General features: G+C 73.3%; 52 protein-coding genes (2 of these 52 cut by a window edge). 36 read left to right on the plus strand and 16 right to left on the minus strand.

The features are described from left to right. From ACIOGZ_RS16975 to ACIOGZ_RS17030, 12 genes are all read left to right on the plus strand, one after another. Positions 1-124 carry the 3' portion of a hypothetical protein gene (locus ACIOGZ_RS16975; protein WP_063346907.1) on the plus strand. 107 nt of this gene lie to the left of the window's left edge, so the window shows 124 of its 231 coding nt (coding positions 108-231); its start codon lies off the left edge, out of view; the stop codon is at positions 122-124. A 54-nt stretch (positions 125-178) separates the two neighbouring features. After that, positions 179-355 (plus strand): hypothetical protein, encoded by a 177-nt coding sequence (locus ACIOGZ_RS16980; RefSeq protein ID WP_360230298.1) that lies wholly within the window; start codon positions 179-181, stop codon positions 353-355. A gap of 284 nt (positions 356-639) precedes the next feature. Next, on the plus strand, positions 640-957 hold the full coding sequence (tatA, locus tag ACIOGZ_RS16985) for a Sec-independent protein translocase subunit TatA (protein WP_363583888.1): 318 nt from the start codon (positions 640-642) through the stop codon (positions 955-957). Between the two features lie 76 nt (positions 958-1,033). Beyond that, positions 1,034-1,975: a twin-arginine translocase subunit TatC gene (gene tatC, locus ACIOGZ_RS16990; RefSeq protein WP_363618122.1), complete on the plus strand. Its 942-nt coding sequence runs from the start codon at positions 1,034-1,036 to the stop codon at positions 1,973-1,975. 163 nt (positions 1,976-2,138) lie between these two features. Next, a complete protein-coding gene (locus tag ACIOGZ_RS16995; RefSeq protein ID WP_363583884.1) occupies positions 2,139-3,308 on the plus strand; it encodes an FAD-dependent oxidoreductase in 1,170 nt (389 codons plus the stop codon). A 132-nt stretch (positions 3,309-3,440) separates the two neighbouring features. Next, on the plus strand, positions 3,441-3,755 hold the full coding sequence (locus tag ACIOGZ_RS17000) for a (2Fe-2S)-binding protein (RefSeq protein ID WP_363583882.1): 315 nt from the start codon (positions 3,441-3,443) through the stop codon (positions 3,753-3,755). Beyond that, positions 3,736-5,199 (plus strand): NAD(P)/FAD-dependent oxidoreductase, encoded by a 1,464-nt coding sequence (locus tag ACIOGZ_RS17005; RefSeq protein ID WP_400986319.1) that lies wholly within the window; start codon positions 3,736-3,738, stop codon positions 5,197-5,199. Before ACIOGZ_RS17000 ends, ACIOGZ_RS17005 begins: the two co-directional genes overlap by 20 nt. Before the next feature lie 129 nt (positions 5,200-5,328). After that, positions 5,329-6,192: a dihydrodipicolinate synthase family protein gene (locus ACIOGZ_RS17010; protein ID WP_363627538.1), complete on the plus strand. Its 864-nt coding sequence runs from the start codon at positions 5,329-5,331 to the stop codon at positions 6,190-6,192. A gap of 115 nt (positions 6,193-6,307) precedes the next feature. After that, positions 6,308-7,312, plus strand: a complete 1,005-nt coding sequence (locus ACIOGZ_RS17015; protein WP_363627445.1) for a proline racemase family protein — start codon at positions 6,308-6,310, stop codon at positions 7,310-7,312. A gap of 75 nt (positions 7,313-7,387) precedes the next feature. Continuing rightward, the gene (locus ACIOGZ_RS17020) at positions 7,388-8,758 is read left to right on the plus strand and encodes an aldehyde dehydrogenase family protein (RefSeq protein WP_363583966.1); all 1,371 of its coding nucleotides are present in this window, start codon (positions 7,388-7,390) and stop codon (positions 8,756-8,758) included. Further along, positions 8,758-9,786, plus strand: coding sequence for a proline racemase family protein (locus ACIOGZ_RS17025; protein WP_363583874.1), 1,029 nt, complete (start codon positions 8,758-8,760; stop codon positions 9,784-9,786). The genes ACIOGZ_RS17020 and ACIOGZ_RS17025 overlap by 1 nt, the downstream gene beginning before the upstream one ends. 68 nt (positions 9,787-9,854) lie before the next feature. Continuing rightward, positions 9,855-10,784 (plus strand): ornithine cyclodeaminase family protein, encoded by a 930-nt coding sequence (locus ACIOGZ_RS17030; RefSeq protein WP_400803723.1) that lies wholly within the window; start codon positions 9,855-9,857, stop codon positions 10,782-10,784. Positions 10,785-10,787: 3 nt separating this feature from the next. Here ACIOGZ_RS17030 and ACIOGZ_RS17035 read toward each other — a convergent pair whose 3' ends face one another. Next, on the minus strand, positions 10,788-11,129 hold the full coding sequence (locus tag ACIOGZ_RS17035; protein WP_400329720.1) for a hypothetical protein: 342 nt from the start codon (positions 11,127-11,129) through the stop codon (positions 10,788-10,790). A gap of 263 nt (positions 11,130-11,392) precedes the next feature. Here ACIOGZ_RS17035 and ACIOGZ_RS17040 point away from each other — a divergent pair, with 263 nt between their 5' ends. Then, positions 11,393-12,103 carry a GntR family transcriptional regulator gene (locus tag ACIOGZ_RS17040; protein WP_063346897.1) on the plus strand — a complete coding sequence of 237 codons (711 nt, stop codon included), beginning with the start codon at positions 11,393-11,395 and terminating at the stop codon, positions 12,101-12,103. A gap of 109 nt (positions 12,104-12,212) precedes the next feature. Beyond that, entirely contained in the window at positions 12,213-12,809 is a 597-nt protein-coding gene (locus ACIOGZ_RS17045) for a Uma2 family endonuclease (protein WP_363583869.1), read from the plus strand. Between the two features lies 1 nt (position 12,810). Here the strand turns inward: ACIOGZ_RS17045 and ACIOGZ_RS17050 are convergent, their stop codons facing one another. Then, positions 12,811-13,491 carry an ABC transporter ATP-binding protein gene (locus tag ACIOGZ_RS17050; protein ID WP_400803716.1) on the minus strand — a complete coding sequence of 227 codons (681 nt, stop codon included), beginning with the start codon at positions 13,489-13,491 and terminating at the stop codon, positions 12,811-12,813. Beyond that, positions 13,488-14,564, minus strand: a complete 1,077-nt coding sequence (locus tag ACIOGZ_RS17055; RefSeq protein ID WP_400986321.1) for an ABC transporter permease — start codon at positions 14,562-14,564, stop codon at positions 13,488-13,490. The genes ACIOGZ_RS17050 and ACIOGZ_RS17055 overlap by 4 nt, the downstream gene beginning before the upstream one ends. Positions 14,565-14,728: 164 nt before the next feature. Here ACIOGZ_RS17055 and ACIOGZ_RS17060 point away from each other — a divergent pair, with 164 nt between their 5' ends. The 3 genes from ACIOGZ_RS17060 to ACIOGZ_RS17070 are packed head-to-tail and all read left to right on the plus strand — an operon-like array spanning position 14,729 to position 17,724. Then, complete coding sequence (locus tag ACIOGZ_RS17060) at positions 14,729-15,928, plus strand: sensor histidine kinase (RefSeq protein ID WP_400986323.1); 1,200 nt, start codon at positions 14,729-14,731, stop codon at positions 15,926-15,928. 56 nt (positions 15,929-15,984) lie between these two features. After that, the gene (locus ACIOGZ_RS17065) at positions 15,985-16,650 is read left to right on the plus strand and encodes a response regulator transcription factor (RefSeq protein ID WP_363583861.1); all 666 of its coding nucleotides are present in this window, start codon (positions 15,985-15,987) and stop codon (positions 16,648-16,650) included. A 54-nt stretch (positions 16,651-16,704) separates the two neighbouring features. Continuing rightward, the gene (locus ACIOGZ_RS17070; protein WP_400986325.1) at positions 16,705-17,724 is read left to right on the plus strand and encodes a nitronate monooxygenase; all 1,020 of its coding nucleotides are present in this window, start codon (positions 16,705-16,707) and stop codon (positions 17,722-17,724) included. Positions 17,725-17,741: 17 nt separating this feature from the next. Here ACIOGZ_RS17070 and ACIOGZ_RS17075 read toward each other — a convergent pair whose 3' ends face one another. Continuing rightward, a complete protein-coding gene (locus tag ACIOGZ_RS17075) occupies positions 17,742-19,211 on the minus strand; it encodes an aminopeptidase P family protein (protein WP_363627452.1) in 1,470 nt (489 codons plus the stop codon). A 213-nt stretch (positions 19,212-19,424) separates the two neighbouring features. Between ACIOGZ_RS17075 and ACIOGZ_RS17080 the strand changes: the two genes are divergently transcribed. From ACIOGZ_RS17080 to ACIOGZ_RS17100, 5 genes are read left to right on the plus strand one after another with little or no spacing between them, the layout of a single operon-like run. Then, a complete protein-coding gene (locus ACIOGZ_RS17080) occupies positions 19,425-21,176 on the plus strand; it encodes an ABC transporter substrate-binding protein (RefSeq protein WP_363583855.1) in 1,752 nt (583 codons plus the stop codon). Between the two features lie 13 nt (positions 21,177-21,189). Continuing rightward, positions 21,190-22,149 carry an ABC transporter permease gene (locus ACIOGZ_RS17085; protein ID WP_363627453.1) on the plus strand — a complete coding sequence of 320 codons (960 nt, stop codon included), beginning with the start codon at positions 21,190-21,192 and terminating at the stop codon, positions 22,147-22,149. Continuing rightward, a complete protein-coding gene (locus ACIOGZ_RS17090; protein ID WP_363583851.1) occupies positions 22,146-23,132 on the plus strand; it encodes an ABC transporter permease in 987 nt (328 codons plus the stop codon). The genes ACIOGZ_RS17085 and ACIOGZ_RS17090 overlap by 4 nt, the downstream gene beginning before the upstream one ends. After that, positions 23,132-24,130: an ABC transporter ATP-binding protein gene (locus ACIOGZ_RS17095; protein ID WP_363583849.1), complete on the plus strand. Its 999-nt coding sequence runs from the start codon at positions 23,132-23,134 to the stop codon at positions 24,128-24,130. Before ACIOGZ_RS17090 ends, ACIOGZ_RS17095 begins: the two co-directional genes overlap by 1 nt. Next, the gene (locus tag ACIOGZ_RS17100) at positions 24,127-25,104 is read left to right on the plus strand and encodes an oligopeptide/dipeptide ABC transporter ATP-binding protein (RefSeq protein ID WP_363583847.1); all 978 of its coding nucleotides are present in this window, start codon (positions 24,127-24,129) and stop codon (positions 25,102-25,104) included. The genes ACIOGZ_RS17095 and ACIOGZ_RS17100 overlap by 4 nt, the downstream gene beginning before the upstream one ends. A gap of 119 nt (positions 25,105-25,223) precedes the next feature. On the opposite strand, the gene soxR is transcribed toward ACIOGZ_RS17100, so the two are convergent. The 3 genes from soxR to ACIOGZ_RS17115 all read right to left on the minus strand — a co-directional run bounded on the left by soxR (position 25,224) and on the right by ACIOGZ_RS17115 (position 30,706). Further along, positions 25,224-25,799, minus strand: a complete 576-nt coding sequence (soxR, locus tag ACIOGZ_RS17105) for a redox-sensitive transcriptional activator SoxR (RefSeq protein WP_400986328.1) — start codon at positions 25,797-25,799, stop codon at positions 25,224-25,226. 240 nt (positions 25,800-26,039) lie between these two features. After that, positions 26,040-28,412, minus strand: a complete 2,373-nt coding sequence (locus tag ACIOGZ_RS17110; RefSeq protein ID WP_363627455.1) for an immune inhibitor A domain-containing protein — start codon at positions 28,410-28,412, stop codon at positions 26,040-26,042. A gap of 203 nt (positions 28,413-28,615) precedes the next feature. Continuing rightward, the gene (locus tag ACIOGZ_RS17115; RefSeq protein WP_363583843.1) at positions 28,616-30,706 is read right to left on the minus strand and encodes a prolyl oligopeptidase family serine peptidase; all 2,091 of its coding nucleotides are present in this window, start codon (positions 30,704-30,706) and stop codon (positions 28,616-28,618) included. Between the two features lie 82 nt (positions 30,707-30,788). On the opposite strand from ACIOGZ_RS17115, the gene ACIOGZ_RS17120 reads away from it, so the two are divergent. After that, positions 30,789-31,961, plus strand: coding sequence for an aminotransferase class V-fold PLP-dependent enzyme (locus tag ACIOGZ_RS17120; RefSeq protein WP_363583841.1), 1,173 nt, complete (start codon positions 30,789-30,791; stop codon positions 31,959-31,961). A 56-nt stretch (positions 31,962-32,017) separates the two neighbouring features. Here ACIOGZ_RS17120 and ACIOGZ_RS17125 read toward each other — a convergent pair whose 3' ends face one another. After that, positions 32,018-32,395 (minus strand): metalloregulator ArsR/SmtB family transcription factor, encoded by a 378-nt coding sequence (locus tag ACIOGZ_RS17125; protein ID WP_363583839.1) that lies wholly within the window; start codon positions 32,393-32,395, stop codon positions 32,018-32,020. A gap of 29 nt (positions 32,396-32,424) precedes the next feature. Beyond that, the gene (locus ACIOGZ_RS17130) at positions 32,425-32,799 is read right to left on the minus strand and encodes a hypothetical protein (protein WP_350877952.1); all 375 of its coding nucleotides are present in this window, start codon (positions 32,797-32,799) and stop codon (positions 32,425-32,427) included. Positions 32,800-33,143: 344 nt separating this feature from the next. Here ACIOGZ_RS17130 and ACIOGZ_RS17135 point away from each other — a divergent pair, with 344 nt between their 5' ends. After that, on the plus strand, positions 33,144-35,996 hold the full coding sequence (locus ACIOGZ_RS17135; RefSeq protein ID WP_350878048.1) for a DEAD/DEAH box helicase: 2,853 nt from the start codon (positions 33,144-33,146) through the stop codon (positions 35,994-35,996). 423 nt (positions 35,997-36,419) lie between these two features. On the opposite strand, the gene ACIOGZ_RS17140 is transcribed toward ACIOGZ_RS17135, so the two are convergent. From ACIOGZ_RS17140 to ACIOGZ_RS17155, 4 genes are all read right to left on the minus strand, one after another. Beyond that, entirely contained in the window at positions 36,420-36,722 is a 303-nt protein-coding gene (locus tag ACIOGZ_RS17140; protein ID WP_363583836.1) for a hypothetical protein, read from the minus strand. Positions 36,723-37,289: 567 nt separating this feature from the next. Next, positions 37,290-38,192, minus strand: a complete 903-nt coding sequence (locus ACIOGZ_RS17145; protein ID WP_400986446.1) for a 5'-3' exonuclease H3TH domain-containing protein — start codon at positions 38,190-38,192, stop codon at positions 37,290-37,292. A 58-nt stretch (positions 38,193-38,250) separates the two neighbouring features. Continuing rightward, a complete protein-coding gene (locus ACIOGZ_RS17150; protein ID WP_363583834.1) occupies positions 38,251-39,318 on the minus strand; it encodes a cation diffusion facilitator family transporter in 1,068 nt (355 codons plus the stop codon). Positions 39,319-39,472: 154 nt separating this feature from the next. Beyond that, a complete protein-coding gene (locus ACIOGZ_RS17155) occupies positions 39,473-40,201 on the minus strand; it encodes a gamma-glutamyl-gamma-aminobutyrate hydrolase family protein (RefSeq protein WP_371516265.1) in 729 nt (242 codons plus the stop codon). 152 nt (positions 40,202-40,353) lie between these two features. Between ACIOGZ_RS17155 and ACIOGZ_RS17160 the strand changes: the two genes are divergently transcribed. From ACIOGZ_RS17160 to ACIOGZ_RS17175, 4 genes are all read left to right on the plus strand, one after another. Next, positions 40,354-41,739, plus strand: a complete 1,386-nt coding sequence (locus tag ACIOGZ_RS17160) for a glutamine synthetase family protein (RefSeq protein ID WP_363583830.1) — start codon at positions 40,354-40,356, stop codon at positions 41,737-41,739. Positions 41,740-41,744: 5 nt separating this feature from the next. Beyond that, positions 41,745-43,112 (plus strand): aldehyde dehydrogenase family protein, encoded by a 1,368-nt coding sequence (locus tag ACIOGZ_RS17165; RefSeq protein ID WP_400986332.1) that lies wholly within the window; start codon positions 41,745-41,747, stop codon positions 43,110-43,112. Positions 43,113-43,118: 6 nt separating this feature from the next. Beyond that, a complete protein-coding gene (locus ACIOGZ_RS17170; RefSeq protein WP_363583826.1) occupies positions 43,119-43,907 on the plus strand; it encodes a 3-oxoacyl-ACP reductase in 789 nt (262 codons plus the stop codon). A gap of 128 nt (positions 43,908-44,035) precedes the next feature. Then, entirely contained in the window at positions 44,036-45,205 is a 1,170-nt protein-coding gene (locus ACIOGZ_RS17175) for a DUF2510 domain-containing protein (protein WP_400986334.1), read from the plus strand. Between the two features lie 154 nt (positions 45,206-45,359). On the opposite strand, the gene ACIOGZ_RS17180 is transcribed toward ACIOGZ_RS17175, so the two are convergent. Beyond that, a complete protein-coding gene (locus tag ACIOGZ_RS17180; RefSeq protein WP_400803675.1) occupies positions 45,360-46,283 on the minus strand; it encodes a lytic polysaccharide monooxygenase in 924 nt (307 codons plus the stop codon). A gap of 292 nt (positions 46,284-46,575) precedes the next feature. Next, positions 46,576-47,799 (minus strand): alanine racemase, encoded by a 1,224-nt coding sequence (locus ACIOGZ_RS17185; RefSeq protein WP_400986336.1) that lies wholly within the window; start codon positions 47,797-47,799, stop codon positions 46,576-46,578. A gap of 91 nt (positions 47,800-47,890) precedes the next feature. Between ACIOGZ_RS17185 and ACIOGZ_RS17190 the strand changes: the two genes are divergently transcribed. Continuing rightward, on the plus strand, positions 47,891-48,664 hold the full coding sequence (locus ACIOGZ_RS17190) for an SseB family protein (protein ID WP_363583818.1): 774 nt from the start codon (positions 47,891-47,893) through the stop codon (positions 48,662-48,664). A 76-nt stretch (positions 48,665-48,740) separates the two neighbouring features. Here the strand turns inward: ACIOGZ_RS17190 and ACIOGZ_RS17195 are convergent, their stop codons facing one another. Beyond that, positions 48,741-49,118 (minus strand): DUF1844 domain-containing protein, encoded by a 378-nt coding sequence (locus tag ACIOGZ_RS17195; protein WP_350877933.1) that lies wholly within the window; start codon positions 49,116-49,118, stop codon positions 48,741-48,743. 482 nt (positions 49,119-49,600) lie between these two features. On the opposite strand from ACIOGZ_RS17195, the gene infC reads away from it, so the two are divergent. The 7 genes from infC to pheT all read left to right on the plus strand — a co-directional run. Continuing rightward, the gene (gene infC, locus ACIOGZ_RS17200; protein ID WP_363583961.1) at positions 49,601-50,377 is read left to right on the plus strand and encodes a translation initiation factor IF-3; all 777 of its coding nucleotides are present in this window, start codon (positions 49,601-49,603) and stop codon (positions 50,375-50,377) included. 141 nt (positions 50,378-50,518) lie between these two features. After that, complete coding sequence (gene rpmI / locus ACIOGZ_RS17205) at positions 50,519-50,713, plus strand: 50S ribosomal protein L35 (protein ID WP_030055648.1); 195 nt, start codon at positions 50,519-50,521, stop codon at positions 50,711-50,713. Between the two features lie 109 nt (positions 50,714-50,822). Continuing rightward, positions 50,823-51,218, plus strand: coding sequence for a 50S ribosomal protein L20 (gene rplT / locus ACIOGZ_RS17210; RefSeq protein WP_030055649.1), 396 nt, complete (start codon positions 50,823-50,825; stop codon positions 51,216-51,218). A 104-nt stretch (positions 51,219-51,322) separates the two neighbouring features. Then, positions 51,323-52,189 carry an RNA methyltransferase gene (locus ACIOGZ_RS17215; protein WP_350877932.1) on the plus strand — a complete coding sequence of 289 codons (867 nt, stop codon included), beginning with the start codon at positions 51,323-51,325 and terminating at the stop codon, positions 52,187-52,189. A 110-nt stretch (positions 52,190-52,299) separates the two neighbouring features. Then, positions 52,300-53,403 carry an ATP-binding protein gene (locus ACIOGZ_RS17220; RefSeq protein ID WP_363583816.1) on the plus strand — a complete coding sequence of 368 codons (1,104 nt, stop codon included), beginning with the start codon at positions 52,300-52,302 and terminating at the stop codon, positions 53,401-53,403. 335 nt (positions 53,404-53,738) lie between these two features. Then, positions 53,739-54,860 carry a phenylalanine--tRNA ligase subunit alpha gene (pheS, locus tag ACIOGZ_RS17225; RefSeq protein ID WP_363372880.1) on the plus strand — a complete coding sequence of 374 codons (1,122 nt, stop codon included), beginning with the start codon at positions 53,739-53,741 and terminating at the stop codon, positions 54,858-54,860. Further along, a protein-coding gene (gene pheT / locus ACIOGZ_RS17230; RefSeq protein WP_363583814.1) for a phenylalanine--tRNA ligase subunit beta crosses the window boundary here: on the plus strand, positions 54,860-56,274 show its 5' portion. 1,087 nt of this gene lie beyond the right edge of the window; 1,415 of the gene's 2,502 nt are visible here — the first part of the coding sequence; its start codon is at positions 54,860-54,862; its stop codon lies off the right edge, out of view. Before pheS ends, pheT begins: the two co-directional genes overlap by 1 nt.

Here is a 56,274-nt window from a genome sequence, read left to right on the forward strand (position 1 = left end):
GCACTACAGCTTCGGCTGCCCGCTCTGCGGGGCGGCGGTGCGCAAGCCGGCCGGGGAGAAGATCGTCGCGGCGCTCGTCGGGGCCGGGGTGCGCACCATGCGGCTCGTCCCGGCCGAGGGGTAGCGGGCGCTCTCCTCCGGACCAGGCCGGGGGGCCGGGCCCGATAGGGTGGGGCGCATGTCCTGGATGCTCGTCGCCGCCGTCCTGCTCGCCACCGCGGGCCTGCTGGTCCTCGGGGTGCTCGCGATCCGGCTCTGGCTGGACGTGCGGGCGCTGGCCAAGGGCGTGGACGCGGCCTCGCGGGCGCTGGCCGAGGCGGCGGGGGAGCTGGCGGAGGCCGTACCGGCTCGGTAGGGCCGTCCGTGGCGCCCTTCCGGTGGCGCCCGCCGGGCAGGCCGTCCGGTAGCGCCTGTCCGGTAGCGCCCGTTCGGTAGCACAGGAGGGCCGTCGGTGGTACGGGGGCTGCTGCGGGGAGGCGGGGGCGGGTTACGCTCTCAGATGGCTCCTGCAGATGGCTCCTGAACTGCGAACCGGGGCCGCTGTCCTGTTCGGGCGGCCGTCGTCGTGGCGTCATCCGCAGCGGTTACCATCCGCGGCGGGGGGCCCGACGGGTCGCCATGAGTGAAGGTGGTCGCGCAATGCGCATCTCGATGACCGCGATCGTGGTGGTCGTGATTTTCGCCGTCCTGCTGTTCGGCGCCAAGCGGCTGCCCGACCTGGCTCGCTCGCTCGGGCAGTCGATGCGGATCCTGAAGAGCGAGGCCAAGGCCATGCGCTCGGACGGCGCCGAGGAGGACGCCGCCGCGACGCCGCCTCCGGCGCCCCGGGTCGACGGCGGTTCGGCGACGACCGCGGCCAGGACCATCCAGGCCGCTCCGGGTGCCTCGGGCACCGCCCGCCCGGTGGCCGAGCCCGCCGCCGGGCCGTCCGCGGCCGACGGCGACCGCCCGCACTGAGTGCGGCGCACGTGACGAACGCGACCACGGAGGCCCGTCGACCGGCGGGTCTCGACGCACGAGTTGAGGACCGGGGTTGAGCAAGCTCTCCAAGGCGTCGAAGGCGTCCAAGGATCCTGAGGGGCGGATGGCCCTCACCGACCACCTGCGGGAACTGCGCAACCGCGTGGTCAAGTCGGTCCTGGCGATCGTGCTGATCACCATCGTGGCGGCGATCTACCACAGGCAGATCGAGAACTTCCTGCTGGAGCCGCTGCCGCGCTGCACCGTGGAGACTGCCGACCACTTCAAGGGCAAGTGCGCCCAGGTCTCCAACATCGGTCTGACCGCCGGTTTCACCTGGATGCTCAAGGTGTCACTGACGGCCGGTGTGGTCGCGACCGTGCCGGTCTGGCTCTACCAGGTCTGGGCCTTCGTGGCACCCGGTCTGCACCGGCACGAGAAGAAGTACGCCGTCATCTTCATGCTGTGCGGGGCGCCGCTCTTCCTGGCCGGCGTGGGCTGCGCCATCCTGGTGCTGCCGACCACCGTCGACGTGCTGATCTCGTTCACCCCGGACAAGACCACGCCGATCCTGCCGCCCGAGGACTACCTCGACATCGCCACCCGGATGGTGCTGGTCTTCGGCCTGGCCTTCGAGTTCCCGCTGCTGCTGGTGATGATGAACATGGTCGGCATGGTCACCGGCAAGCGGCTGCTCGGCTGGTGGCGCGGCATGGTCATGGGCATCACGGTCTTCGCCGCCTTCGCCACCCCGAGCGCCGATCCGGTGAGCATGCTCACGCTGGCCGCGCCGATCTGGGCGCTGTACTTCCTCGCGGTGGGCATCGCGATCTTCAACGACAGGCGCAAGGAGCGCCGCGACCCCGATGCCGGACTGAGCGACGAGGAGGCCTCGGAGCTGGACCTCTCGGTGCAGCCGGTGGCCGGTACGGAGATGGTCCAGGCCTCGGCCGCGCCGACGGCGGGCGCCCCGGTGCCGGCGGCCCGTCACGAGCAGATCGACGACATCACCTGAGCCGGTAGCGCACCCTGAGGCCCCGGCCCGCCGCCCGACGCGGTGGGCCGGGGCCTTTGCGCTGCTCCGGCCCGGTGAGCCCGGGCTTTTGTGCTGCTCCGGCCCGGTGCGGGATTCGGCGGGTGGTCTTGGCAGGGTGGATGGCATGTGACATATTACTGACGTGCTCAAGACCCAGAGACCTCCCCTGGATGTCGTCGTGGTCGGCGCCGGCGTGGTCGGCGCCGCCTGCGCCTACTACGCGGCCCGCGCCGGGCTCACCGTCGCCGTCGTCGACCGCGGGCCGGTGGCCGGCGGCACCACCGGCGCCGGCGAGGGCAACCTGCTGGTCTCCGACAAGGAGCCCGGGCCCGAACTCGACCTCGCCCTGCTCAGCACCCGGCTCTGGCACGACCTCGCCGAACACCTCGGCGCGGCCGTCGAGTACGAGCCCAAGGGCGGCGTGGTGATCGCCTCCACCCCGGCCGGGCAGGACGCCCTGCGGGCCTTCGCCGTCGGCCAGGCCGCCGCCGGCGTCACCGCCGAGGAGATCCCCGCCGAGCGGCTGCACGAGCTGGAGCCGCACCTCGCCCCCGGCCTCGCCGGCGGCTTCCACTACCCGCAGGACGCCCAGGTCCAGCCCGCCCTCGCCGCCGCCCACCTGCTGCGCGAGGCCCGCCGGATGGGCGCCGAGCTGATCACCGGCGAGACCGTGACCGCCGTGCACCGGGGGCCGGACGGCGCCGTGCGCGGGGTGCGGACCGACCGCCGCCGACTCGACGCCCCCGCCGTCGTCAACGCGACCGGCACCTGGGGCGGCGAACTGGCCGGGCTGGCCGGGGTGCACCTGCCGGTGATGCCCCGCCGCGGCTTCGTCCTGGTCACCGAGCCGCTGCCGCGGATCGTCCGGCACAAGGTCTACGCCGCCGACTACGTCGCCGACGTCGCCAGCGGCTCGGCCGGGCTCCAGACCTCCGCCGTGGTCGAGGGCACCCCCGGCGGGCCCGTGCTGATCGGCGCCAGCCGCGAACGGGTCGGCTTCGACCGCACCCTCTCCCAGGAGGTACTGCGGCGGCTCGCCGCCCAGGCCGCGGCGCTCTTCCCGGTGCTCGCGGACGTCACCGTGATGCGCACCTACCGGGGCTTCCGTCCGTACCTGCCGGACCACCTGCCCGCCATCGGCGAGGACCCCAGGGTGCCCGGGCTCTACCACGCCTGCGGGCACGAGGGCGCCGGCATCGGGTTGGCTCCGGCGACCGGCCTGCTGATCAGCGAGCAACTGACCGGCAAGCAGCCGGAACTGGACCTCGCGCCGTTCCGCCCGGACCGCTTCCCGTCGGACGCCGGGGCCTGAGCCCGGGCTCCTCGACCACCGCTGTCCGCCTGCCGACCACGCTCGTTCGTCGACCGCCCCCGCCGTGTCGACCGCCCCTGTCGTGTAGACCGCCCTCGTCCGTCGACCAACCCCGGAACGGAGAAGCCGCCGATGCGCCGCACCCCCGCCGACCTGGTCCGGGCCGAACCCGGCCCCGCCCACCACATCGAGTTCGACGGCCGACCCGTCCCGGCCCTGCCCGGACAGTCGATCGCCGCCGCGCTCTGGGCCGACGGCGTGCTCGCCTGGCGCACCACCCGGGTCGGCGGCCGGCCGCGGGGGGTGTTCTGCGGCATCGGCGCCTGCTTCGACTGCCTGGCCACCGTCGACGGCCGCCCCAACCAGCGCACCTGCCTGCTCCCCGCCGAACCCGGCACCACCGTCACCACCCAGGAGGGCCACGGCCGTGCCGACCTCGCCGTCTGACCGGGCCGCCGCCGAAGCGGCCCGACGCCCCGACCTCGCGGTGATCGGCGCCGGCCCGGCCGGGCTCGCGGCCGCCGTGACCGCCGCCGACCTCGGGCTGCGCTGCGTCCTGCTGGACGCCGGCCACAGCACCGGCGGGCAGTACTACCGGCACCCCGCCCCCGGCCTCGGCGCCGCCCGCCCGGACCGGCTCCACCACGGCTGGTCCGTCTACACCGGACTGGCCGACCGGCTCGCCGCGCACGAGCGGGCCGGGCGGGTCCGCTTCCTCGGCGGCCACCAGGTGTGGGCGCTGGAGCGGACCGGCGACGGCTTCGCCGTACACGTCACGCGCGGCCCGGAGGCCACCGACCGGGCCACCGTCCCGGCCGCGTCCGTGCTGCTCGCCACCGGTGCGTACGAGCGCCAGCTGCCGTTCCCCGGCTGGACCCTGCCCGGGGTGGTCACCGCGGGCGGCGCGCAGGCGATGCTCAAGGCCGGGCTGGTGCTGCCCGGGAGGCGGATCGTGGTGGCCGGCAGCGGGCCGCTGCTGCTCGCGGCGGCGTCCTCGCTGGTCACCGCCGGGGCCGAGGTGCCCGCGGTCGTCGAGGCCACCGACTACCTCGGCTACGCCCGGCGCCCCGGCGCCCTGGCGGCCGTCCCCGCCAAGCTCGTCGAGGGCGCCGGGCACGGGAGCACGCTGCTGCGGCACGGCGTACGGCTGCGCCCGCGCAGTGCCGTCGTCGAGGCGCACGGGACCGAGCGGGTCACCGCCGTCACGGTGGCCCGGCTGGACGCCGACTGGCGGCCGGTGCCCGGCACCGAACGCCGGATCGCCTGCGACGCCGTCGCCGTGGGCCACGGGCTACTCCCGCAGATCGACCTGGCCACCGAACTGGGCGCGGCCACCAGGACCGCCCCGGACGGCGCCGTCGGGCTCCGGGTCGACGCCCGGCTGCGCACCACCGTGCCCGGCCTCTGGTCGGCGGGGGAGACCAACGGCGTCGGCGGCGCGGACCTCGCGATCGTGGAGGGCGAACTGGCCGCGCACGCCGTGGCCGACCGGGTGCCGAAGCCCGCACTGTTGCGCAGCCGGGCCCGGCTGCGGAACTTCGCCGACCTGATGGCCGCGGCCCACCGGCCCGGCCCCGGCTGGACCGGCTGGCTGCGCCCGGACACCGACGTCTGCCGGTGCGAGGAGGTGCCGGTCTCGGCGATCCGGGAGGCCGTGGACGAGCTGGGCGCGGGCGATCCGCGCACCGTCAAGCTGCTCACCCGGGCCGGGATGGGCTGGTGCCAGGGCCGGATGTGCGGTCCGGCCGTGGCCTGCCTGGCCGGCTCGGGTGAGCCGGTGCCGGACCGGCGGCCGCTGGCCTGCCCGGTGCCGTTGTCGCAGCTGGCGGCCGGGCCGTCCGGGCCGTCCGGGTCGTCCGGGTCGTCCGGTGAGGACGCCGATACGGCCTGAGGTCCGTCGAACATGCGGGCCGGGGACTCTTGTCTCCGGCCCATCTCTTCTAATAAAATGTCACACCTCACCAAGGAGCTCATCGTGCCCAACACCCCACACGACACCGCCCGGCCCTGGCGCGGCATCATGGTCGCCACCACGATCCCGCTGCGCCCGGACCTCTCCGTCGACTACGACGCGTACGCCGAGCACGTCCGCTGGCTGATCGAGTCCGGCTGTGACGGCGTCGTCCCCAACGGCTCGCTGGGCGAGTACCAGACGCTCACCGCCGAGGAGCGCGCCCGCGTCGTCGAGGTGGCCGTCGAGGCGGCCGGCGACGGCTCCCGGGTGATGCCCGGCGTGGCCGCCTACGGCAGCGCCGAGTCCCGCCGCTGGGCCGAGCAGGCCGCCGAGGCCGGCGCCGGCTCCGTGCTCCTGCTGCCGCCGAACGCCTTCCGGGCCGACCACGCGTCCGTCCGGGCGCACTACGCCGACGTGGCCAAGGCCGGACTGCCCGTCGTCGCGTACAACAACCCGATCGACACCAAGGTCGACCTCGTCCCCGCGCTGCTCGCCCAACTGCACGGCGAGGGCTCGATCGTCGCGGTCAAGGAGTTCAGCGGCGACGTCCGCCGGGCCTACGAGATCGCCGAACTGGCCCCCGGGCTGGACCTGCTGATCGGCGCCGACGACGTGCTGCTGGAACTGGCGCTGGCCGGCGCGGTCGGCTGGATCGCCGGCTACCCGAACGCCCTGCCGGAGGCCAGCGTCGCGCTGTACCGGGCCGCCGTGGCGCAGGAGCTGGACACCGCGCTGCCGCTGTACAAGTCGCTGCACTCGCTGCTGCGCTGGGACTCCAAGACCGAGTTCGTCCAGGCCATCAAGCTGTCCATGGACATCGCCGGGCGCGCCGGCGGCCCGGTCCGCCCGCCGCGGCAGCCGCTGACCCCGGACATCGAGGCGGCCGTCCGCGCGGCCACCGAGAAGGCGCTGGCCGAGGGCCTGGCGTAACCGGGAGACTTCGTCACCAGGCCGGCTGAGGGGGCAGCCGGCCCGGCCCCACCCACCCGATCCCGCGTACGGTCAGCTCCTCCGTACGCCCACTCCGACGGGAGTCGTCAGAGCCATGCGCAGCCGTCACGTGTTCCACGCCGTCGACTCGCACACCGAGGGCATGCCGACCCGGGTCATCACCGGCGGCTTCGGCGTCATTCCCGGCGCCACCATGGCCGAGCGCCGGGTGCACTTCCAGCAGCACCTGGACCACTTCCGCACCCTGCTGATGTACGAGCCGCGCGGCCACGCCGCGATGAGCGGAGCCATCCTCCAGCCGCCGACCCGGCCGGACGCCGACTTCGGCGTGCTCTACATCGAGGTCTCCGGCCTGCTGCCGATGTGCGGGCACGGCACCATCGGCGTCGCCACCGTGCTGGTCGAGACCGGCATGGTGCCGGTGGTCGAGCCGGTCACCACGGTGCGGCTGGACACGCCCGCCGGGCTGGTGATCGCCGAGGTGCGGGTCGAGGACGGCGCCGCCACCGCGGTGACCATCCGCAACGTGCCGTCCTACTCGGCCGCGCTGGACGCCAAGATCGAGGTGCCCGGGTACGGCACGATCGGCTACGACCTGGCGTACGGCGGCAACTTCTACGCCGTCCTGCCGCTCGCCGAGTTCGGGCTGCCCTTCGAGCGCGAGCGCAAGCAGGACATCCTGGAGGCCGGACTGGCCCTGATGGCCGCCATCAACGCGAGCCCCGACCGCCCGGTGCACCCGGAGGACCCGTCCATCCACGGCTGCCACCACGTCCAGCTGCTCGCCCCCGGCTCCACCGCCGAGCACTCCCGGCACGCGATGGCCATCCACCCCGGGTGGTTCGACCGCTCGCCCTGCGGCACCGGCACCTCGGCCCGGATGGCGCAGCTGCACGCGCGCGGCGAACTGCCGCTGGGGCGCGACTTCCGCAACGACTCCTTCATCGGGACGACCTTCATCGGGCGCCTGGTCGAGGAGACCGAGGTGGCCGGTCTGGCCGCCGTGGTGCCCACCGTCACCGGGCGGGCCTGGGTCACCGGCACCGCCCAGTACTTCCTCGACCCGCGCGACCCGTTCCCGGCCGGGTTCCTGTTGTAGAGCTGTTTGAAAGAGGAGCCGGCCTCTGGGGGAGGGGCCCGCTCCGACGTCCGCTGAACCACCTTCGAAGGGCTGCTGGTCGTGACCATCACCTCGTACAACCCCGCCGACCCCGCGGACCTCGTCGTCGCCGTGGAGGAACCCGGCGCCGAAGCCGTCCGGGCCGCCGTCGCCCGGGCCCGGGCAGCCCAGCCCGGCTGGCTCGCGGCCGGCGCGGGCGCCCGGTCCGCGGCGCTCGGCCGGATCGCCGAAGCGGTCGAGGCGCACGCGGACGAGCTGGCCGGGCTGATCGTGCGCGAGGTCGGCAAGCCGCTCGCCGAGGCGCGCGGCGAGGTCGCTCGCACCGCGGCGATCTGGCGCTACTACGCGCAGGCGCCGTTCGCGCCGTCCGGGGCGGTGCACGAGACCGCCGCCGGGCCCGGGCTGCTGCTCACCCGGCGCCGCCCGTACGGCGTCGCCGGGCTGATCGCGCCGTGGAACTTCCCGCTGGCGATCCCCACCTGGAAGGCCGCGCCGGCGTTGGCGGTCGGCAACACCGCGGTGCTCAAGCCGGCGCCCGAGGCGACCGCCTGCGCGCTGCGGCTGGCCGAACTGGCCGCCGGGGCCGGGCTGCCGGAGGACGTGTTCACCGTGCTGCCGGGCGGCGCCGAGGAGGGCGCGGCGCTGGTCGACACGGCCGACGTGGTCTCCTTCACCGGCTCGACCGGCGTCGGTCGGGCCGTGGTGCGGGCCGCCACCGAGCGCGGCGTGCCGGTGCAGGCCGAACTCGGCGGGCTGAACGCCGCGCTGGTGCTGCCGGACGCCGACCTCGCGCAGGCCGCCGCCCACCTCGCCGCCGCCATCGCCGGGTACGCGGGGCAGAAGTGCACCGCCACCAGCCGGGTGATCGCGGTCGGCGCCGCGTACGAGCCGCTGCGCGACGCCCTGGTCAAGGCGTTGGAACTGGTCGACGACGCGGCCTGCGGGCCGGTCATCAACGCCGCCGCCCGGGACCGGCTGACGGCCGCCGTCGACTCGGCCGTCGCCGCCGGGGCCACCCTGCTCACCGGCGGCCGGGCACCCGAGCGGGACGGCTGGTACGTCGAACCGGCCCTGCTCACCGACGTGCCGGCCGAACACCCGCTGGCCCGCGAGGAGTTCTTCGGCCCGATCGCGCTGCTGCACGCCGCGGCCGACCTCGACGAGGCGATCGCGCTCGCCAACGACACCCCGCACAGCCTCGCCACCTCGGTGCACACCCGCAGCCTGGACGTGGCGCTCGCCGCTGCCGACCGGCTGGACGCGGGCATGATCCGGGTCAACGCGCCGTCCAGCGGCGTCGACTTCCACCTGCCGTTCGGCGGTGCCAAGGGCGCGAGCCACGGCGAGCGCGAGCAGGGCCAGGCGGCGCTGGACTTCTACACCGTCAGCCGCACCGTCAGCGTCCTGCCGGGCGGTGGCGCGTGATGCCCGTCCGCACCGTCGACTACCACGCGGCCGGCGAGCCGTTCCGGATCGTGCTGGACGGCGTGCCCGCGATCCCCGGCGACAGCGTCGCCGAACGGCGGGCCATCGCCCTCGGCGCCGGCGGCAGCGCGACCGCGCCCCGGCCGAGCGCGCTGGACGACGCCCGGCAGCTGCTCAGCCGCGAACCGCGCGGACACGCCGGGATGTACGGCGGGTTCCTGGTACCGCCGGACGACGACGAGGCGCACTTCGGGGTGCTGTTCTGGCACAAGGACGGCTACTCGACGGCCTGCGGGCACGGCACCATCGCGCTCGGCGCCTGGGCGGTGGACTCCGGGCGGGTCGCGGCCCCCGCCGACGGCGTGGCCCGAGTGCGGATCGACGTGCCGTCCGGCCGGGTCACCGCGCTGGTGCACCGGGCCGGCGGGCGGACCACCGGCGTCACCTTCCGCAACGTGCCCACCCGGGTCGCCGCTCTGAAGTTGCCGCTGGCCACTTCACGGGGCACCGTGGAGGTCGCGGTGGCGCACGCGGGCGCCTGCTACGCCTCGGTGCCGGCGGCCGCCCTCGGCCTCGCGGTCGAGCCCGCGCAACTGCCCGAACTCACCGCCGCCGGGCGGGAGATCAGGGAGCTGCTGGCCGGCGCGGCGGCGGTGGCGCACCCGAGCGACCCGCTGCTGTCGGGGGTGTACGGGGTCATCCTGTTCGACGAACTCGTCTCGGAGGACGGCGTGTTGAACCAACGGAACGTCACCGTCTTCGCGGACGGGCAGATCGACCGCTCACCCTGCGGCTCCGGGACCTCCGCCCGGCTCGCCGTCCTCGCCGCCGAGGGCCGGCTCGCGCCGGGGGAGGAGCTGCGGCACGAGTCCGTCATCGGGACGGTCTTCACCGGCCGCGTCCTGCCCGGCGGCGACCCGCTGGACGGCGGCGTCGTCACCGAGGTCACCGGCAGCGCGCACCGCACCGGCGAGCACGCGTTCGTCCTGGAACCGGACGACGACCTGGGCGCGGGGTTCCTCCTGTGACCGCTCCCGCGAACCCTCCCGCGAACCCTCCTGTGGACCCTGCTGCGCCGCCTCCTGCGTCGCCTCTTGTGCCGCCCGGTACGGCGGCTGAGCCGCTCCAGTACGCCGTGCCGGGCGTCGGCGGGGTCGGGCCCGCGGCTGCGGTGGCGGCGATCGAGCGGGTGCTGCTCGACGGGTTCGACCCGGAGTCGGCACCGGCCCGCTCGGCCGTCCCCGTCCCGGCCGGCGAACTGCTGATGATGCCGGCCGCCGCCGGCCCGTACGCCGGGGTGAAGATCGCCGGGGTCGCGCCCGCCAACCCCGGGCGCGGACTGCCCCGGATCACCGGCAGCTACCTGCTGCTCGACGGGCCCACCCTGCAGCCGCTCGCCCTGCTCGACGGCGCCGCGCTCACCGCGCTGCGCACACCCGCCGTCACCGCCGTCGCGCTGCGCCGGCTGGCCGCGCCGGACGCCGAACACCTGGTGCTGTTCGGCTCCGGGCCGCAGGCGTACGGGCACCTGGACGCGCTGCTGGCCGTTCAGCCGCTGACCCGGCTCACCGTGGTGGCGCGGGACGCCGGACGGGCCGAGGCCCTGGCCGCGTACGGGCGGGGGCTCGGGCTGGCAGCCGGGGTCGGCGAGCCGGGGGCGGTCGCCGGGGCCGACCTGGTGGTCTGCTGCACCACCGCGCGCACGCCGCTGTTCGACGGCGCCCTGGTGCCCGCGCACGCCGCCGTCGCGGCGGTCGGCTCGCACGAGCCGGACGCGCGGGAGGTGGACGAGGCGCTGGTCGAGCGGGCCGAACTGTACGTGGAGGCACGGACGGTGGCGGCCCGCGAGGCCGGCGACCTGATCATGGCGGGCGTGACCGGCCGACAGGTGTGGAACCTGGCCGAGCTGGTGCGCGGCGACGCGCTGGTGCCGGCGGGGCGGCCGCGGTTCTTCAAGAGCGTCGGCATGGCGTGGGAGGACCTGGCGGTCGCGGCGGAGGTGTACCGGAGCACCGGGGCAGGCTGACCTTCAGTCCCCGAGGAAGTGGAGCCAGCTGCCCGGGGTGGCGGCGCAGTGGGCGAGCAGGTTGCGCAGGTCGCGGACGGCCGCCCGCTCTTCCTCGGTGGTGCAGCGGGCGAGCAGGACGGTGGCCTCCTCGAAGGCGGCGCCGGCGTCCTGCTCGTTGAACCGGGTGTCGCCGTACGGGTCGATCCGGCCGAGCCGTCCGGGCCGGTGGTCGGCCGGCCCGGCGTGCGCGGCCAGGGCGGCGGCGAGGGCCGGGCCGTGGTCGACCGAGAGGTGCAGCAGGGTCGGGACGGACCGGCCGCCCTTGTTGGGGTGGTCGTCGTACAGGGCGATCTCGATTCCCAAGTCCGTTGCTCCTGGCGGGTGTCGGGGGCTACGAAGCGGGAGTCGGCCCGGCGGGAAGGGATCCCCTGCCGGGCCGGCTCCGTATGAGCAGGGCGGGCGACAGGTCGTGCGCCGCCGGCCGTTGTCACGGCCGGCGGCCGCTGCCACCATGGGTTTCGGCCGGGGCCTCGGGTGCTGAGGGGCCGTTCGAATCGTGGAATGTTGCGCACTCAACGTAACGTGACATTGTACGCTGGTGTTCTGCACCCACCCGGAGGAACACCATGGCCGACCTCAAACCCCGCACCCTGATCTCCGTACAGGAGCGGCTTCGCGACCAGGTCGCCCACGCGCTCCGGGCAGCCCTGATCTCCGGCGAACTGCGCCCCGGCGTCGTCTACTCCGCACCCGCGCTCGCCGCCGACTTCGGCGTCTCCGCCACCCCCGTCCGCGAGGCCATGCTCGACCTCGCCCGCGAAGGCCTCGTCGAGGCCGTCCGCAACAAGGGCTTCCGGGTCACCGAGCTCACCGAGCGTGACCTTGACGACTACACCGAGATCCGCGCCCTGATCGAGGTCCCCACCGTCGGCCGGGTGACGCGCACGGCGACCAAGGAGCAGCTGGAGCGGCTGCGCCCGCAGGCCGAGGAGATCGTCGCGGCCGCGCGCAAGCACGACCTCATCGGGTACCTGGAGGCCGACCGGCAGTTCCACCTGGACCTGCTGGGGCTGGCCGGCAACGCCCGGCTGGTCGACGTCGTCAGCGACCTGCGGAAGCGCTCGCGACTGTACGGCCTCAACCGGCTCGACGAGCGCGGCGAGCTGACCTCCTCGGCGGAGGAGCACCTGGAACTGCTCGACCTCATGCTGGCCGGCGACGCCGAGGCGGCCGAGGCCTGTATGACCCGCCACCTCAGCCACGTCCGCTCGCTGTGGGCGGGGCAGGACGAGGCGGCGGAGGAGGCCCGCCCGGCGCTGAAGCTGCGGGCGCGGTAGGGCTAGCCGGGGCTAAACCGCCCGTTCGGGTGAAGACTGGGGATCGGGCGTCGGAATGCGTTCGCGCCCTACGATGATGTTCTCGACATCGGCAGCCAGGAGGAAATCCATGTCCGCCGCAGCAGTGGAAGAGCCCATCGAGCAGCCGACGCTGCTCGAAGTCGCCGAGCTGATCTCCAACCAGTTCGCCGGGCACCGGGTCGAGATCGTCGGGAGCCAGATCACCGTGACGCCGCCGCCGAATGCTTCGCACGGCAAGTCGCTGAGCCGCCTCATGCGTGTGCTGTTCGCCGCCGGCCTCGACGGGGATGAGGTCGACGTCATTCAGGGCGTTGGCATCTGGTTGCCGGACGGGCCGTCGGACTACGCCGTTCCCGACCTGGCGATCGTCGATGCCGACATCGATGACCACTTGATCGAGTACAACTGTTACGACCCGGCGGTCTTCCGGCTCGTGTTGGAGGTCACGTCGTCCAACCTCAGCGACGACCTGAAGCGGAAGCCCTTCGTCTATGCCGCCGCTGGAGTACCCGTCTACGTGATCGTGGACCGGACGAACCAGCGGGTCATGGTGCTCACTGACCCGCAGGACGGCGAGTACCGCGTGCACGCCGTCCACCACCCGGGGCAGTCGTTCACCCTGCCGGAGTCGATCGGGGCGGCGGTGACGCTGTCGGTGGACGACGTGCTGGCGGCGAAGAAGTAGCTCAGGCAGCCGCGGGCACTGTCAGGCGGCCGTCGTGGACTTCGGCGATCTGGTCGACGGCCGTCAGGTGGGTGCGGTCGTGGGTGACCAGGACGGTGGCGGTGGCGCGGCGGTGGGTGAGGTCGGTGATGAGGTCGAGGACGGCGGCGCCGCGTTCGTGGTCGAGGGCGCTGGTGGGTTCGTCGATCAGCAGGACGGTGGGGTCGTTCATCAGCGCGCGGGCGATGTTGACGCGCTGGCGCTGACCGCCGGAGAGCTGGTGCGGGCGGCGGGCGGCCTGGTCGCGCAGGCCGACGGCGGCCAGCAGGTCCAGGGCCCGGGGGAGGGCGGTGCGCGGGGAGCGGCCGTCCAGGTGGGCCATCACCTGGAGCTGTTCGACGGCGGTGAGCGAGGGCAGCAGGTTGGCCTGCTGGAAGACGATGCCGATCCGGGCGCGGCGCAGCGCGGTCAGTTCGGCGCGGCCGAGGCCGGTGGTGTCGGTGCCGTCCAGCACCACCCGGCCGGAGTCCGGGGTGATCAGGGTGGCGGCGACCGCCAGCAGGCTGGACTTGCCGGAGCCGGACGGGCCGACGACGGCCGTGATCGAGCCCTTGGGGACGGTCAGCGACACGTCGTCCAGCGCCGTGAGCCGGCCGTCGCCGTCCGGGTAGGTGAGGGTGATGCGGTCGAGGACGAGGCTCATCGGGCACTCCCCAGGGCGGTCAGCGGGTCGACGGAGGTGATCCGGCGGATGGACAGGCCCGCGCCGACCGCGCCGAGCGCGATCATGACGGCGGCGGGGAACAGGACGGTCGGGGCGTCCAGGACGAAGGGCACGGTGGAGCCGACCAGGGCCCCGACGCCCGCCGCGAGCGCGGTGCCGACGGCGGTGCCGAGCACCAGCAGCAGGACGGCCTGGCCGAGGGCGTCGCGCAGCAGGTAGCGGGTGGAGGCGCCGAGCGCCTTCAGCACCGCGATGTCGCCGCTGCGCTGGATCGTCCAGACGGTGAAGAAGGCGCCGATCACCAGGGCCGAGATGGCGAACAGGAAGCCGCGCATCAGCTGGAGCGAGCCGTTCTCGGAGGTGTAGGAGCCGATCGCGGCGAGGGCGTCGTCGAGGGTGCGGGTCTCGGTGCCGTGGCGGGCGTCGGCGCCGCCCAGATCGGCGCCCTTGGCGGTGGTGAGCGCGATGACGGTCGCGTGGCCGGTGCCGCCGGGGACGGCCTGCTGCCAGTCGGCGAGGCTGGTCCAGATCACCGGGGTGTGGCTGTACGCGGCGTCGCCGTCGACGGCCGCGACCCGGAGGCGGTGCCCGGCCAGGGTGAAGTCGGCGCCGGGGGCGAGGCCGCCCAGGTTCTTGGCGGCGGTCTTCGACAGGACGGCCTGACCGGGGGCGATCCGGGCGCCCTGCGGGGCCAGCGCGGAGCCGTCCGGGACGCCGAAGGCGGACAGCGCCGTGGTGCGGGTCCCGGCGGCGGCCTTGGTGGTGGTGATGCCCAGTGGCTGGGCGGAGGTGACGCCCGGCTCGGCCGCCCAGGCCTGCCACTGCTCGGGGGTGACCTGGGAGTCGGTGAAGGATAGCTTCTGCCCGTCGGCGGGCTCGCCGAACACCAGGTGGTCGGCGGGCAGGCCGGTGATCGCGGAGATGTTCTGCCGGCCGAGTCCGGCGGTCAGTCCGGACAGCAGGCCGACCAGTACGGTGATCAGCACGATGACGGTCCCCATCAGGGCGAACCGCCCCTTGGCGAACCCCAGATCCCTCCAGGCGACGAACACGGTGGGCCTTCCTGCTGAACGAGTGTTTCCGACGCTTCCACCGTGCCGGAGAAGGGGCCCCGCGGGCATCGCACCGCGGATTGCATCCTCGGCATCAAAGGGCAGAAGCGGAGTTCAACCTTTTGATTGATGCCGGGGCCCGGTTCGGAACCTAGGCTGGACGGATGGCGACCGAACGATCCCGCACCACCCCCGTCGCCCGCGTCCTCCAGGTCTGCCTGCACCTGCTCGTGGCGGGCCTGCTCGCCCTGGCCGTCGCCCGTGCCGCCGTCGGCCGCGCCGGCGACCCGGTGCCCGTCGCCGCCGCGGCCACCGCGATGGCCGCCGTGTACGCCGTCGGCCCCCGGCTGGCCGCCGTCCGCCGCTCGCGCCGGGCCGCCGCGCTCTGGCTGGCGCTGCTCGGCGTCACCTGGGTGGGCGTGCTGATCGCCACCCAGGACGGGGTGTGGCTGGCGTTCCCGCTGTACTTCCTGGAACTGCACCTGCTCGGGCGGCGCGGCGGCCTCACCGCCGTCGGGCTGACCGCCGCCACCGCCATCGCGGCCTGGTCCTGGCACCAGCACACCTTCAGCCTGCCCGCCGCGATCGGACCCGCGCTCGGCGCGGCCGTCGCCACCGCCACCGTGCTCGGCTACCAGGCGCTGTACCGGGAGAGCGAGGAGCGCCGCCGGCTGATCGACGAACTCACCGCCGCCCGCGCCGACGCCGCGGCCGCCCACCACACCGCCGGGGTGCTCGCCGAACGCGAGCGCCTCGCCCGGGAGATCCACGACACCCTCGCGCAGAGCCTCAGCTCCATCCAGCTGCTGCTGCGGGCCGCCCAGCGGGCCCTGCCGGAACGCACCGAGGCGGCCTCCGGGTACGTCGAGCAGGCCCGGCAGGCCGCCCAGGACAACCTGGACGAGGCCCGGCGGTTCGTCCGCGCGCTCACCCCGCCCGCGCTCGACGGAGACCCGCTGCCGGTCGCGCTGGAACGGCTGTGCGCCACCACGGCGGCGCACAGCGGCCTGCCGGTGAAACTGCACGTCTCCGGGGACCCGGTACGGCTGCCGGTGCCGCAGGAGGTCGCGCTGCTGCGGATCGCGCAGTCCGCGCTCGGCAACACCGTCCGGCACGCGCACGCCTCGCACGCCGAGGTGACGCTCAGCTACATGGAGGGCGAGGTGGCGTTGGACGTGTTCGACGACGGGGCCGGATTCGATCCGGCGGCGGTCGCCGGGCGCAGCGGAGGGGACGGCGGGTTCGGGCTGCCGTCGATGCGGGCCCGGGCGCGGGCGCTCGGCGGCACCTTCACGGTGGAGTCGGCGCCCGGCGGGGGCACGGCGCTCGCGGTGCAGCTGCCGGTGACGGAGGGCGGGGCGTGAACGGGCGGAGCGACGGCGTACGGGGCGTGAACGGACGGAGTGACGGAGGTCAGGGCGTGAACGAGCGCAGTGACGGCGGGCGCGGGAGCGGCGCGGTGATCCGGCTGCTGCTGGCGGACGACCACCCGGTGGTGCGGGCCGGGCTGCGGGCCGTCCTGGAGGGCGAGCCGGACTTCACCATCGCCGCCGAGGCCGCGACCGCCGAACGGGCCGTCGAACTCGCCGCGGCGGGCGGGGTCGACGTGGTGCTGATGGACCTCCAGTTCGGGCCCGGCTCGGCCATGAACGGCGCCCAGGCGACCGCCGCGATCACCGCCGGGCCGGGCGCGCCCCGGGTCCTCGTCGTCACCACCTACGAAACCGACGCCGACACCCTGCCCGCGCTGGAGGCCGGCGCCACCGGCTACCTGCTCAAGGACGCCCCGCCGGAGGAACTGGCCCAGGCCGTCCGGGCCGCCGCCGCGGGCCGCTCGGCGCTGGCACCGAGCGTCGCCGACCGGCTGCTGGAACGGATGCGGACGCCGGCGGCGGCGCTCAGCGCGCGGGAGACCGAGGTGCTGGGGCTGGTCGCGGACGGGCTGACCAACCAGCAGATCAGCCAGCGGCTGCACCTGAGCCAGGCCACGGTGAAGTCCCATCTGGTGCACGTCTACACCAAGTTGGCGGTGGACTCGCGGACGGCGGCGGTGCGGGCGGCGCGCGGGCGGGGGCTGATCCGCTGAGCGTAGGGTGGGCCGGGTCCGAACCGTTGCCCGGAGTGGAGGACCCCGATGGCCATGCGTCTCGATGAACTTTCCGTGCCGGTGATCGGCGCGCCGATGGCGGGCGGGGCGTCCACCTCGGAGCTGGTGGCGGCGGTGAACCGGGCCGGCGGGCTGGGGTTCCTCGCCGCCGGGTACCGGAGCGCCGCCGCGATGGCCGAACAGGTCGCGCTGGTCAGGGAGTTGACCGGTGGGCCGTTCGGCGTGAACCTGTTCGTCCCGGCCCCGCCCGGCGATCCGGCGGCCGTCGCCGCCTACCGGGAGCGGCTGCGGCCCGAGGCCGAGCGGTGGGACGTGGCGCTGCCCGAGGAGATCGGGCCGGATCGGGACGACTGGGAGGCCAAGCTCGCCGTGCTGCTGGCGGACCCGGTCCCGGTGGTCTCGTACACCTTCGGCCTGCCGACGCCGCAGGAGGCGGCGGCGGTCCGCGCGGCCGGGTCGTTCCAGGTCGGCACCGTCACCACGCCCGCGGAGGCGCGGGCGGCGGAGGCGGTCGGGATGGACGCGCTGTGCGTGCAGGGCCCGGAGGCCGGCGGGCACCGCGCCACCCACCGGATCGGGGACGAGCCCGGTGACGTCCCGCTGCTGGAGCTGCTGCCCGCCGTCCGGGCGGTGACGGCGCTGCCGCTGATCGCGGCCGGCGGGCTGGGCGACGGTCCGGCGGTGGCGGCGGCGCTGCGGGCCGGGGCGGCGGCGGTGCAACTGGGGACGGCCCTGCTGCGCGCCGACGAGGCCGGCACCTCGGCCGCGCACCGGGCGGTGCTCACCGAACTCCCGGAGACGGCCGTCACCCGGGCCTTCACCGGCCGCCCGGCCCGCGGCCTGCGCAACGCCTTCATCGACCGCCACGGCCCGTACGCCCCGCCCGCCTACCCCGAGGTGCACCACCTCACCCAGCCGCTGCGCGCCGCCGCGACCCGCCGCGCCGACCTCCAGTCCATGCACCTCTGGGCGGGCACCGCCCACCACCTGGCCCGCACGGGCCCGGCGGCGGACCTGATCGCGGAGCTGTGGGCGGCGGCACGGGCGGTGTGAGCGGCCGCTCCCCGGGCTCAGCCGAGGAGGTCGGCCATCCAGGATTCGATGGCGGGGGCGGTGCGGGGGAGGGCGTGGGACATGAGGTGGGCGCCGTCGGGGGTGATGACGAGGTCGTCCTCGATGCGGATGCCGAGGCCGCGGAGTTCGAGGGGGAGGGTTTCGTCGTCGGGCTGGAGGTAGAGGCCGGGTTCGACGGTGAGGACCATGCCGGCTTCCAGGGTGCCGTCGAGGTAGCGGTCGGCGCGGGCCCTGGCGCAGTCGTGGTAGTCGAGGCCGAGCATGTGGCCGCTGCCGCAGAGGGTGTAGCGGCGGTGGAGGCCGTTGTCCTCGGCGAGGGACTGTTCGGCGGGGATGCGTAGGACGCCCCAGTCGGCGAGGCCTTCGGCGATGACCCGCATGGCGGCGTGGTGGAAGTCGCGGAAGCGGGCGCCGGGGCGCAGCGCGGCGATGCCGGCGCTCTGGGCGGCGAGGACGAGGTCGTAGGCCTGCCGTTGGACGGGGGTGAAGGTGCCGCTGAGCGGGAGGGTGCGGGTGATGTCGGCGGCGTAGAGGGTGTCGGTTTCGACGCCGGCGTCCAGCAGGAGCAGGGAGTTCGGGTCGAGGGCGCCGTCGTTGCGGATCCAGTGCAGGACGCAGGCGTGGGCGCCGGAGGCGGCGATGGTGGTGTAGCTGGTGCCGTTGCCTTCGGCGCGGGCGCGCAGGTCGAAGACGCCCTCGATCCAGCGTTCGCCGCGGGGGTGGCGCAGGGCGGTGGGCAGGGCGCGGACGACGTCCTGGAAGCCGGTGACGGTGTGGTCGACGGCGAGTTGGAGCTGGCCGATCTCCCAGGTGTCCTTGACCAGGCGCAACTCGGCGAGGACGGCGTCGAGTTCGCCGTCCCGCGTGGTGTGGGCGCCGGGGCGTCCGGTGCATTCGTCGACGAGGGGGTCGGTGCCGGCGAGGACGCGGGTGGGCGGCTGGGGGCCGGCGAGGAGTTTGTCGAGGTCGTCGAGGTGTTCGGTGCGCAGTCCGGTGAGCGCGGCGGCTTCGGCGAGGTCGGGGCGGCGGCCGACCCAGAACTCGCCGTAGCGGCGGTCGCGGTAGAACTCGGTGCCGTTGGCGTGCTGCCGGCCGCGGGGGGAGCGGGGGCGCAGGTACAGGACCGGCTCGTGGCCGTGGGGGCCGGTCGGTTCGAGGACGAGGACGTGGTCGGCCTGGTCCTCGCCGGTGAGGCCGGTGAGCCAGGCGTAGGCGCTGTGCGGGCGGAAGCGGTGGTCGAGGTCGTTGCAGCGGACCTTCAGCCGGCCGGCGGGGACGATCAGCCGCTCGCCGGGGAAGGCGGCGGAGAGGCGGGCGTGGCGGCCGGGGAGGCGGTCGTGGCCGGGGACTCGCTGGTCGGCGGGGAGGGGGGTGGCGGCCCAGCGGGTGCCCATGAAGGCGTCGAGGGCGGGGGAGACGGGGAGGTCGTGGCTCCCGGTGTTGAGGCCGGTCTGTCGGAGGGGCACCGGTGAACTCCTAGGTGGGGAGGGGGTGGTGTGGCCCGGACACAGCTCGGTAACGGGGGGCGTCACCTCTTGTGCAGTGCAATTTCACATTACTATGTTACGGGTCACACCGCGGAGCGGCCAGACCTCGAAGGTCGCCTCCCGGTCGGGCCCCGGATCACCTCCCGGGGCGGACACGGGCTTCACGGCAGGCCCCCCACAGCGGAGTTGCACATGACCAGGCGCACCCACGCCGCCCTCGCGGCGGTCCTCGCGGCGACCCTCACCCTCGGCCTCGGGGCCTGCAAGAACGACAAGAGCGACAGCGGAAGTGACGCCGCGCCTTCCAACGGCCAGGGCCCGGGCGCCGCGTCCGGTTCGGTCATCGGCGGCACCCCGGTCAAGGGCGGCACCCTCAACGTCCTGACGAACCAGGACTTCGCCCACCTCGATCCGGCCCGCAACTGGACCGTGCCGCACATGGACTTCGGCACCCGGCTGATCTACCGCACCCTGACCACCTTCAAGTCCGAGCCGGGTGCGGCGGGCAGCGAGATCGTCCCGGACCTCGCCACCGACCTCGGCAAGTCCAGCGAGGGCGGCAAGGTGTGGACCTTCACCCTGAAGGACGGCCTCAAGTACGAGGACGGCACGCCGATCAAGTCCGCCGACATCAAGTACAACGTCGAGCGGTCCTTCTCCCCGGACCTCACCGGCGGCCCCGACTACGCCGTCCAGTACCTGGCCGGCGGCGAGAACTACAAGGGCCCGCTCACTGGCGAGCACCTGGCGAGCATCGAGACCCCGGACGACAGGACCATCGTCTTCCACCTGAAGCGCCCGGTCGCCGAGTTCTCGGACACCGTCACCCTCCCGACCTTCTCCCCGGTGCCGCAGTCCCAGGAGAAGGGCACCCAGTACGACTCGCGGCCGTTCTCCTCCGGCCCCTACAAGATCGACACGTACGACCGGGGCAAGCAGCTGACGCTGGTCCGCAACACCAACTGGGACCAGTCCACCGACACCGTCCGCAAGGCGTACCCGGACAAGATCGTGGTCACCCAGGGCATCAAGGGCGGCCAGGCCGACGACCGGATCATCGCCAGCGACGGCGCCGACGCCAACGCGATCGAGATGCCGTGGATGGCCCACGAGTCCGTCTCCAAGGTGCTGACCAAGCCGGACGTCAAGGCCCGCATGGCGGCCGAGCAGACCGGCTGTACGGACATGCTGTACCTGAACACCGCCAAGGCGCCCTTCGACGACCCGAAGGTGCGCGAGGCGATGATGTGGGCGGTCGACCGCGAGGCGCAGGTGACGGCCTTCGGCGGCCCGGCGATGGCCGACGTGGCCACCTCCTACCTCCCGCCGTCGCTGACCGGCGGCGCCAAGGCGGACCCGCTGAAGATCCCGGCCGCCGGCGACCCGGAGAAGGCCAAGGCGATGCTCAAGGACGCGGGCAAGACCGACCTCAAGGTGTCGATCACCGTCTCCCTGGGCGACAAGACCCGCGCCGAGACGATCCAGCAGTCGCTGGCCAAGGCCGGTGTTCAGGTCACCGTGAACACCGTCGACCCGTCCGCCTTCACCGACACGCTCGGCGACACCAAGAACGCCCCCGAGCTGACCATCAACGGCTGGTGCCCGGACTACCCGTCCGGCGCGACCTTCCTCCCGTTCATCTTCGACGGACGGACCATCAAGGAGAAGGGCAACCAGGGTAACTACAGCCAGTTCAAGGACCAGGCCACGATGGACCGGATGGACCAGATCGCGGCCATGACGGACGTCAACGAGGCCAACAAGGCCTGGCAGCAACTGGACGAGGACCTGCTGAAGAAGGCCCCGGCCGTCCCGTTGATGTGGCAGCGCCGCCCGCTGCTGGCCGGCACCAACGTGGCCGGCGCGTTCGGGAACTCCGGCTACGCCGGCATGATCGACCTGGCCGTGGTCGGCCTCAAGGACCCCGCCAAGGGCAAGGGCTGAGGGGCCGTCGGCGATGAGTACAACCACTGAGCCCGTCGCCGTGGACTCCACGGCGACGGGCCCCGCGAAGGCCACCGGGCGCGGCCCGTGGCGGCTGGTCTGGGACCAGCTGTGGGCCAAGGGATCGGCCCGCTTCGGCCTGATCACGGTCGGCGCCTTGCTGCTGCTGGCCGCCCTGGCCGGCCCGCTGAGCTCGCTCGGCGGCTGGTCCCCCGAGGAGTTCGACAAGCGCGCCATCGACCCGTACCTGGGCGGCATGCCTCGGGGCGACTTCGGCGGCATCAGCGCCCGGCACTGGCTGGGCGTCGAGCCGATCACCGGGCGCGACCTGTTCGCCCGGGTCCTGCACGGCGGGCAGGTCTCGCTGCTGATCGCGTTCACCGCGACCGCCGTCGTCGTCATCACCGGCACCCTGGCCGGCATCGCGGCCGGCTACTTCGGCGGCCGGACGGACACGCTGCTGTCCCGGCTGATGGACCTCACCATGTCCTTCCCCTCGCTGATCTTCATGATCGCGATGATGTCGGTGGCCAAGGACGTCAACCGGATCCTGCTGATCACCCTGGTGATCGGCCTGTTCACCTGGCCCGGCATCGCCCGCGTCGTGCGCGGCCAGACCCTCTCGCTCAAGCACCGCGAGTACGTCGAGGCCGCCAAGGTCGGCGGGGCGCGCTCCTGGCGCATCCTCACCCGGGAGATCCTGCCGAACGTCTCCGGCCCGATCATCGCCTACACCACCCTGCTCATCCCCGGCATGATCGCCACCGAGGCCGCGCTCAGCTACCTCGGTGTGGGCGTCCGCCCGCCGACCTCGTCCTGGGGCCAGATGATCGCGGAGAGCATCGTCCACTACGAGACCGACCCGACGTACTTCCTGATCCCGACGGCTTTCCTGTTCGTCGCCGTGCTCGCGTTCACCCTGCTCGGGGACGCGCTGCGCGACATCCTCGACCCCCGGGGAGGCCGGTCGTGATCCTCTACCTCGGCCGCCGACTGCTCGGCGTGGCGGGCATCCTGCTCGCCATCTGCGCCATCACCTTCACCATCTTCTACCTGCTGCCGAACGACCCGGCGGCGGCGGCCTGCGGCAAGACCTGCAGCCCGGAGCGGCTCGCCGACGTCAAGGCGGCGATGGGCCTGAACAAGCCGATCTGGGAACAGTTCCTCGCCTACCTGGGCGGCATCTTCGCCGGTCGCGACTACGGCAGCGGCCCGAGCGCCGTGCACTGCGGCTTCCCCTGCCTCGGCTACTCGTACGAGTACGGGCTGCCGGTCTGGGACCTGCTCGTCGACCGGCTGCCGGTGTCCATCTCGCTCGCCGTCGGCGCGGCGGTGCTCTGGCTGGTCCTCGGCCTCGGCGCGGGCGTCACCTCGGCGCTGCGCAAGGGCAAGGCCTCCGACAAGACGCTGATGGTGCTCTCGGTCGGCACCGCCTCGTTGCCGGTCTACTTCACCTCGATCATGCTGATCTGGGGTGTCGTCCGTACGGCCGGGCTGCTGCCCTACCCGGCGTACCACAAGTTCACCGAGAACCCCTTCGAGTGGGCCTCCAACCTGCTGCTGCCGTGGATCGCCCTGGCCCTGCTGTACGCGGCCATGTACGCCCGGCAGAGCCGCAACTCGATGATCGAGGCGATGGCCGAGCCGTACATCCGCACCGCCCGGGCCAAGGGCCTGCCGTCGCGGACGGTCACGGTCAAGCACGGGCTGCGCGCCGGGGTGACGCCGATCCTCACCATCTTCGGCATGGACCTCGGCGGCCTTTTGGCCGGTGCGGTCATCACCGAGTCCATCTTCGGCCTGCCCGGCGTCGGCCGGCTGTTCTACGACGGTCTGGGCCGCTCCGACCAGCCCGTGATCCTCGGCGTCACCCTGCTCGCGGCCTTCTTCATCGTCGCGGCGAACCTGCTGGTCGACCTGCTCTACGCGTTCGTCGACCCACGAGTGAGGTACTGATGACTCTCTTGGAGGTCGAGGACCTCAAGGTCTCCTTCGACACGCCCCGCGGCACCGTCCGGGCGGTGGACGGCATCTCCTTCGCCGTCGACGCCGGGCGGACCCTCGGCCTGGTCGGCGAGTCCGGCAGCGGCAAGTCCGTCACCTCGCTCGCCGTCATGGGCCTGCACCGCGGCGCCGCCGTCACCGGCTCGATCCGGCTCGACGGGATGGAGCTCAACGGGCTCGGCGAACGGGAGCTGGGCACCGTCCGGGGCCGCCGGATCGCGATGATCTTCCAGGACCCGCTGTCCAGCCTGCACCCCTTCTACACCGTCGGCGAGCAGATCGCCGAGCACTACCGGGTGCACTTCAAGGCCAACCGCAGGGCGGGCCGCGCGCGGGCGGTCGAGATGCTGGCCGAGGTCGGCATCCCGGAGCCGGCCCGGCGGGTCGACGAGTACCCGCACCAGTTCTCCGGCGGCATGCGCCAGCGCGTCATGATCGCCATGGCGCTCGCCTGCGAACCCGAACTGCTGATCGCCGACGAGCCCACCACGGCCCTCGACGTCACCGTCCAGGCGCAGATCCTCGACCTGATCGCCCGCATCCAGCAGGAGCGCGGCCTCGGCGTCGTCATGATCACCCACGACCTCGGGGTGGTCGCCCGGGTCGCCCACGAGGTGCTGGTCATGTACGGCGGCCGGGCCGCCGAACAGGCCCCGGTGGACCGGCTGTTCGCCACCCCCGGGCACCCGTACACCCGCGGCCTGCTGGACTCGCTGCCGCGCCTGGACGACACCGACGACGCCCCGCTGCGGGCCATCCCCGGCAGCCCGCCGTCGCTGATCGCCCCCGCCCCCGGCTGCTCCTTCGCGCCGCGCTGCGCCCGCACCAGCACCGCCACCGCCGAGGAGCACGCCCGCTGCCTGGCCGACCGCCCCGAGCTCGGCCCGCTCGGCCCCGGCCACCAGGCCGCCTGCCACCTGCCGCTGGTACCGGAAGGAGCCCGGCCATGACTGAGAACCTGCTGTCCGTACGGGACCTGGTGAAGACCTTCCCCGGCCGACGGAGCCGCACCGGCCGGCCCGGCGCCCCGGTCCGCGCCGTCGACGGCGTCAGCTTCGACGTCGGCAAGGGCGAGACGCTCGGCCTGGTCGGCGAGTCCGGCTGCGGCAAGTCCACCACCGGGCGGATGATCGTCCGGCTGCTCGACCCGACCTCGGGCACCGTCACCTTCGACGGCACCGAGATCGGCGGGCTCTCCCAGGCCCGGCTGCGGCCGCACCGGCGGCACCTGCAGATGGTCTTCCAGGACCCGTACTCCTCGCTCAACCCCCGGCAGACGGTGGCCCGGATCATCTCCGAGCCGCTGCTGCTCCAGGGGTCGAGCGCGGCCGACGCGCGCCGGCGGGCCGGCGAGCTGATGGAACTGGTCGGGCTGATCCCCGAGCAGATCGACCGCTACCCGCACGAGTTCTCCGGCGGCCAGGCGCAGCGCATCGGCATCGCCCGCTCGCTCGCCACCTCGCCGAAGCTGGTCATCGCCGACGAGCCGGTCTCCGCGCTCGACGTCTCCATCCAGGCCCAGGTGGTCAACCTGATGGAGCGGCTCCAGCAGGAGCTCGGCCTGGCGTACGTGTTCATCGCGCACGACCTCTCGGTGGTCAAGCGGGTCTGCGACCGGGTGGCGGTGATGTACCTCGGGCGGATCGTCGAGATCGGCGACAAGGCCGAGGTGTACGGCAGCCCGGCGCACCCGTACACCAAGGCGCTGCTGTCCGCCGTCCCGCTGCCCGACCCGGCGGCGGAGCGCGCGCGGGAGCGGATCGTGCTGCTCGGCGACCCGCCGAGCCCGGCGAACCCGCCGTCCGGTTGCACCTTCCACCCGCGCTGCCCCAAGGCGCAGGAGATCTGCCGCACGGACCGTCCGCTGCTGCAGATCGCCGGGGCGGGTAGCCGGCAGGCGGCCTGCCACTTCCCGGAGGCCTGAGGCCGACCACATAGAGCCGCCGTACCGCCCAGTTGCCCCCACGCCGGGCGGTACGGCACCCAACGGGCGAGGGACGCGATCCCTCGCCGCAGACGCCCGGTCGGGCGCGGCGGGGAACCTCACGAGGGCCGCGTCCGACCGGGTTCCACCGTTTTCATGGTCCGGTTCACGGTCCGGTTCATGGTCCTGCCGTTCTCATGCTCCGGCCTTTCTCGCGGTCCGGACGGCCCGCCCGCCTCGCCCGCCGTGCCCGGCAGCAGCCGGCGCGGGCCGGGCCCCTCGGCGGCCAGTTCGTCCCCGGGGTTGAGCACCCGGCAGCGGCGCAGCGACACGCAGCCGCAGCCGATGCAGCCGGTCAGCTCCTCCTCCAGCCGCTCCAACTCGGCCCGCCGGGCGCGCAGTTGTTCGGCCCAGCGCCGCGAGATGCGGTCCCAGTCGTGCTTGCCCGGCATCCGGTCCTCGGGGAGCCCGGTGAACACCTCGGCCACCTCGGAGAGCGGGATGCCGAGCCGTTTGGCGACCAGGATGAGCGAGATCCGGCGCAGCACGTGCCGCCGGTAGCGGCGTTGGTTGCCCGGCGACCGCTCGGAGGAGATCAGCCCCTGGTCCTCGTAGAAGCGCACCGCCGAGGTGGCGATCCCGGCCCGCCGGGCCACCTCGCCGACGCTCAGCAGGTCGACCGGTGCGGTGTCCATGCCTGCTCCTCGACTCCTTGACTTCAAGTCCTGTTGAAGATCTAGCGTACCGGACGTGGTCGGATCGTTCGCTGCGCAGAGCATTACTGCCGTTGCCGAGCAGGACAGTTGTCCCCTGGAGTCGGCGCCGAACGGCCCCGCCCGAGGTCGGCGTGAACCGTTCGCCGGGCGCGGTGAGACCCACGAGCCGGCCCCGGGTCCCTTTTCGTCGGGGGGACCCGGGGCCTTCGCTGTGGGTTCCTACGAGGCCGGGCCGACCCGGACGGTGGTGATCCGCCCGCCCTGGGACTCCCGGACGACCTCGATCCTGGTGTTGGTGTCCGGGACCTTCACCGCGAGCTGCGGGAGGGCCGGGTCGGTGTACGTGCCGGTGTGGTCGTTGAAGACCGGGACGGCCGGCTCGGACGGGATCCGCACCGCGACGCCGCCCTTGTGCAGCGTGAACGCCGTGGTCGGCCTGAGCGAGAACGGCGCGTCGTAGGTCTGCGCCCGCCCGTTGACCAGGGTGCCGTCGGCGAAGCGGACCGCCGCCGGGTGGGCGTCGATCGGCAGGATCAGCCCGCCGCCGGGGTGGTCCTTGGTGTTGTTGTCGCCGTACGCGGTGTCCCACAGCCAGAGCAGGACGCCCTCCTGGTACGGGTAGGTGTCGACGACGTCGGCCTTGCCCGCGACGCCGGTGTACCCGAAGTTGTACGGGCCGGTCTTCAGGAACGCGCCGTAGCCGGTGTAGCGGCGGTTCTCGGCGAGGTAGGCGCGCGGGTGCTGCTTGACGGCGGTGCGGCCGGTGATGACGGTGAAGCCGGTGGCGGTCCAGCCGTTGGCGCCGTTCTCGGCGCCGTCGGCGAAGAGCTCGGTGCCGCCGGCGGTGATCCTCACGGCGTCGACGAGCACGCCCCGGCCGTGGGTGTTGCCGTCCGAGGTGGCGTGGAAGCGCAGCCGGACCTGCTGGCCGAGGTAGCTGTCCAGCGGGAGGTGCAGCTTCCGGTAGGTGCCCGAACTGCCGCTGAGCCCGGGGGTGTTGGCGTTGGTGTTGCCGATCGGTGCGCCGTCGACGGTGCCGCCCAGGGCCGTCCAGTGCTTGCCCTGGTCGGTGGAGGCCTCGACGGTGAGGAAGTCGTAGTCCTGCTCGGTGTCGTACCAGGCGGCGGCGTCCAGGGCGGCCGGGCCGGTGGCGGTGCGCAGGTCGACGTCCCGGCTGAGCGAGTTGTCGAGGTTGTCGCCGGTGTCGCTCCACCACTGCCTGGCGCCCTCGTACGGGTCGGCGAGGTCGGTGCTGGTGGTGCTGTCCGGCAGGTGGACGAGCAGCGCCTGGGCCTGGTCGGTGTTGTAGCCGCTCACCCCGAGGGCGTGGCTGGACCGGGTGGCGGCCTGCGCCTCGTCGTAGTCGAGCCAGCCGAACTGGAGCTTGCTCCAGGCGTCGAGGTCGCCGGGGTAGCCGCCGGTGGTGTTCGGCCCCTTGCCGAGGTAGGAGCCGGAGGACATCAGCGACCAGAAGTTGACGCTGTTGTCGCCGCCGTTGGTGCTGTACAGGTCGGGCAGACCGAGGTTGTGGCCGTACTCGTGGGCGAACAGGCCGACGCCGCTGTTCTCGCCGGCCTGGACGTAGTCGTAGACGTAGAGGCCGGTGTCGCCGACCGGCGCGCCGCCGATCTTGTTGCCCTCCGGGCCGGTCCGGCCGGTCGCGTCGGGGAAGGTCCAACTGCGGTGCGCCCACAGCGCGTCGGCCCCCTGGGCGCCGCCGCCCCAGGTCTCGTCGACGCCGGCGTGCACCACGATGACGTTGTCGAGGTAGCCGTCGGGCTGGTTGAACTCGCCGGTCCTGGTGTGGTCGTAGCGGTCGTAGACGTCGTACTGGGCGAGCTGCGCCTTGATGTCGGCCACGCTGCGGCCCTTGGCGATCTCGCCGTCGTACCAGGCCTTGACGGCGTCCCGGATGAACTCCTGGCCCTGGGTCCAGGCGCCGGAGCCCTGCGGGCCCTTGTTGCTGCCGTAGCGGGCCTCGTTGTACGGGACGGTGACCCAGTCGCTGACGGTGCCCTGGACGTCGTAGCGGCCGGAGGACTGGGTGCGGTAGTAGTTGCGCATGGACACGGCGCCGGGCGTGTCGTCGAAGAACATCTTCTGGTAGTAGCCGCGGTCGAAGTCCGGCTCCCACAGCGTGTGGTTGTCGCCCTTGCCCGGCTTGGGGATCTGGTCGTGGCGCGGGCCGGGGGTGCCGCCGTAGCGGGGCTGGCCGTTGTACTGGGTGGTGTTGTCGACCTCGTCGCCGAACTGGGCGAGGATCACGAAGACCTTGTCGGTGCGCTGGTGCGCCAGTTGGACGTAGTCGTTGCCGACCTTCACCTTGGCGGGGGCCCGCTTGCCGGCGGTCTTGGCGACGGCGCCCTGGTTGAGCTGCTCCAGGGCCTTGGTGCGGAGCGCCTGGCGCTCGCGCTCCTGGGGGGCGAGCGGCGCGGGCGGGGCTTCGGCGCCCTGCTCCGCCGGGGCGGCGGCGATCGTGGCGGGGGCGGTCGTGGCGGTGAGGGGAGCGGCCTGGGCGGGGGTGCCCAGCAGGGTGGCGGCTATCGCGCTCGTGGTGAGCGCGGCCGCGAGTGCGGCGGACAGTCTGCGCAACTGACCGGTCCTTTCCGGGGGATGGGGGTCCCGGGCTTCCGGGCGGTCCGGGCTTCCGGGCGCCCCGGGTGGTCCGGGTGGGAGTAATCGTTCGGTGAAGCGCAGGTAATATTTCACATGTCACGGGTCACGTGGAAGAGGTGAGGGCAAGGCGAAGGGCGCCGCACCACCGGTGCGACGCCCCTGCCCGTGAATCCGGAGGCTCAGCCCAAGGACGCCCGCAGGAAGGCGAGTTCGGCCTGGGTGACCTGCTCGTTCACTCCGCCCGGGGTCATGTGGGTGACGCCCGGCAGCGGCAGCACGCTGTGCGGCCGGCCGGCCTTGGTGAGCGCCTCGGAGAGCAGCAGGGTGTGCGAGGGGTGGACGTTGTCGTCGGCCAGCCCGTGGATCAGCAGCAGCGGCCGGGTCAGCCCGGGCGCGTCGGTGACCAGGCAGTCGTCGGCGTAGCCCTCCGGGTTGTCCTGCGGCAGCGCGAGGTAGCGCTCGGTGTACGCGGTGTCGTAGTGCCGGAAGTCGGTGGGCGGGGCGCCCGCGCAGGCGGCGTGGAAGACGTCCGGGCGGCGCAGCACGGCGAGCGCCGCGAAGTACCCGCCGTACGACCAGCCGCGCACGCCGACCCGGCCGAGGTCGAGGTCGGGGTGCTGCCCGGCGAGCGCCCGCAGGGCGTTCACCTGGTCGTCCAGCGCCACCTGGGAGAAGCGGCGGAAGATCGCCCGGGTGAACTCCGGCGAGACGAACGGGGTGCCGCGGTTGTCGGTGGTGACGACGGCGAAGCCCTGGTCGGCCCACCACTGGCGGAGCTGCCAGCGGCGCGGCTCGGCCGCCACGGCCTGGAAGCCGGGCCCGCCGTAGACGTCCAGCAGCACCGGCAGCCGGCGGCCGGGGACGTGGTCGCGCGGGTACACCACGGCGGTGGGCAGGCCGAGTTCGGTGACCCGGGCGAGCCGTGGCCGCACCCGGTAGGGCAGGGTGGCGCTCAGGTCGGTGAGCGGCAGTGCGGGGCCGTCGAGCGAGGCGTCGAGCGAGCCGTCGCGCAGCAGTCGGCGCCGGATGCCGTCGGCGTCGGCGGTGGTGAGCAGCAGGGTGCGGCCGGCGGCGAGTGCGGAGTGCACGCCGGGGCCGGTGGTGACGGGTTCGGGTGCGCCGCCGTCCGGGTCGACCAGGTGGACGTACTGGTCGGCCGGGTCGCCCTGGCCGGTCTCGCAGAGCAGCCGGTCGTCCAGGTGCCCGACCACCCGGCGGATCTGGAGCCCGGTGGTGTCCAGCGGCTTGCCGTCCAGGGCGAGGCCGCGGGCCTGCGGGGTGTCGTGGGCGGTGAGCAGCCGGCCGTCGGTCAGCCGGGCGGGGGTGCCGGGCAGGTCGTCGACCCAGAACTCGTCGGTGGTGCGGGAGAGTTCGCGGGTCTCGCCGGTGGTCGGGTCGGCGGTCAGCAGCAGGACGTGCTGCTGGAGCCGGTCGGCGACGGTGAGCAGCAGCTCCTGGTCGGAGGCCCAGGTGGCGGCGCAGAGGTAGGGGAACGCGGCGGCGTCCCAGCGGAGCCGTACCCGGCTGCGGTCGAGGCCGAGCACCCAGAGCTGGACGTCCGCGTTGGGGCCGCCGGCCTGCGGGTAGGCGAAGTCCTCGGCGGGCTCGCCGGGGTGGGCGGGGTCGGCGAAGTAGCGCCGGGGGAGGGCGGATTCGTCCACCCGGGCGGCCAGCAGCGCGCCGCCGTCGGGGCGCCACCAGTGGCCGCGGGAGCGGCCGAGCTCCTCGGCGGCGGCGAACTCGGCGACGCCCCAGCGGGCGCCGTCGGCGGGGGAGAGCGGTTCGAGGCCGGGGGTGACGTACAGGGCGTCGTCGGCGACGTAGGCGACGCGTTCGCCGGCGGCGTCCGGCCGGGGGTCGAACGCGGGCCCGGCGACGGGCAGTTCGGTGCCGGTGCCGGTGGCGGTGTCGATCCGGAACAGCCGGCCGTCGAGGACGAGGACGGCGGTCGCGAGGTCGGCGGTGGCCGCGTACGTGCCGATGCCGGCGGCGACCAGGCGGGTGCGTTCGCGCAGCCGTCGTTCGACGGCGGGCAGGTCGTCGCGGCGGCCGGCGCGCCCGGGGGCGAGGACGGCCGGGTCGGCGACCAGTCGTTCCTCGCCGGTGGCGGTGTCGAGCAGGTGCAGGCGGTCGACCGGATCCTCGGAACCGGTCGAGCGGAGCAGCAGCAGCCGGGTACCGTCCTCGGCGAGGGTGAACGCGCGCGGCGCACCGAAGGTGAACCGGCCGGTGCGGGCGCTGAGCGACAGGAAGGGGTCGGTGATGGTCACGGCCCGATCGTCGTCTCGGGACACGCCACCCGACCAGTACCCTGTCATGTGAAATGTCACACATCACAATGCGGAGGATGCCGTGATCGAGGACCTGTGGACCGCCGAACCCCCGGCCCCGCTGCCCGCGGCCGACGGGCTGTTCGGCGTCTCACCGGACGCGGCGCACCTGAACCACGGTTCGTTCGGCGCGGTGCCCGTCCCCGTGCAGCGGGCGCAGCAGCGGCTGCGCGCCGAACACGAGCTGGACCCGGACGGCTTCTTCGCCGACCTGCCGGCCCGGGTCGGCGCGGCGCGGACCAGGATCGCCGCCGACCTGGCCGTCGACCCGGGCCGGCTCGCCCTGGTCTCCAACGTCACCGAGGCGGTCGCGATCGCCCTGGACACCATCCCGTTCGCGCCCGGCGACCGGATCCTGGTCACCGACCACGGCTACGGGGTGGTCACCCGGGCCGCCGCCCGCCGGGCCGCCGAGACCGGCGCCGAGGTGGTCGAGGTCGAACTGCCGCTGGACACCCCCGACGAGCAGGCCGTCCGGGAGGCGGTGCTCGCCGCCGTCGACGAGCGCGTCACCGTCGCGGTGCTGGACCAGATCACCTCGCCCACCGCCCGCCTGATCGCCGGAGCGGGCCTGCTCGCCGACCTGCGCGAGCGCGGTGTGACCACCGTCGTGGACGGCGCCCACGCCCCCGGCATGCTGCCCGCCCCGGTCGACCCGAACGCCGACTTCTGGTTCGGCAACCTGCACAAGTGGGCCTTCGCCCCGCGCGGCACCGGCGTGCTCGCCGTCCGCCCGGAGTGGGTGGACCGGGTGCGCCCGCTCACCTTCTCCTGGGAGCACGACCGGGGCTTCCCGTGGAACGTCGAATGGCGCGGCACCTGCGACTACACGGGCTGGCTGGCCGCCCCGGCGGGGTTCGAGCTGCTGCGCGAGCTCGGCCCCGAGGCGGTGGCCGCGCACAACGCCGCGCTCGCCGGGTACGGCCAGCGGGTGCTCGCCGAGCGGGCCGGCCTGTCGCCGCTGCCCGCGACGCCCGGGGTCTCGATGCGCTCGGTCCGGCTGCCGGCCGGGTGCGTCGAGGCGGAGCAGGACGTGAGACCGCTGCGGGACGAGGTGTGGCAGCGGCTCGGCACCCGGATCGCGATCCGCCCGTGGGCCGGCGGCGGGGTGCTGCGGGTCAGCGCGCAGCTGTACAACCGGCCGCGGGAGTACGAGCGGCTGGCGGACGGGCTGGCCGACCTGCTGAAGGGCTGACCGGCTCGCGGGGGCCGGCCTCCGCGCGTGGCTGGTCCGGGCCGGTCCGCGCGTGGCTAGTCCGGGCCGGCCCGCTCGGAGCTGCCTCGTTCGGAGCCGGCCCGGTCGGAGCTGGCCCGCAGCTCGGCGAGCAGCAGGTTCTGGTCGGCGAGCAGCCCGGTGAGGATCCGCCGGGCCGCTCGCAGCAGGTCGGCGACGTCGCCGCCGGCCAGTGTGTACACCACCGTGCTGCCCTCCCGGGTGGCGGTGACGATGCCGGACCGGCGCAGCACCGCGAGCTGCTGGGAGAGGCTGGAGGGTTCGACCTCCAGCTCGGCGAGCAGCCCGCGGACGGGCGTCGGTCCGGCCTGGAGCAGTTCCAGCACCCGGATCCGGACGGGATGGCCGAGCATCCGGAAGAACTCGGCCTTGGCCTGGTAGAGCGCTACCGCCACGAGTCCCCCCTTCCCTGGTGTCGGTCCGCTCAGATCTCCAGCGAGAGTTCGATCCGCTTGAGCTGGTGGCGGGCCATCGCGAGGTTGGAGCGGCCGCGGTTGAGCGCCAGGAAGAGGAAGAGGCCGCGTCCGGTGGGCGTGGTGATCGGTCGGACCATGTGGTACTGGTTGGTGAGGCTGATCAGGATGTCCTCGATCTCGTTGTCGTGCAGGTTGAGCATCTCCATCGCCCGCATCTTGGCGCGGACCACGTCGGTGTTCCCGGCGGCGGCGACGTTGAGGTCCAGTTCGCCGCCGTCGCCGAGGCTGCCGAGCGCCATGCCGCTGCCGTAGTCGACCAGGGCGACGCCGATCGCGCCGTCGATCCCCATGGCCTCTTTGAGGGACGTCTCCAGGTTCGCCATCGTCGGTGTCCTCCCGTGAGTTGGTGGCGGTCGCTCCGCCGTGGCAACGACGGTAGGGAGACCGGCGGCGGTCCACCGGGGATGACCGGAGACGTCCGAAGCTGGTCGGACTCCGATCACTTGAAGATGTTTGCAACTATGGATGTGAGAGGGAAGCGATCCCGGAATGATCCCGCGGCCGATCCCGCCGTGCGGAAGCCCTACGGAGGCCGCACGGAAGCCGCGGGGAAAGCCGTACGGAAGCCGCACGGAAAGTCGCACGGAAAAACGGTGCTATCGATGTCAGTGCCGCCGGGTAACCTCTCGCTGAGATGCGAGATCACACCAACCACACCCGGACGGCGATGAACACCCCTGAGCCCCAGCCCCACGACGACCAGGAGCTCAGCCCCGCCGAGGCGTACGCGGCCAGCCGCCGCCGGGCCAAGGAACAGGCGACCGCGCTCCACGGCTTCCAGCAGCTGTACGACTTCCCGCTGGACGACTTCCAGCTGGAGGCCTGCGAGGCGCTGGAGGCCGGCTCGGGCGTCCTGGTCGCCGCGCCCACCGGCTCGGGCAAGACCATCGTCGGCGAGTTCGCCGTGCACCTGGCCCTCCTGGGCGGCCGCAAGTGCTTCTACACCACGCCCATCAAGGCGCTGTCCAACCAGAAGTACGGCGACCTGGTCAAGCGCTACGGCGCCGCCAAGGTCGGCCTGCTCACCGGTGACAACACCGTCAACGGCGACGCCCCCGTGGTGGTCATGACCACCGAGGTGCTGCGCAACATGCTCTACGCGGGCTCCAGCACTCTCGACGGCCTCGGCTACGTCGTCATGGACGAGGTGCACTACCTCGCCGACCGCTTCCGCGGCGCCGTCTGGGAGGAGGTCATCATCCACCTCCCCGAGTCGGTCACCCTCGTCTCGCTCTCCGCGACCGTCTCCAACGCCGAGGAGTTCGGCGACTGGCTGGACACCGTGCGCGGCGGCACCCGGGTGATCGTCTCCGAGACCAGGCCCGTGCCGCTGTGGCAGCACGTGATGGCCGGCAACCGGATGTACGACCTGTTCGCCAACCCCGACCGGGACGGCCGCCCCAAGGACGGCCCGCGCAACCCCGGCAAGGCCGTCAACCCCGAGCTGGTCCGGCTCGCCCGCTCCGAGCTGGACCGCAACCCGCGCGACCGGTTCGGCCGCGGCCGGGGCCGCAGCATGCCCAACGGGCGCCCCGGCCGGGTCTGGACGCCGGGCCGGGTGGACGTCATCGACCGGCTCGACGCCGAGGGGCTGCTGCCCGCGATCACCTTCATCTTCAGCCGGGCCGGCTGCGAGGCCGCCGTCCAGCAGTGCCTCAGCTCCGGCCTGCGGCTCAACAAGGACGCCGACCGCGCCCTCGTCCGGGCCTTCGTCGAGGAGCGCTGCGCCGACATCCCCGACGAGGACCTGCACGTCCTCGGCTACTTCGAGTGGCTGGACGGGCTGGAGCGCGGCATCGCCGCCCACCACGCCGGGATGCTGCCGCGGTTCAAGGAGGTGGTCGAGGAGCTGTTCGTGAAGGGCCTGGTCAAGGCCGTCTTCGCGACCGAGACCCTCGCGCTCGGCATCAACATGCCCGCCCGCTCGGTGGTCATGGAGAAGCTGGTCAAGTGGAACGGCGAGACCCACGCCGACATCACCCCCGGCGAGTACACCCAGCTCACCGGCCGGGCCGGGCGCCGAGGCATCGACGTCGAGGGCCACGCCGTGGTGCTCTGGCAGCGCGGCCTCGACCCGGAGGCGCTGGCCGGCCTGGCCGGCACCCGCACCTACCCGCTCAAGTCCTCGTTCCGGCCGTCCTACAACATGGCCGTCAACCTGGTCTCCCAGTTCGGCCGGCACCGCTCGCGCGAACTGCTGGAAACCTCCTTCGCCCAGTTCCAGGCCGACCGCTCGGTGGTCGGCATCGCCCGCCAGGTCCAGCGCAACGAGGAGGGGCTGGAGGGCTACCGCGAGTCGATGACCTGCCACCTCGGCGACTTCGACGCGTACATGGACCTGCGTCGCCGGCTCAAGGACCGGGAGAACGAACTCGCCCGCGAGGGCAGCAGCCAGCGCCGCGCGGCCGCCGTCGAGTCGATCGAGCACCTCAAGCCGGGCGACGTCATCCACGTCCCCACCGGCAAGTTCGCCGGCCTCGCCCTCGTCCTCGACCCGGGCCTGCCGCCGGTCAGCCGCAACGGCCGGGTCGGCCGCCACCCCGACTTCCAGGACGGGCCCCGCCCGGTGGTGCTCACCGCCGAGCGGCAGGTCAAGCGGCTCGCCATGATCGACTTCCCGTACCCGGTCGCCGCCGTCGAGCGGGTGCGCATCCCCAAGTCCTTCAACCCGCGCAGCCCGCAGTCCCGCCGGGACCTCGCCTCCGCGCTGCGCACCAAGGCCGGCCACCTCGAACCCGAGCGGTTCCGCCGGGGCCGCGCGGCCGCCGCCGACGACCAGGAGATCACCCGGCTGCGCACCGAACTGCGCCAGCATCCCTGCCACGGCTGCGACGAGCGCGAGGACCACGCCCGCTGGGCCGAGCGCTACCACCGCCTGCACCGCGACACCGAGGTACTGGAACGCCGGATGCGCTCCCGCACCCACACCATCGCCCGCACCTTCGACCGGGTCTGCGGGCTGCTCACCGACCTCGGCTACCTCAGCGGCGACACCGTCACCGACGACGGCAAGCGCCTCGGCCGGCTCTACGGCGAACTCGACCTGCTCGCCTCCGAGTGCATCCGCGAAGGCGTCTGGAGCGGCCTGGATGCCGCCGAACTCGCCGCCTGCGCCTCGGCGTTGGTCTACGAGGCGCGCCAGTCCGACGACGCCACCGCCCCCCGGGTGCCGGAGGGCGCGGCCAAGGAGGCGCTCGGCCAGATGGTCCGGATCTGGGGCCACCTGGACGCCCTGGAGGAGCAGCACCGGATCAACACCGCCGAGGGCGTCGGCCAGCGCGAGCCCGACCTCGGCTTCGCCTGGGCCGCCCACCGCTGGGCCCTCGGCCACAGCCTGGACCAGGTGCTGCGCGACGCCGACATGCCGGCCGGCGACTTCGTCCGCTGGACCAAGCAACTGATCGACGTCCTCGGCCAGATCCAGGACGCGGCCGGCGAGGACGCCGAACTGCGCCGGACGGCCCGCAAGGCCGTCGACGGCCTGCGCCGCGGCATCATCGCCTACTCCTCGGTGGGCTGACCGCCGAACGCAAGGGGCCCGCCCGTTCACCCCGAACGTGCGGGCCCCTGGCGTGCCCGGCGGCTTCCATCCCCCACCCCCCGCCCCCGTGCGGCTTCGGCTTCGCCTCGCCGCTGGGGCTTCCTCCGCAGAGGAAATGCCTCTGCCCCCGCCGATGACAGGGGCAGAGGCATTCTGATGACAGAAGCGAGATTCCAAGCCGGTGCCGCTTCGGCGGGGCCGAAGCGGCACCGGAATTGCGAGCGGTTGCATGGGAAGTCGATCAGGTCGACTTCTCGTGGAGAAGAGGCAGCCGAAACGAGCGAGGCGACGCTGATGGTCAGGATGTGGGAAGCGCCGGGGCGAAGTAGTCGCGGAGCATCTCCGTGGTCCATGCGGGTTGGCGCACTTCTCCGCGCGGGCCGAACTCCTCGAACCAGGGCTTCACTTCGATGACCGGCGTGCCCGAAGGAGTGCGGCGTTCGCCTCGGCGGCGCGCCCCGCAGCGGCGAGAGCGCGTGCGTGGACGACGCCGAGCAGAGACCGTTCGCGAGGGCTGGCGAGCCGGAATCGGTCGCCGACCATCGACGCCTCGGCGACCCTGACAGCATGGTGCGGCTTCCGGAGGTCGACCGCCTGGTGGGCCATGGCGCGCAGGACGTGGCCGGCCATCGCGGGGTCGTCAGCCTCGGCCGCCAGCTTCACGGCGACGGTGTAGTAGTGCTGGGGGATGTTCCCGGAGAGCATGACGCCTTGGCGGACCCACTGAGTGACGGATGCCCGGCTCGGTCGTGCCGGATCGTTGTGACTGGCCGCAACGGCGCACAAGGCCCGGGCGAGGGCTTCGTTCGGTCGGCCTGTTTCCCGGATGAGCCGGCCCAGCCGCGGCCATCGCGCACCTCTCACTCAACGAGCATGCCTACTCGGAGAGTTGCGCGATGGCTCCCTTATGGCCAGGGGTTACACCAAGATCCCTGCTACACCACTCGTCGGGACGCCATCCGTCAACCACTGCGGCCTCGTGATCACCACTCAACTCCCCTGCCGATCAAAGCCATCGGCAGGACGTTAAGCGGTCGAGATTCGCCGGCGGGATCGTGATTCTCGTATATTCCGGCTCGGGCGGCTGGGGTTCGTGGGAATTCTCAGGCAGAACCGAGTGCCCTGCGGCACCGCGTGATGATGCGGTGGGCGTCAGGCCTCCTCCTGCGGAAGGTCCAGGCGTTCGGCGTCGGCCCGCCAGAGGTACCGGATGACTTCGCCGACGGCATTGTTTCGCCTGGGGCGGCGGAAAGAGGCCCCTCTGCAGGGGGCTCAGCGGGTGGCGAGGGACTCCAGGAGGCGGTCGAGGGAACTGCCGAGGCCCCAGCGGGTGGAGAGTTCCTCCAGGGTCATCGGGTCGAGCGGTTCGTGGGGGAGGGCCGGGTCGAAGGCGGGGAGCGGGGCGTCGGGGGCGACGCGGACGACGGTGGGGGCGACGTCGAGGTAGGCGGCGCCTTCGACGAGGTTGCGGCGGCGGGCGGGGGTGAGCTTGGAGGAGAGGTCGAGGGCGGCGGCGCGGATGGTGGTGAGATCGCCGTACTCGTTGATGAGCTGGGCGGCGGTCTTCTCGCCGATGCCCTTGACGCCGGGCAGGCCGTCGCTCGGGTCCCCGCGCAGGGCGGCCATGTCGGCGTACTGGGCGCCGCGCACGCCGTACTTCTCCAGGAGCAGCGCGTCGTCGGTGACCTGGAGGTTGCCCATGCCCTTGACCGGGTAGAGCACGGTGATCCCGCGGGCGTCGTCGACCAGTTGGAACAGGTCGCGGTCGCCGGTGACGATCTGCACCGGGCCCTTGGCGTGGGCGGTCAGGGTGCCGATGACGTCGTCGGCCTCGTAGCCGGGGGAGCCGACCCGGGCGATGCCGAGCGCGTCCAGCACCTGTTCGATCACCGGGACCTGCGGGGCGAGCGTGTCCGGCACCTCCTCCTCGCCGTCCTCGGCGGCCTCGGCGACGCGGTGGGTCTTGTACGAGGGGAGGAGGTCCACCCGCCACTGCGGGCGCCAGTCGGCGTCCATGCAGGCGACGAGCTGGTCGGGGCGGTGGTCGTGGACCAGCCGGGCGATGAAGTCCAGCAGGCCGCGGACGGCGTTGACCGGTTCGCCCTGCGGGGAGCGCAGGGTGTCCGGCACGCCGTAGTAGGCCCGGAAGTACAGGCTGGCGGAGTCGAGGAGCATCAGTCGCGGTGCGGTCACGTGTCAGATCATGCCGCACCGCGACGACAGGAGGGCGGCTTCAGTGTTCGTGCGGGCCGGCGCGGTGGACCGGGCCGTGCGCGTCGGCGCAGTGTTCGGCGGGTTGTTCGCCCGGGGCGGCGATCTGGAGCAGGGCGCCGGCCGCGTCCTCGCCGACGTGGTCGACCTGGAGCGTGCTGTGGGTGATGCCGTACTCGTCGGCCAGTCCGCGCTGGAGCTCGCGCCGGACGGCGTGGCAGTCGCCGCCGGGGGTGACCAGGATGTGCGCGGACAGGGCCGGCTGGTTGGAGGTGATCTCCCAGATGTGCAGGTCGTGGATCTCCTCGACCAGCGGCTGGGCGACCATCCGGTCGGCCACCGCGTCCGGGTCGATGCCGGCCGGGGCGGCCTCCAGGAAGATCCGCCCGGAGTCGCGGACCAGGCCGATGCCGGCCTTGAGCATCAGCGCGACCACGATCAGCGAGGCGATCGCGTCGGCCCGGACGAAGCCGGTGGTCAGCATGACGGCGCCGGCGACGGCGGTGGCGATGAACGCGTACAGGTCGGTGAGCACGTGCTGGAAGGCGCCCTCGACGTTCAGCGAGCTGCGGTTGGCCTTCGACATGCACCAGGCGGCGGCCAGGTTGACCACGATCCCGATCAGCGCGGTGACCAGCACCAGCGAGCCGGCGACCTCCGGCGGCTCGAACAGCCGGGTGACGGCCTCGTAGCCCAGCCAGGCGGACAGCACCAGCAGGGTGACGCCGTTGGCCTGGGCGGACAGGATCTCGGCGCGCTTGAGGCCGTACGTGTAGCCGCCGCGGGCCGGGCGGGCGGCGAGGCGCATCGCGACCAGCGCGAGGACGATCGAGGCGGCGTCGGTGAGCATGTGCGCCGCGTCGGAGATCAGGGCCAGGGACTTCGCGGCGAAGCCGACCACGACCTCGCCGGCCATGAAGACGACGATGAGCGTGAGGGCGCCGAGCAGCCAGCGGCGGTCGGCGTCGGCGGCGACACCGTGCGAGTGGCCGCTGTGCCCGCCGTGTCCGCCGTGCCGGTGTCCGCCGTGGTCGTGCGCGTGCTTGTGGTCATGCGCATGATCAGTGTGGGAATGCTCGTGCCCGGCCATCGAAGTCCTCTCTGGACGCACGGGTGGGGAGGGGAGGGGCGCGATCGCCCTGCACCCGAAGTGAACCGCAGAACGGACAAAGATCCAAAGGCTGTACTGGTGACCGTTGTCGTTGCCGTTGAGCGGTCGTTCCGAGGGGGCGGGCGCGCCTCGGCTACCCGATCAGCGCGGTGTCCAACTGCGCCGCGGTGGCCGCCCGCACCAGGGCCCGCATCACCCGCAGGTCGTCCCCCTGTTCCGGGTGCCACTGCACGCCCAGGGTGAATCCCGGGCCCTCGACCGCCTCGACCGTCCCGTCCGGCGCGTGGGCCGAGACCCGCAGGCCCGCCCCGATCCGGTCGACGGCCTGGTGGTGGAAGGTCGGCACCTCCACCTCGCTCTCCGGCAGCAGCCCGCCGAGCAGCGTCCCCGGCACCGGCCGCACCAGGTGCGTTCCGTAGCCGCCGTCCGCGCCGCCGTGGACGTCCACCGGCACGACGTCCGGCAGGTGCTGGACGAGGGTCCCGCCGCAGACGACGTTGAGCACCTGCATGCCCCGGCAGATCCCCAGCAGCGGCATCCCGGCCGCCAGGGCCGCCCGCAGCAGGGCCGACTCCCACCGGTCCCGTTCGGGGGAGTCGACCTCGGTGCGGGGGTGGGCGGGCTGGCCGTAGTAGGCGGGGTCGATGTCGGGCCCGCCCGCGATGACGAGGGCGTCGAGCCGGGCGAGCACCTCGGGTGCGCGGTCGGGGGAGTCGGGCGGGAGCAGCACCGCGATCCCGCCGGACTCCTGGACGTACGCGGTGTACCGCTCGGGCACCAGGGCCACCCGGCGGCCCTGCCAGTTGCTCCAACTCGCGTCGACCAGGTAGGTGCTGACGCCGATGAAAGGCCTGCGATCCATGGCGGGCATTCTCCACCCGCACCGCCAGATCCCCCGTCAACCACGCATGTCGGCGCGCCACACCTGCCCGCCCTCTTCCGCGCCGTCCGCCGCAGGCCGTACGGTTCGCTGTGACCGCTTGAACTCGAAGAGTGATCGTGGAGGGTTCCGTCATGCCCGAGAACGCCGCCGCGGGCGTGCCGCCCCGGGCGCCGCTGACCCTGGACGAACTGCGCATGCTGGTGGACACCGGCGAGGTCCACACCGTGGCGCTGGCGTTCACGGACATGCAGGGGCGCTTGCAGGGCAAGCGCTTCGCCGCCCGCTTCTTCCTGGACGAGGTGGTCGAGCACGGCGCCGAGGCCTGCGACTACCTGCTCGCCGTGGACGTCGACCTGAACACCGTCGACGGCTACGCCTTCTCCTCCTGGGCCACCGGCTACGGCGACTTCGCGATGCGCCCCGACCTCGGCACCCTGCGGCTGACCCCCTGGCAGCCGGGCACCGCGCAGGTGACCGCGGACCTGGCCCGGCACGGCGGCCACCCGGTGGACGCGGCCCCCCGCCAGCTGCTGCGCCGCCAGATCGCGCGCCTGGCGGAGTACGGGCTGGCCGCCGACATCGGGACCGAGCTGGAGTTCCTGGTGTTCCGGGACACCTACGAGCAGGCCTGGCTGGGCGGTTACCGCGGCCTGACGCCGGCGAACCTGTACAACGTGGACTACTCGATGCTGGGCACCGCCCGGGTCGAGCCGCTGCTGTCCCGGATCCGCAACGAGATGGCGGGCGCCGGGCTCGTGGTGGAGTCGGCCAAGGGCGAGTGCAACCTCGGCCAGCACGAGATCGCCTTCCGCTACGCGGACGCGCTGACCACCTGCGACCAGCACAGCGTCTACAAGACGGGCGCGAAGGAGATCGCCGCGCAGCAGGGGTGCGCGCTGACCTTCATGGCCAAGTACAACGAGCGCGAGGGCAACAGCTGCCACATCCACCTGTCGCTGCGCGACGCGGTGGGCGCGCCGGCCTTCGCCGACCGGGACGGCCGGATGACCGACACCATGCGGCACTTCCTGGCCGGCCAGCTGACGGCGCTGCGCGAGTTCAGCCTGCTGTACGCGCCGAACATCAACTCCTACAAGCGCTACCGCCAGGGCTCGTTCGCCCCGACGGCGGTGGCCTGGGGCCGGGACAACCGGACCTGCGCCTACCGGGTGGTCGGCCACGGCCCGGGCCTGCGGATGGAGAACCGGGTGCCGGGCGGGGACGTCAACCCGTACCTGGCGGTGGCCGGGATGATCGCGGCCGGCCTGCACGGGCTGCAGCGGAAGCTGGAGCTGCCGGCGCCGTGCCTGGGCAACGCCTACGCCGTCGAGGAGTACGCCCGGGTGCCCGGTTCGCTGCGCGAGGCCGCGGAGTTGTGGGCCGACAGCGAGCTGGCCCGGGTGGCCTTCGGCGACGACGTGGTCGAGCACTACCTGAACATGGCCCGGGTGGAGCAGTGCGCCTTCGACGGCACCGTCACCGACTGGGAGCGCTACCGATCCTTCGAACGGATGTGAGGCCGATGACCGACCCCACCGTCAGCACCGTCCGCAATCCCGCCACCGGAGAGGTGCTCGCCACCGTCCCGGACACCACCGCAGGGCAGGTGGACGCGGCGGTCCAGCGCGCGTCGAAGGCCCAGCCGGCCTGGGCGGCGCTGGCACCGGGCGAACGGGCCCGGCTGCTGCGCCGGTTCGCCGACCAGGTCGAGGTGCACGTGCCGGAACTGGCCGCACTGGAGGTGCGCGAGGCCGGCCACACCGTGGGCAACGCCCGCTGGGAGGCCGGCAACGTCCGGGACCTGCTGGAGTACGCGGCCGGGGGAGTGGAGCGCCTGACCGGCCGCCAGATCCCGGTGGCCGGCGGCCTGGACGTGACCTTCCACGAGCCGGTCGGCGTGGTCGGGGTGATCGCGCCGTGGAACTTCCCGATGCCGATCGCCGCCTGGGGCTTCGCGCCGGCCCTGGCGGCGGGCAACGCCGTCCTGCTCAAGCCCGCCGAGGCGACCCCGCTCACCGTACTGCGGCTGGCCGAACTCGCCCTGGCGGCAGGGCTGCCGGAGGGCCTGTTCCAGGTGCTGCCGGGCCCGGGCGGGACGACCGGCCGGGCCCTGGTGGACCACCCGGCGGTCCGCAAGATCGTCTTCACCGGCTCGACCGTGGTCGGCAAGGAGGTGGCCGCCCGCTGCGCGGCCCGGGCCAAGCGGGTCACCCTGGAGCTGGGCGGCAAGAGCCCCAGCATCGTCTTCGCCGACGCCGACCTGGCCCGCGCCGCGGACCCGATGTCCTTCGCCGACAACAGCGGCCAGGACTGCTGCGCCCGCAGCCGGATCCTGGTCCAGCGGGAGGCGTACGACGACTTCCTGGCGCTGCTGCTGCCCGCCGTCGAGGCGCTGCGCACCGGTGACCCGGCGGACCCGGAGACCCGGCTGGGCCCGCTGATCTCGGCCGCCCAGGTGCGCCGGGTCGCCTCCTACGTCACCCCGGACCTGCCGGTGCTGGCCCGCGGCGCGGTGCCGGACGGGCCCGGCTACTGGTACCCGCCGACGGTGATCGCGCCGACCGACCCGGAGGTGCCGGCGGTCACCGAGGAGATCTTCGGCCCGGTCGCCGCCGTGCTGCCGTTCACCGACGAGGCGGACGCGCTGCGGCTGGCCAACGCCACCCGCTACGGCCTGTCCGGCTCGATCTGGACCAGGGACCTCGGCCGGGCGCTGCGGCTGGCCCGCGGCGTCGCGGCGGGCAACCTGTCGGTCAACTCGCACTCCTCGGTGCGGTACTGGACGCCGTTCGGCGGTTACGGCGAGTCCGGGATCGGCCGGGAGCTGGGGCCGGACGCGCTGCGCCACTTCACCGAGACCAAGAACGTCTTCATCCACAGCGAGGAGTAGCAGCCGATGACGGAGAACGACGCACCGGTGTGCCGCCGCCTGGTCGGCCGCACCGCCGTGATCACCGGCGCCGGCAGCGGGATCGGCCTGGCGGCGGCCCGCCGGCTCGCCTCGGAGGGCGCGAAGGTGGTCTGCGCGGACGTGGACGAGCAGTCCGGGCGGGCGGCCGCGAAGGAGGTCGGCGGCCTGTTCGTGCACACCGACGTCACCGACCCGTACATGGTCGAGGCGCTGTTCGACGAGGCGTACGAGACGTACGGGAGCGTGGACGTCGCGTTCAACAACGCGGGCATCTCGCCGCCGGAGGACGACTCGATCCTGACCACCGGCCTGGACGCCTGGCGCAAGGTCCAGGAGGTCAACCTGACCTCGGTGTTCCTGTGCTGCAAGGCCGCGCTGCCGTACATGCGGCGGCACGGGCGGGGCTCGATCATCAACACGGCCAGCTTCGTGGCCCGGATGGGCGCGGCCACCTCGCAGATCTCGTACACCGCCTCCAAAGGCGGGGTGCTGGCGATGTCCCGGGAACTGGGCGTGCAGTTCGCCCGGGAGGGGATCCGGGTGAACGCGCTGTCACCGGGGCCGGTGGACACCCCGCTGCTGCGGGAGCTGTTCGCCACGGACCCGGAGCGGGCGGCCCGCCGGCTGGTGCACATCCCGTTGGGCCGGTTCGCCCGGGCCGAGGAGATCGCCGCCGCGGTGGCCTTCCTGGCGAGCGACGACTCGTCCTTCATCACGGCGAGCGAGTTCCTGGTGGACGGCGGCATCTCGGGCGCCTACGTGACCCCGCTGTAGCCCCGGGCGGGCGCGACGGTCCTGAGCGTGCCCGACGCACCCCTTCTCACCGTAATCTCATCGAAAACCACCGGAATTCGAGGCCGCGCTGATTTCGCGTTTATCCGCGTGCCTTTAGATTCTCTGTTGTGAGCGAGCAGATTCCCGCCGGGTGGTACCCGGACCCGAAGGACACCGGCGGCGACCCGAGGCCGCAGCGCTGGTGGGACGGCAGGGGTTGGACGGCCAGCACCCGGCCCGCACCCTCGGACGCCCCGGAGCCGGTACCCCCGGCGGCCGGGGCTCCGGGGCCGGGGCCGGCCGACGAGCCCACGGTGCTGCAGGGCGAGGTGCTGGACAGCGGGCCGACCGTCCGCTACCCGGAGCCGCCGCCCTTCGGCACCGCCTACGGCTCCGAGGCGCCGCCGCCGCGCAAGCCCCGGCGCCGGCCGTCCCCGATGGTGATCGCCGCCACCGTCGCGGCGCTGCTCGGCCTGGGCACCGGCTCCGGGATCACCTACCTGGCGATGGACGGCCACAGCGACAACCGCCCGCAGCGCAGTGCCCGGCAGGCCGTGCCGAACGGCGAGAACGGCCCCTGGAACGGCTTCCCGGGCCTCGGCGGGAACGGGAACGGCGGGAACGGGAACGGCAACAACGGGAACGGTGGCAACAACGGCGGCAGCGGCGACGGCAGCAACGGGACCGGTGGCAACGGCGGGCCCGGCGGGAACGGGAACGGCGGCAGCGGCAAGACCAGGCCCGGCGGCGGGAACGCGATCGACCTGGTGAACGGGCTCACCCTGCCCGTCCCCTCCGGCTGGCAGGGCGGCTACACCAGCGACGGCTACGCCGCGCTCACGGTCGGCGCCTACACCTGCCCGGACGGCAGCGAATCGTGCACCCTCGGCGGGGTGACCACCGGCCGGATCGACGGCGGCGGCACCGACGCCCAGGCCGCCGCCAAGGCCGACATCGAGAAGGCGGCCAAGGACTCGTACGGCGCCATCACCGGGCACCAGGAGCTGAAGTCCGAGGCGGTCAAGGTCAACGGCCAGGACGGCTACCTGGTCCGCTGGAAGGTCGACGCTCCCAAGGGCAACAACGGCTACGTGCAGACGGTGGTCTTCCCGTCCACCGACGGCAAGACGCTGATCTCCGTGCACTTCGGCTTCGACATCGCCGACAAGGCGCCGGACCTCGGCCTGATGGACACCATCGTCAACGGCATCGCCGACTTCAAGGGCAAGCTGCCGTCCATCCCGGGCGGCGGGCTTCCCGGCGGCGCCACCGGTGGCACCGGCGGCACCAGCACCTGAGCGGCACCAGCACCTGGGCCACCCGCTCCTCACACGGCGGCGGCCCACCCGGAGAGCACTCTCCGGGTGGGCCGCCGCCGTTCGTTCCGGACGGGGTGGAGCCGCGGAACCGGGCCGGACGGGGGTTTTGGCCGCCCCGGCCCCGCGTCCGGCGTCAGGAGTCGCGTCGAACAGCCTCGATGCGACGGCGCCGGAGCACCATGCCGGCCCAGCCGACGCTGATCGCGGCGGCGCCGGCCAGCAGCAGCGGGCCGGTGGCCGACGTGCCGACGGCCGCGGCGGCGGTCGGGATCACGGCGCCGGCCGGGGAGTTGGGGTCGCCGCCGTGGCCGTGGTGGGCGACCGTGGACTTGGGCGCGTCGGCCGCGATCTGCGCGTCGCTGGGCGCGGCCGGGGCCTGCGCGGCGAGCGCCGGAACCGCCGGGGCACCGGCCGCGGTGGCCGCGCCGAAGTCGACGTCGGAGCAGCTGTAGAACGCCTCCGGGCTGTCGCTGCGCTGCCAGACCGTGTACAGCAGTTGGCGGCCGGTGCGCTGCGGCAGGGTGCCGGCGTAGGTGTAGAAGCCGTTGGTGGCGGTGCGGTCGACCTGCACCTGGGCGACCGGCGTCGGGTCGAGGTCCGACCACTTCAACGGCTTGGTGGCGTCGTAGCCCGGCTTGGTGATGTAGACGGTCTGGGTGCCCACGTGCGGCGCGGTGGTGCGGAACTGGAAGGTGAAGGCGCCCGCCTTGACCGCGGTGGCCGGCCAGTCGGTGCGCGGCCAGTCCAGGGCCTGGTACTTGTCGCGGTTGGCCGAGCAGAGCTTGCCGTCCGGGATCAGCGACTGGTGGTTGCCGGCCGCGTTGGCGATGTTCACCTCGTTCCAGTCGTACAGCGGCTGGGTGCCGCTCGCGGCGACGAGGTCCTTGCAGACCTGGGACACCGGGTGCTCGGGGCCCTCGGCGTAGCAGGCGGCGACCCGGCTGACCGGGTTGGTCATGGTGCCGTGGGCGCTGGCGGTGCCTGCGGTGGAAACGGCCACCGCGAGGGCCGCGGCGCCGACCGCGCCGACGGACAGGGCACTTCGCTTGATGGACATGGGGTGGGGACTCCTTGACCGTCGTTCCGGGCGAGTGTGGGGGGAGCGGACACGCCTGCCCGTTCGGGGGCCGCCGGCCCGGACCGCGGACCCCTGGCCAGAGCGTATGATTGGTCTGGACCAGCTGGCAATAGTCGCGCATGCCACGCTTTCTGACGGACTGTAGGCCCCCGAACAGGGCAAAGGCCCGACGGAACGGCCGGGTTAGGCGTTCCATCGGGCCCGCTTAAGGCTCCGGAAAGGTCGTCGGACGGCCGTTCGGACGGTCAGGCCGCCGCCGGCCGCCGACCGGTCACAGGAACGCCTTCCCCTCGCCCCGGTACGTCGGGACGGTCCGGACGATCCGATCGCCCTCGATCAGGTGCAGTTCGGCGAAGCGCTCGCACAGTTCGCCCGCCTTGGCGTGCCGGAACCAGACCCGGTCGCCGATCAGCAGGTCGTCCGCGGGCGCGCCGAGCAGCGGGGTCTGCACCTCCCCGGCGCCCTCCATCGGGTCGTAGCGCAGCCCCTGCGGCAGGTACGGCACCGGCGAGCGGTCCGGGCCGGCCGCGCCGGAGGCGGGGTAGCCGCCGCCGAGCACCGTCACCACGCCGACGCCGGGGCGGCGCACCACCGGCTGGCCGAACAGCGCGGCCGGACGGCCGTGGAACGAGCGGTAGTTGTCGAACAGCCGGGGCAGGTAGAGCCCGGAGCCGGCCGCGACCTCGGTGACCGCGCGCTCGGCCACGGTGGACTCCACGCTGCCGGTGCCGCCGCCGTTGACGAACTCCAGCTCGGCCACCCGCCGCAGCCGCCGGACCGCGGCCGCCCGCCGCTCGGCCAGTTCGGTCCTGGCCCTGGCCTGCATCAGCCGGATCAGCTGCGAGCGCAGCGGCCGGCCGGGCACCTGGTCGCCCACCCCGGCGACGTGCCCCTCGTAGGCCATCAGGCCGACCACCCGGAAGCCCCGGCGGTGCTGGACGAGTTCGGCGAAGGCGCCGAGGTCCTCGGGGGTGCGCAGCGGGGAGCGCCGGGCGCCCACCCGGACCCGCCCGCCGAGCAGGTGCAGCGCGGTGTCCAGCTCCAGGCAGACCCGCACCTCGGCGTCGCCGCCGCGGGCCTTGTCGATCAGGTCCAGCTGGGCGGGGTCGTCGAGGACGACGGTGACCTCGCGGGCGAGCGCCGGATCGGCGGTCAGCTCGGTGTACCCGGCCCGGTCGGCGGAGGGGTAGGCGAGCAGGACGTCGCGCACGCCGGTGCGGGCCAGCCAGAGCGACTCGTCGAGGGTGTAGCTCATCACCCCGGCGAAGCCGTCCACGGCCAGCGCGCGTTCCAGCAGCGCCCGGCAGCGCACCGACTTGCTGGCCACCCGGATCGGCTTGCCGGCGGCCCGGCGCACCAGGTCGGCGGCGTTGGCGTCGAAGGCGGCGAGGTCGACGACGGCCACCGGACCGTCCAGGTGCGCGGTGGCCCGGTCGTACCGGAGGCGGTCGGAGACCGGAGCGGGAGCGGTCGCGGGTGCGTCGAGGATCACCATGGGCGCAGGGTGCCACACCGCACTACCGGTGGGTAGCCCCCGCGTGCGGGGAAATGGGGCGGCTCGCGCGCGGTGGCATAGGGTCGGGCGGGTGGACCGCAAAGACTTCTCCAACCCGGCGTTCGTCGGCAAGGGCATCCCGAACCCCGGCTTCTCCGACGACGACGGCACCGCAGACCCGGCGCTCGCCGAGGCCCTCGCCCGCTGGTCGCAGGACCGCGCGGCCGAGCCGGAGGTGCTGGCGGCGCTGACCCCCACCCGGCTGATGGTCCCGATCGTCGCGATCCTCGGCGAGGTCGAGGTGGACGAGCACGGGCACCAGCACGAGAAGACCAGCGACATGGCCGTCCCGGTGCTGGAGGCCCCGGACGGGCGCCGCGCGCTGCCGGCCTTCACCTCGCTCGACTCGCTCGCCCGCTGGCGTGCCGACGCCCGCCCGGCGCCGACGGCGGCCCCGCAGGCCGCGATGGTGGCCTTCTCCGAGCGCGCCGACACCCTGCTGGTCGACCCGGCCGGGCCGGTGCCCTTCCAGCTGAGCGGCGCCCGGCTGCGGGCGCTCGCGGAGAACCGCCCGTTCCTGCCGCCGGTCCGGGACCCGGAGGTGCGCGAGGCGGTCCGCGGGCTGCTGGCGGCCGAGCCGCAGGTGCTCACCGGGCTGCTGGCGGCCTCGGAGGGCTCGGACGGGGTGCTCGCGGTGGTGTTCGACCCGGCGCTGGAGCAGGACGGGCTGCAGGCGGCCGTGCAGCGGGTCGGGCGGGCGGTGGCCGCCGACCCGGTGCTGCGGGTGCGGCTGGACCGGGGGCTGGACCTCGCGGTGCTGCCGGCGAGCGCGGAGCTGCCGGGGGAGCCGCTCTACAGGCGGTAGGGAGCGGTGGGGAGCCGTAGGAAGTGCGTCGGGGGCGGTGCGTCGCGTGACGCACCGCCCCCGAGTCGCGTCCGGGTCAGGAGTAGACCGGCCCGGTGAACTTCTCGCCCGGGCCCGTGCCCGGCGCGTCCGGGACGATGGAGGCCTCGCGGAAGGCCAGCTGCAGCGAGCGCAGGCCGTCCCGCAGGGGCGCCGCGTGGAAGTTGCTGATCTCCGGGGCGCCGGCGGTGACCAGTCCGGCCAGCGCGGTGATCAGCTTGCGGGCCTCGTCGAGGTCCTTGTCCTTGTCCCCGCCCTCGGCCAGGCCGCACTTGACCGCGGCGGCGCTCATCAGGTGCACCGCGACGGTGGTGATCACCTCGACGGCCGGGACCTCGGCGATGTCCCGGGTGAGGTCGTCGAAGCCGATCGCGTCGTCGTCCGCGCCGGGGGTCTTGGTGGGCTCGCTGCTCAAGGGGGGCTCGTTCCGTCGTGCCGGTGTCCGTACCCCTGGAGCGTACAAGGGCCCTTCCGGAGGCGGACAAAGGTGGTGAGGTGGGGCGGAATAGCGTTCGACTCCGCAGCGCTGTATGCTTCGAGACTGACCGGCCGGGATCCCGTATGGGCACCTGGCCAGCAAGAGGAGGCTCCACCCAGGAGGCCCGAGAGGGCAACCGCGAAAGTCTCCCACCTGGTCGACCTCAGGGTCGACGGGTCCCGGTCCGCGACGGGCGCCACGGCGCCGAGTCGCAGCAGCGCTCCTCACCAGGGTGTTGCCCCCGGATTGTGTGGAGCCCCGCTTGTACCGAGCGGGGCTTTTTTCGTGTCGCGGTGCACACGGTGCCGAACAGGTGCCGGGCAGCGCAGCACGAATGAAGCCCCGCCCAGTGGTCGAGTCCACTACGTGCGTCCGCCGTCCGACGGCCGCATCGCAGAAGGTGCAACCGAGGAGGCCCCATCAGCACCGAGCCCCGCATCAACGACCGGATTCGCGTCCCGGAGGTGCGACTCGTCGGTCCCAGCGGCGAGCAGGTCGGCATCGTGCCGCTTGCCAAGGCGCTGGAGCTCGCGCAGGAGTACGACCTTGACCTGGTCGAGGTCGCGGCGACCGCCCGGCCGCCGGTGTGCAAGCTCATGGACTACGGCAAGTTCAAGTACGAGTCGGCCATGAAGGCCCGTGAGGCGCGCAAGAACCAGGCGCACACGGTCATCAAGGAGATGAAGCTCCGGCCGAAGATCGACCCGCACGACTATGACACCAAGAAGGGTCACGTCGTCCGGTTCCTCAAGCAGGGCGACAAGGTCAAGATCACGATCATGTTCCGTGGTCGTGAGCAGTCCCGCCCCGAGCTGGGCTTCCGCCTGCTGCAGCGGCTCGCCGACGACGTCCAGGACCTGGGCTTCATCGAGTCGTCGCCGAAGCAGGACGGCCGAAACATGATCATGGTTCTTGGCCCGCACAAGAAGAAGACCGAGGCGATGGCCGAGGCCCGCGCCCTCGCCGACGCCCGCAAGGCCGAGCGTCAGGGCCGTACCCCCGGCTCCGACGCCGCCGCGGACGACGACCTGGTGGACGACGACCTGCTGGTCGACGACGAGGTCGCCGACGACGAGGTCGCCGACGACGAGGTCGCCGACGACGAGGCGACCGAGGCAGAGGACGCCCCGGCCGAGGCACCGGCCGTCGAGGCCGACGCTCCGGTCGAGCAGCCGGCCGCCTCCCAGGGCGCCTGAGCCTTCACCGGCCAGGGCGGCCCGGGAGACCGGCCCCAAGGTGACGGGGCGCCCCGCCCGGTCACACAGATCCATCCAGTTCACGCCCGCGTGGCGCAGGCCGCGCGGGCGCGGACGGGACCGACGAGGAGATACGGCGAAATGCCGAAGCAGAAGACGCACAGTGGCGCCAGCAAGCGCTTCAAGATCAGTGGCTCTGGCAAGGTGCTCCGCGAGCGCGCCGGCCGCCGCCACCTCCTGGAGCACAAGCCCTCGACGCTGACCCGCAAGCTGGCCGGGACCGTCGAGCTGGCCCCCGCTGACGCCAAGAAGATCAAGAAGCTTCTCGGCAAGTGATCGCCCTCCCGCCCGGTGCGAGCCGTGAGCGGGGCAGCTGATCCTTCCCGACCCATTCGAATGACGGACCACGTGAAGTAGTCCGTGGTCCAACCCAAGGAGTAATCAAGTGGCACGCGTCAAGCGGGCAGTCAACGCCCACAAGAAGCGCCGGGTCATCCTGGAGCGCGCCAGCGGCTACCGTGGCCAGCGCTCGCGCCTGTACCGCAAGGCCAAGGAGCAGGTCACCCACTCGCTGGTCTACAACTTCAACGACCGCAAGAAGCGCAAGGGCGACTTCCGTCAGCTGTGGATCCAGCGCATCAACGCTGCGGCCCGTGCCAACGGCATCACCTACAACCGCTTCGTGCAGGGCCTGAAGGCCGCCAGCGTCGAGATCGACCGCAAGATGCTGGCCGACCTGGCCGTCAACGACCCGGGCGCGTTCGCGTCGCTGGTCGAGGTCGCCCAGAAGGCGCTGCCGGCCGACGTGAACGCCCCCAAGGCTGCCGCCGACGCCGCCTGATCTTCCGAGATCAGTCGAGCTCTGACCGGACCCGCAGGCTCCCTGCGGGTCCGGTTCTGCGTTTCCCCGGATCTTCAGCGCCGCCCGCCACAGAGAACGAGACCATGCCGAGCACCGACACCCCCCTGCTCACCTCCCTGCGCTCGCCGCGCGTCGTCGCCGCCCGCCGGCTCGCCAAGCGGAACCAGCGCACCAAGGAGCGCCGCTTCCTGGTCGAGGGCCCGCAGGCCGTCCGGGAGGCCGTCGCCTTCGGCCAGCTGCCGGGCTCGGCCGAGCACGCCGTGGTCGAGGTGTACGTGACCCCGGAGGCCGCCGAGCGGCACGCCGCCATCGTCGAGGCGACGCTGGCCGAGGGGCTGCCGGTGCTGACCGCCACCGACGAGGTGATCGCCGACATCTGCGACACGGTGACCCCGCAGGGCATCGTGGCGCTCTGCCGCTTCATCGACACCCCGTTCGCCGAGGTGCTCAAGGCCCGCCCCAAGCTCGTCGCGGTCCTCGCCCACGTCCGCGACCCCGGCAACGCCGGCACCGTGCTGCGCACCGCCGACGCGGCCGGCGCGGACGCCGTGGTGCTCACCGACGCCTCGGTGGACCTGTACAACCCGAAGGCCGTCCGGGCCTCCGTCGGCAGCCTGTTCCACCTGCCGGTGGCGGTCGGCGTACCGGTCGAGGAGGCCGTCGCGCAGCTGCGCGCGGCCGGGGTCCGGGTGCTCGCCGCGGACGGCGCGGGGGAGCGCGACCTGGACCAGGAGCTCGACGAGGGCACCCTGGGCGCGCCCGGCGCGTGGGTGTTCGGCAACGAGGCCTGGGGGCTTCCGGAGGAGACCCGCGCGCTGGCCGACGAGGTCGTGCGCGTCCCGATCCACGGGCACGCCGAGAGCCTCAACCTGGCCACCGCCGCGGCCGTCTGCCTGTACGCCTCGGCCCGGGCGCAGCGCTCGCCCGGCGGCTGCCGCTCGAACGCCTGACCCGCACGCTCCCGGCGCCACCGGCCGAGGGCCTACTACAGGGGGCTGCGAGGCGCTAGGGTCTGCCTCTGTGGGGGGAACGGCACGGTGGGTAATCGGGGAGGACACCCATGGTCGGCAGCGGGCCAGAGCTCGACCCGGACGACCTACCGGACGGCCTGGTGGTCGCCGATGCGCTGGGCCGGGTGGTCTGCTTCAACCGGGCCGCGGCCCGGCTCACCGGCCTGCCCCCGGAGGCCGCGCTCGGTAGCGGGCTGGAGGACGTCCTCCCGCTGGAGGACCTGGACGGCCGCCGCTGGTGGCAGCTGACCGACCCGTACGGCGGCCTGGCCACCCGCACCGGCCAGCCGGAGCGCAACCTGCTGCTGCCCGGCGGCCGCGAGGTGCTGGTCTCCGCCCGGTACGTCCGGGACGTGCCGCTGGGGCCGCCGCAGCGGGTGGTGATCGCGCTGCGCGGCACCGAGGCCCGGCGCCGCACCGAGCGCAGCCACGCCGAGCTGATCGCCACCGTCGCCCACGAGCTGCGCTCGCCGCTCACCAGCGTCAAGGGCTTCACGGCGACGCTGCTGGCCAAGTGGGAGCGGTTCACCGACGGGCAGAAGCGGCTGATGCTGGAGACGGTGGACGCCGACGCCGACCGGGTCACCCGGCTGATCGCCGAACTGCTGGACATCTCCCGGATCGACGCCGGCCGGCTGGAACTGCGCAAGCAGGTGGTCGACCTGGCCGCCGCGGTGCGCCGGCACGTCGAGCGCAAGGTCGCCACCGGCATCCCCGAGGAGCGCTTCGACGTCCGGATCAGCGAGTCGCTGACCGTCCTGTGGGCCGACCCGGACAAGGTCGACCAGGTGCTGGCCAACCTGCTGGAAAACGCGGTGCGCCACGGCGAGGGAACTGTCACGATCGAGGTGGCACCGGCCAAGGAGGTCGTCGAGGCGCCCCTCTGGGAGCGCTCGGGCACCCCTCCCCGCATCGTGGAAGGAACCGCGGTCACCGTGAGCGACGAAGGAAGCGGCATCCCCGAGGAGTCGATGCCGCGCGTCTTCACCCGCTTCTGGCGCGGTTCCAAGCGCGGCGGCACCGGCCTGGGCCTGTACATCGTCAAGGGCATCGTGGAGGCCCACGGCGGCTCGATCCGGGTCGACCGGGCCCCCTGCGGCGGCGCCCGGTTCCGATTTATCCTGCCCGCCAGCGTTCCGGACTTCATGCTCTGAAGGAGCATGAACGACAAGCAGAGCATGCTCTGAAGGAGCATGAACGACAAGCAGAGCATGCTCTGAAGGAGCATGACGACGAGCGGGGCATGCTCTGAAAGAGCATGAACGCATGCTCTGCGGTCCCGCTGGACGGGCTTCCAGGCAGCCGCGCTACGCGCTGCGACTACACTCGACCTTTGGCGTTGTGGGACGCCCTGTGCGGCTGAGCCGCGGACACCCCTCTTCCCCGTCGTACGGAGAACGGCTGCCCGTGCCCCGGCCACACCGGGCGTACCGCAGGGGAGAGCCACCCTTACCTGAGCACGGACGAGCAGGAGCACGGGAAGATAGAGATGTCGGCACCCAACAAGTCGTACGACCCGGTCGAGGTCGAGGCCCTCAAGCCCGAGGTGGTGGAGCAGGCGCGGGACGAGGCCGTCGCCGCCTTCGCCGCCGCCAGCACGCTCGACGAGCTGAAGGAGGCCAAGGTCGCCCACACCGGCGACCGTTCCGCGCTCTCCCTCGCCAACCGCGAGATCGGCGCCCTGCCCCCGCACGCCAAGGCCGCCGCCGGCAAGCTGATCGGCCAGGCCCGCGGCGCCGTCAACAAGGCCCTCGCCAAGCGGCAGGCCGAGCTGGAGGCGGAGCGCGACGCCCGCGTGCTGGTCGAGGAGGCGGTGGACGTCACGCTGCCGTACGACCGTGCCCCGCGCGGCGCCCGGCACCCGCTGACCACCCTGGCCGAGCGCATCGAGGACACCTTCGTCGCGATGGGCTACCAGGTCGCCGAGGGCCCCGAGGCCGAGGCCGAGTGGCTGAACTTCGACGCCCTCAACCTGGGCCCGGACCACCCGGCCCGCTCGATGCAGGACACCTTCTTCGTACAGGCCCCGGACGGCTCCGCCGACTCCGGCGTGGTGATGCGCACCCAGACCTCCCCGGTCCAGGCCCGCACCCTGCTCGACCGCGAGCCCCCGGTCTACGTGGTCTGCCCCGGCCGCGTCTACCGCACCGACGAGCTGGACGCCACGCACACCCCGGTGTTCCGCCAGGTCGAGGGCCTCGCGGTGGACGAGGGCATCACCTTCGCCGACCTCAAGGGCACCATCGAGGTGCTGGTCGAGAAGCTGATCGGCGGCGGCCTGGAGCTGCGCTGGCGCCCCTCGTACTTCCCGTTCACCGAGCCGAGCGCCGAGATCGACCTGCAGTGCTTCGTGTGCCGCGGCGAGAGCGTCGGCAACCCGGACCGCCCCTGCCGGACCTGCTCCTCCGAGGGCTGGATCGAGCTCGGCGGCTGCGGCGTGGTCAACCCGCGCGTGCTGGTCGCCTGCGGCGTCGACCCCAACCGCTACAGCGGGTTCGCCTTCGGCCTGGGCCTGGAGCGGATCCTGATGAATCGTCACAACGTCGCCGACATGCGCGACATGGTCGAGGGTGACGTGCGCTTCACCCTCCCGTTCGGGATGGAGATCTGATGCGCGTCCCGCTTTCCTGGCTGCGTGAGTACGTCGACCTGCCGGCCGGCGAGACCGGCCGTGACGTGGCGGAGCGCCTGGTCCGGGCCGGCCTGGAGGTCGAGACCGTCGAGCAGCTCGGCGGCGACCTCAAGGGCCCGCTGGTCGTCGGCGAGGTGCTCTCCATCGAGCAGCTGACCGGCTTCAAGAAGCCGATCCGGCACTGCCTCGTCAACGTCGGCGACGCCAACGGCACCGGCGAGCCGCAGGAGATCGTCTGCGGCGCCACCAACTTCGCCGTCGGCGACAAGGTCGTCGTGGTGCTCCCGGGCGCCGTGCTGCCCGGCCCCTTCCCGATCGCGGCCCGCCAGACCTACGGCCGCACCTCGGCCGGCATGATCTGCTCGGCCCGCGAGCTCGGCATGGGCGACGACCACGACGGCATCATCGTGCTCCCGCCGGAGTTCGAGCCCGGCACCGACGCGATCGAGCTGCTCCAGCTGGTCGACGAGGTGCTGGACATCGCCGTCACCCCGGACCGCGGCTACTGCCTGTCGCTGCGCGGCGTCGCCCGCGAGGCCGCCGCCGCGTACGGGCTGCCGCTGGCCGACCCGGCGCTGCTCGACGTGCCGCCGGCCAACTCCTTCGGCTACCTGGTCAAGGTCAACGACCCGGCCGGGTGCGACCGTTTCGTGGCCCGCACGGTCGTCGGCATCGACCCGACCGCCAAGTCCCCGATCTGGCTGCAGCGCCGCCTCCAGAAGGCCGGCATCCGCCCGATCTCGCTGACCGTCGACATCACCAACTACGTGATGCTGGAGGTCGGCCAGCCGCTGCACGCCTACGACAAGCAGCGCGTGAGCGGCCCGATCACGGTCCGCCGGGCGGAGCAGGGCGAGAGCCTCACCACCCTCGACGGCGTGCAGCGCAAGCTCTCCGCCGAGGACCTGCTGATCTGCGACAACAGCGGCCCGATCGGCCTGGCCGGCGTCATGGGCGGTGCCTCCACCGAGATCCTCGACCCGGCCGCCGGCCCGGGCACCACCGAGGTGATCATCGAGGCGGCGCACTTCGAGCCGGTCGCCGTCGCCCGCGCCGCCAAGCGGCACAAGCTGCCCTCCGAGGCGTCCAAGCGCTTCGAGCGCGGCGTCGACCCGGAGGCCGCCCGCGCCGCCGCCCAGCGCGCCGTCGACCTGCTGGTCCTGATCGCCGGCGGCACCGCCGAGGCCGGGGTCACCGACATCGCCGCCCCGCACCCGGTGCGCACCATCACCATCTCCGCCGACCTGCCCGACCGGGTCGCCGGCACCGCGTACGGCCGCGAGACCGTGACCCGGCGCCTGCAGGAGATCGGCTGCTCGGTCGCCGGCGCCGACGTCCTGGAGGTCACCCCGCCGACCTGGCGCCCCGACCTCACCGACCCGTACGACCTCGC

This window comes from Kitasatospora sp. NPDC088160, from assembly GCF_044741445.1.
GTDB lineage: Bacteria > Actinomycetota > Actinomycetes > Streptomycetales > Streptomycetaceae > Kitasatospora.

Bases quoted from the DNA above. Each gene is read 5' to 3' on its own strand.
- ACIOGZ_RS16980 (WP_360230298.1), top strand. From the start codon at position 179: ATGTCCTGGATGCTCGTCGCCGCCGTCCTGCTCGCCACCGCGGGCCTG.
- tatA (WP_363583888.1), top strand. From the start codon at position 640: ATGCGCATCTCGATGACCGCGATCGTGGTGGTCGTGATTTTCGCCGTC.
- ACIOGZ_RS17000 (WP_363583882.1), top strand. From the start codon at position 3,441: ATGCGCCGCACCCCCGCCGACCTGGTCCGGGCCGAACCCGGCCCCGCC.
- ACIOGZ_RS17010 (WP_363627538.1), top strand. From the start codon at position 5,329: ATGGTCGCCACCACGATCCCGCTGCGCCCGGACCTCTCCGTCGACTAC.
- ACIOGZ_RS17015 (WP_363627445.1), top strand. From the start codon at position 6,308: ATGCGCAGCCGTCACGTGTTCCACGCCGTCGACTCGCACACCGAGGGC.
- ACIOGZ_RS17025 (WP_363583874.1), top strand. From the start codon at position 8,758: ATGCCCGTCCGCACCGTCGACTACCACGCGGCCGGCGAGCCGTTCCGG.
- ACIOGZ_RS17040 (WP_063346897.1), top strand. From the start codon at position 11,393: ATGGCCGACCTCAAACCCCGCACCCTGATCTCCGTACAGGAGCGGCTT.
- ACIOGZ_RS17045 (WP_363583869.1), top strand. From the start codon at position 12,213: ATGTCCGCCGCAGCAGTGGAAGAGCCCATCGAGCAGCCGACGCTGCTC.
- ACIOGZ_RS17050 (WP_400803716.1), bottom strand. From the start codon at position 13,491: ATGAGCCTCGTCCTCGACCGCATCACCCTCACCTACCCGGACGGCGAC.
- ACIOGZ_RS17060 (WP_400986323.1), top strand. From the start codon at position 14,729: ATGGCGACCGAACGATCCCGCACCACCCCCGTCGCCCGCGTCCTCCAG.
- ACIOGZ_RS17070 (WP_400986325.1), top strand. From the start codon at position 16,705: ATGCGTCTCGATGAACTTTCCGTGCCGGTGATCGGCGCGCCGATGGCG.
- ACIOGZ_RS17080 (WP_363583855.1), top strand. From the start codon at position 19,425: ATGACCAGGCGCACCCACGCCGCCCTCGCGGCGGTCCTCGCGGCGACC.
- ACIOGZ_RS17085 (WP_363627453.1), top strand. From the start codon at position 21,190: ATGAGTACAACCACTGAGCCCGTCGCCGTGGACTCCACGGCGACGGGC.
- ACIOGZ_RS17095 (WP_363583849.1), top strand. From the start codon at position 23,132: ATGACTCTCTTGGAGGTCGAGGACCTCAAGGTCTCCTTCGACACGCCC.
- ACIOGZ_RS17100 (WP_363583847.1), top strand. From the start codon at position 24,127: ATGACTGAGAACCTGCTGTCCGTACGGGACCTGGTGAAGACCTTCCCC.
- soxR (WP_400986328.1), bottom strand. From the start codon at position 25,799: ATGGACACCGCACCGGTCGACCTGCTGAGCGTCGGCGAGGTGGCCCGG.
- ACIOGZ_RS17130 (WP_350877952.1), bottom strand. From the start codon at position 32,799: ATGGCGAACCTGGAGACGTCCCTCAAAGAGGCCATGGGGATCGACGGC.
- ACIOGZ_RS17135 (WP_350878048.1), top strand. From the start codon at position 33,144: ATGAACACCCCTGAGCCCCAGCCCCACGACGACCAGGAGCTCAGCCCC.
- ACIOGZ_RS17140 (WP_363583836.1), bottom strand. From the start codon at position 36,722: ATGCTCTCCGGGAACATCCCCCAGCACTACTACACCGTCGCCGTGAAG.
- ACIOGZ_RS17145 (WP_400986446.1), bottom strand. From the start codon at position 38,192: ATGCTCCTCGACTCCGCCAGCCTGTACTTCCGGGCCTACTACGGCGTG.
- ACIOGZ_RS17150 (WP_363583834.1), bottom strand. From the start codon at position 39,318: ATGGCCGGGCACGAGCATTCCCACACTGATCATGCGCATGACCACAAG.
- ACIOGZ_RS17155 (WP_371516265.1), bottom strand. From the start codon at position 40,201: ATGGATCGCAGGCCTTTCATCGGCGTCAGCACCTACCTGGTCGACGCG.
- ACIOGZ_RS17160 (WP_363583830.1), top strand. From the start codon at position 40,354: ATGCCCGAGAACGCCGCCGCGGGCGTGCCGCCCCGGGCGCCGCTGACC.
- ACIOGZ_RS17165 (WP_400986332.1), top strand. From the start codon at position 41,745: ATGACCGACCCCACCGTCAGCACCGTCCGCAATCCCGCCACCGGAGAG.
- ACIOGZ_RS17170 (WP_363583826.1), top strand. From the start codon at position 43,119: ATGACGGAGAACGACGCACCGGTGTGCCGCCGCCTGGTCGGCCGCACC.
- ACIOGZ_RS17180 (WP_400803675.1), bottom strand. From the start codon at position 46,283: ATGTCCATCAAGCGAAGTGCCCTGTCCGTCGGCGCGGTCGGCGCCGCG.
- ACIOGZ_RS17185 (WP_400986336.1), bottom strand. From the start codon at position 47,799: ATGGTGATCCTCGACGCACCCGCGACCGCTCCCGCTCCGGTCTCCGAC.
- rpmI (WP_030055648.1), top strand. From the start codon at position 50,519: ATGCCGAAGCAGAAGACGCACAGTGGCGCCAGCAAGCGCTTCAAGATC.
- ACIOGZ_RS17215 (WP_350877932.1), top strand. From the start codon at position 51,323: ATGCCGAGCACCGACACCCCCCTGCTCACCTCCCTGCGCTCGCCGCGC.
- ACIOGZ_RS17220 (WP_363583816.1), top strand. From the start codon at position 52,300: ATGGTCGGCAGCGGGCCAGAGCTCGACCCGGACGACCTACCGGACGGC.
- pheS (WP_363372880.1), top strand. From the start codon at position 53,739: ATGTCGGCACCCAACAAGTCGTACGACCCGGTCGAGGTCGAGGCCCTC.